Source organism: Corynebacterium sp. AOP36-E1-14, assembly GCF_052377495.1.
GTDB lineage: Bacteria > Actinomycetota > Actinomycetes > Mycobacteriales > Mycobacteriaceae > Corynebacterium.
The window spans coordinates 1-50,089 of the sequence record NZ_JBQSWV010000024.1; the positions used below are offsets into that span (position 1 = coordinate 1).

The window sequence follows — 50,089 nt, forward strand, 5'->3', positions numbered from 1 at the left end:
GACGGCTGAACGAGCCGTCCGAACCCACGGTCGGTGGGACCACGCCCCACTTGATGCCGAAGAGGAACTGTCCGACGAAGCCGATGACGAAGGTCGGCACGGCGATGATGAACAGGGACACGACCAGCAGGGTCGAGTCGAACCAGGAGCCCTTGCGCAGTCCGGCGATCAGGCCGAAGACGATGCCCATGACCGCCTCGATGACCAGGGCCATCAGTGCCAGCCGGATGGTGATCGGGAAGGTCTCGGCGAGGACCTCGGTGACGGCACGTCCGGAGAACGTGGTGCCCATGTCACCGGTGAAGAAGCCGCCGATGAAGAGGAAGTACTGGACCAGGAAGGGCTTGTCCAGGTTGTAGTCGGCGCGGATCTGGTCGAGGACGGCCGGTTCGGCGGCCTTGTCGCCGGCCAGCGCGAGCACCGGGTCGCCCGGCATGAGGAAGACCATCGCGTAGATGAGGAACGTGGCCCCGAAGAAGACGGGGATGAGCTGGAGCAGGCGTTTACCGAGGTACCACCACACGGTCACTCACCGTCCTTCGTGATGTCGGTGTAGACGGGCATTCCCTGCCAGTTCGTCTGCACGCCGTGCAGGTCAGGGTTCCACGCCGTGGTCGCGGAGTAGTACCAGAGCGGGATCTGGGGGAGGTCCTGCATGAGGACGGCCTGCGCCTGGTCGTAGTAGGGCTGGGCCGCGGTGGAGTCCGGGGAGGCGGACGCCTTGGCCAGCAGGTCGTCGAACTCCGGGTCGGAGTAGTCGCCGTCGTTCGAGCTGCCACCGGTGCGGTAGTTCGAGACGAGGAAGGACGAGATCGACGGGTAGTCGGCGTTCCAGCCGGCACGGAAAGCGGTGCCGACGGTGCGGTTCACGATCGCGTCGCGCTGGGCCTGGAAGGTGGGGTAGGCCTTGCCGGACGCCTTGATGCCCAGCACCTGCCGGATGCTGTTGGTCACGCCCTCGACCCACTGCTGGTGGCCGCCGTCGGCGTTGTAGGCGATCTGGAAGGTGTCGCCGCTGTAGGGGTTGATCTCGTTGGCCTGCTCCCAGAGTTCCCTCGCCTTCTCCGGCTGGTAGGTCAGGACCTCCTTGCCGGGGATGTCGGCGATGCCGCCCTCCAGGGTCGGGGCACCGAAGTCCTCGGCAACCTGGCGGCCGTCGAAGAAGAGCTTCTCGATGATCAGATCCCGGTCGATCGCCATGGAGATCGCCGCACGCCGCAGCCGGCCCTCCTCGTCGGTCTGGAAACCGGGGAGGTACTCGGGGATGGTGAAGTTCTGGATGGCGGCGTAGGGCGCGTCGTCGTTGCTGTCCGGGAAGTCCGCCCGGTAGCTGGGCATCGCCCGGGGACCGACGTTCTCACGCATGTGGTCCAGGTCGCCGGACTGCAGGTCGGCGTAGGCGGTGGCCACGTCGGAGTAGTGCTTGAAGGCGATGCCGGGGTTCTTCGCCTTGTTCTCCCCGGCGTAGGTCTCGTTGGCCTTCAGGGTGATGGACACGTTGTGCTGCCAGGCGCCGTCCCCGTCGAACTCGTAGGGCCCGTTGCCGATGGGGTGGTTGCCGAAGGCGTCCATGTCCTCGAAGGCCACCTGCGGCAGCGGGGCGAAGGCGATGTAGCCGAGCTGGGTGGGGAAGGAGGCGTCCGGTGCGGAGAGGTCGATGGTGAACTCGTGGTCGTTGACCTCGGTGAGCCCGGACATCTCCGTGGTGCTGGAGCCTTCCGCGGCAAGCTCGTCGTAGCCCTCGATGGCTGAGAAGAAGTCCGCGCCCAGCTGGGCGTTGGAGGAGTCCGCGCCGAAGTTCCAGGCGTCGATGAAACTGGCGGCGGTGACGGGTTCACCGTTGGAGAACTCCCAGCCGTCCTTCAGGGTCACGTGGAAGCTGGAGGAGTCCTCGTTGGGGTCGATCTCCTCGGCCACGGCGTTGTAGGGTTCGCCTTCCGGGCTGTAGGCGACGAGGCCGGTGTACATCATGCGTAGCACCTCACCGCCGTTGTTCTCGTTGGTGTTGGTCGTGAGCAGCGGATTCTGTGGTTCGCCGCCGAAGAACGTGATGTAGTCGGACGGGATGTCGTCCCGGTCCGGCACACACGCCGTCGTGGTGAGCACTAAAGCGAGCCCGGTGAGGGTCGCCGCCAGTGCCCGACGGGGTCGGATTCTCATGGATGGCACTTTCGTGAGGTGTACAGGAAACGTCAAGAAATGAATTCTAGTGAAACTGTGGCGTCTCGCATGGTGAAACAAAAATTTGTCACCTCCGGACCCACCCCGCCGCGGGCGCCACGGGGGCGCGTGGAGATTGACGGGGACGGGGGCTAGACTCTGCAGGCCATGCGACCTGACTTGTCCGACTACACCCACTTCTCCGCGGGGAAGGTCCGTGAGATCTACGAGATCGACGAGGACACCCTGCTCATGGTGGCCACCGACCGGATCTCCGCCTTCGACTTCGTGCTGGACACCCCCATCCCGGACAAGGGCCGGGTCCTCACCGCGATGAGCGACTTCTTCTTCGGACGGATCGACTTCCCGAACCACCTCGCCGGCGCCGCCGACGACGAGCGCATCCCGCAGAAGTCCCTGGGCCGCGCCCAGGTCTGCCGCAAGCTGGAGATGCTGCCCTTCGAGTGTGTGGTCCGTGGCTACCTCACCGGTTCAGGCCTGGCTGAATACAAGGACAACGGCACGGTCTGCGGAGTGGAACTGCCCGAGGGGCTGACCGAGGCGTCGAAGCTCCCCGAGCCGATCTTCACCCCCGCGACGAAGGCGGAGCTCGGCGACCACGACGAGAACGTCTCCTTCGACGTCGTCGTGGAGAGCCTCGGACGCGAGCGCGCCGAGGAGCTGCGCGACGCCTCGATCGAGATCTACACCCAGGCGTCCGGCATCGCCGCGGAGCACGGCATCATCCTGGCGGACACGAAGTTCGAGTTCGGTCTGGACGCCGCGGGCAACCTGGTGCTCGGTGACGAGGTCCTCACACCCGACTCCTCGCGCTACTGGCCGGCGGACACCTACGAGGAGGGCAAGGTCCAGCCCAGCTTCGACAAGCAGTACGTGCGCAACTGGCTCACCGGGCCGAAGTCCGGGTGGGACCGCAACGCCGGCACCCCGCCGCCGGAGCTGCCCGGCCCGGTCATCGAGGCCACCCGCGAACGCTACGTGGACGCCTACGAGCGCATCTCGGGGGAGCGCTTCGCCGACTGGATCGGCACCTGCACCGACCGCTGAGTGAACGGCGTCGGGTGGGGCGTCTACCATCGTGTCCCATGGATGTGAACCCACCGGTAGCCAAGAAGAAGCCCGTCACCCGTAGCTTCCACGGCCGTGATGTCGTCGACGACTACGAGTGGCTGCGCGACAAGGACAATTCCGAGGTCCTGGCGCACCTCACCGCCGAGAACGCGTACACCGACGCCCGTACCGCCCACCTCAAGCCCCTGGAGGACGCGGTCTTCGAGGAGGTGAAGTCGCGGATCCAGGAGACCGACCTCTCCGTCCCGGTGCGGTCGGGGCAGTGGTGGTACTTCTCGCGTACGGAGGAGGGCAAGAGCTACGCCACGATGTGCCGCATCCCGGTGGACACCACCGACGCGGACGCGGCGTGGACGCCGCCGGAGATCGTGGCGGGGGAACCCGCCGCCCGCGAGGAGGTCCTGCTGGACTGCAACGTCCTGGCCGAGGGCGAGGAGTTCTTCAGCCTCGGCGCGGCGAGCATCACGCTCGACGGCACGCTGCTGGCGTACTCCACGGACACCGTCGGCGACGAGCGCTTCACCCTGCGGGTGAAGGACCTGGTCAACGGCGTCCTGCTGGACGACGTCCTGGAGGGCGTCGCCTACGGCGCGACGTGGGTGGGCGACGACCACCTCTTCTACCAGCGCGTGGACGACGCCTGGCGTCCCCACGAGATCTGGCGTCACCGTATCGGCACCCCCGAGAGCGAGGACGTGTGCGTCTTCCGCGAGGACGACGAGGCGTACTGGACCGGTGTCGGCGTGACCCGTTCGGAGCGCTTCCTGCTGGTCTCCACCGCCTCGAAGACCACCTCGGAGACGTGGTACCTCGACGTCTCGGAGGCCACGGGCGACCCCGAGGGCGAGCTGACCTGCATCCGTCCCCGCGAGAAGGACGTGCAGTACGACGTCGACCACGTGGTCGTCGGCGGCGAGGACGCCTGGCTGGTCGTGCGTGAGGAGCTCGAGGGTCTGCCCAACGGCGAGGTCGGACACCACCCGCTGGGGACCATCGACAGCTTCGACGGGGCGTCCTACGAGGTTGTCGTCGCCCACCGCGACGACGTGCGCGTCGAGGGAGTGGACTGCTTCGCCGACCACCTCGTGCTCGCCACCCGCGAGAACGCCATCGAGAAGCTGGCGCTGATGGACGTCTCCGACGCCGCCGGCGGCTGGGGCACCTTCGAGCCCATCGGGTTCGACGAGGAGATCTACTCCGCCGGCACCGTCGGCAACTCCGAGTGGGAGTCGCCGGTGCTGCGCATCAGTTACACCAGTTACGTCACCCCGGCGCAGGTGTGGGAGATCGACCTGCGCACCGGTGAGCGCACGCTGCGCCGCGAGCAGACGGTGCTCGGCGACTTCGACCGCTCCCGCTACACCGCCACGCGCCGCTGGGTGGATGCCCCGGACGGGGCGCGCATCCCCGTCTCCCTGGTGCACCGCACCGACGTCTCCCTCGACACGGGCAACCCGGTGCTGCTGTACGGCTACGGCTCCTACGAGGCCAGCATGGACCCGTACTTCTCGGTGTTCCGCCTGTCGATGCTCGACCGCGGCGTGGTCTACGCCGTCGCCCACGTCCGCGGGGGCGGGGAGATGGGACGCACCTGGTACGAGCAGGGCAAGGAGCTGAACAAGACCAACACCTTCACCGACTTCATCGCGGTGGCGGACGATCTCATCGCCGCCGGCATCACCACGCCGCAGCAGATGGTCGCCGAGGGCGGGTCCGCCGGTGGGCTGCTGATGGGCGCGGTGGCGAACATGGCACCGGACCGCTTCGCCGGTATCGAGGCCGTGGTCCCCTTCGTCGACCCCCTGACCAGCATCCTCATGCCGGAACTGCCGTTGACGGTCACGGAGTGGGAGGAGTGGGGCGACCCGTACCACGATCCGCAGGTGTACGACTACATGGCGACCTACTCGCCGTACGAGAACGTGACCGCGCAGGCCTACCCGCCGATCCTGGCGATCAGCGGGCTCAACGACACCCGCGTGCTCTACGTCGAGCCCACGAAGTGGATCGCGAAGCTGCGCGAGGTCGCCGGCGAGGTCGACGGCGAAACCGGTGACTTCCTGCTGAAGACCGACATGACCTCCGGTCACGGGGGAGTGTCGGGGCGCTACGAGAAGTGGCACCAGTCCGCCTTCGAGACCGCCTGGGAGCTCGACCGGATGGGTGCCACGGAGCTGCTGGACTGATCAGGTTTCCTGACCTGCTGTTCCGAGGGGGACCCCGCGCCCGCCGGTTCGCGATGTCCGGGCCACCCGGTATGGTGGTGCCTTGTTCCCCACCTACAGCTAGCAGCAAGGAAACAAGAGGAAACCCAGTGGCACGTGTCGTAGTCAATGTCATGCCCAAGGCCGAGATCCTGGATCCCCAGGGACAGGCCGTCGTTCGTGCCCTGGGACGCATCGGCGTCTCAGGCGTCGAGGATGTCCGTCAGGGCAAGCGTTTCGAGCTGGAGGTGGACGGCTCCGTCTCCGCCGAGGAGTTGGACCGCATCGCCTCCACCCTGCTCGCCAACACGGTGATCGAGGACTACGAGGTCGTATCCGCTGAGGTCACCGAGTGAGCGCGCGCATCGGGGTCATCACCTTCCCCGGCACCCTGGACGACGTGGACGCCGCCCGCGCGGTGCGCATCGCTGGTGCCGAGGCCGTGGAGCTGTGGCACGCGGACGCCGACCTGAAGGACGTCGATGCCGTCGTCGTCCCCGGCGGGTTCTCCTACGGTGACTACCTGCGTTCCGGGGCGATCGCCGCCCAGGCGCCGGTGGTGCGCTCGGTGGTCGAGAAGGCCGCCGCCGGCATGCCGGTGCTGGGCATCTGCAACGGCTTCCAGATCCTCACCGAGTCCGGGCTGCTGCCCGGGGCGCTGACCCGTAACCAGGGCCTGCACTTCCACTGCACCGACGCCGAGCTCGAGGTCGTCAACGCCGACACGGCGTGGACGTCTTCGCTGGACGCCGGGCAGCGCATCATCATCCCGTCGAAGCACGGGGAGGGCCGTTTCCAGGCCTCGGCGAACACCGTCGCCGAGCTCGAGGCGGAGGGCCGGGTGGTCTTCCGCTACACCGACAACTACAACGGTTCGGTCAACGGCATCGCCGGGATCAGCTCCGCCGACGGGCGGGTCGTGGGCCTGATGCCGCACCCGGAGCACGCCGTGGAGACCCTGACCGGGCCGTCGTTGGACGGCCTGGAGATGTTCCTGTCCGCCGTCGGCACCGTGGCAGCCTGAGGAGATACAGCACATGACTGACTTGAACGACACCGTCGCCCAGGCGTCCGCCACCCCGGACCTGGACCAGCCGTGGGCAGAACTGGGCCTGAAGCCCGACGAGTACCAGCGCATCCGTGACATCCTCGGCAGGCGTCCCACCGACGCCGAGCTGGCGATGTATTCGGTGATGTGGTCGGAGCACTGCTCCTACAAGTCCTCCAAGGCGCACCTGCGCTACTTCGGTGAGACCACCACCGAGGAGATGAAGTCGAAGATGCTCGCCGGCATCGGCGAGAACGCCGGCGTCATCGACATCGGCGACGGCAACGCCGTGACCTTCAAGGTCGAGTCCCACAACCACCCGTCCTACGTGGAGCCCTACCAGGGCGCGGCCACCGGTGTCGGCGGCATCGTCCGCGACATCATGGCCATGGGCGCCCGCCCGGTCGCGGTGATGGACCAGCTGCGCTTCGGCGCGGCGGACGCCCCGGACACCCAGCGGGTGCTGCCCGGCGTCGTCGCCGGCGTCGGCGGGTACGGCAACAGCCTGGGGCTGCCCAACCTCGGCGGCGAGACGGTCTTCGATGCGTCCTACGCGGGTAACCCGCTGGTCAACGCGCTGTGCGTGGGTACGCTCAAGAGTGACGACCTGAAGCTCGCCTTCGCCTCCGGCGTCGGCAACCGGGTCATCCTCTTCGGCTCGCGTACCGGGCTGGACGGCATCGGCGGCGTGTCCGTCCTGGCGTCCGACACCTTCGAGGAGGGTGCCGAGCGCAAGCTGCCGGCCGTGCAGGTCGGCGACCCCTTCGCCGAGAAGGTGCTCATCGAGTGCTGCCTCGACCTGTACAACGCCGGCGTGGTCGTCGGTATCCAGGACCTCGGCGGCGCGGGCCTGTCCTGCGCCACCGCCGAGCTCGCCGCCGCCGGCGACGGTGGCATGCACGTGAACCTGGACAAGGTGCACCTGCGTGCCGAGGGCATGACCGCCGCGGAGATCCTCTCCTCGGAGTCGCAGGAACGCATGATGGCCGTGGTCACCCCGGACAACGTGGACGCGTTCATGGCCGTGTGCGAGAAGTGGGAGGTCATCGCCTCCGACCTCGGTGAGGTCACCGACGGCGACCACCTGGTCATCGAGCACCGTGGCGAGATCGTCGTCGACGCCGACGCCGCCACCATGGCCGACGAGGGCCCGGTCTACGACCGCCCCGTCGCCCGCCCGGACTTCCAGGACGCGCTCACCGTCGAGCCCGGCCTGGCCCGTCCGACCTCGGTCGACGAGCTGCGCCGCACCGTGCTGGACCTGGCGGCGTCGCCCGCCCTGTGCTCGCGCGCCTTCATCACCGAGCAGTACGACCGCTACGTGCGCGGCAACACCGTGCTCGCGAAGGACGCCGACGCCGGAGTGCTGCGCATCGACGAGGAGACCGGCCGCGGCATCGCCGTGGCCACCGACGCGTCCGGTCGCTACACCAAGCTCGACCCGAACACCGGTGCCCGCCTGGCCTTGGCCGAGGCGTTCCGCAACGTCTCGGTCACCGGCGCGACCCCGGTGGCGGTGTCGAACTGCCTGAACTTCGGCTCCCCGGAGGACGCCGGCGTGATGTGGCAGTTCCGCGAGGCCGTCCACGGCCTGGCCGACGGTTGTGCCGAGCTGGCGGTGCCGGTCACCGGCGGCAACGTGAGCTTCTACAACCAGACCGGTTCCGAGGCGATCCTGCCCACCCCGGTGATCGCCGTGCTCGGCACCATCGACGACGTCGCCACCCGCATCCCCACCCGCCCGACCGGTGGCGACCACGTGCTGCTGCTCGCCGGCGCGGAGACCTCCGACGAACTCGGTGGCTCGATCTGGCAGCAGGTCGCCCACTCCACCCTGGCCGGAATGCCGCCGACGGTGGACCTGGGTGCCGAGCAGAAGCTCGGTACGGCCATGGGTCAGTTGCGGGGCGCCGTCGCCTCGGCCCACGACCTTTCCGAGGGCGGCCTGTCCCAGGCGGTCGTGGAGTACGCGGTGCAGTCCGGCGCGTCTGTCTCCGTGGACCCGCTGGCCGCGCTGGCGTCCGACGCGACCACCGGTGAGGCTGTCGCCGACGTGTTCACCGGGCTGTTCTCCGAGACCGCCACGCGCGTGCTCGTCGCCGTGGACGCCTCCGACCCCTCGGCCGTGGACAAGGTCGAGGCTGTGTTCGCCGACAACGGTGTGCCGGTCAGCCGCATCGGTTCCAGCGTCTCCGTGGAGGATTCGCAGGACGCCACGATCGCCGTGACCACCGCCGGCGCGGAGTTCTCGCTGCCGGTCACCGAGGCGAAGGCTGCCTGGGAGGGCACGCTGCCGTCCCTGTTCAGCCACGCCGTGGGAGCGAACTCCGTGGTGGAGTAGCTCGGCACCGCCAGGTTCTGAGACCCGCCGTGGGGAAATCTCCCCACGGCGGGTTCTTTTTATATGTGTTGTTGATAACCTTCCACTGACTTCACTGGGTGCCAGCATGGCATCCTACGTTTCACGAGGGAAGAATTCTCATGGCACACTATGACATCTACCAGTCCCTGGGGCTGGACCGGAGCGCTCCCACGGGGGAGCTGGACCGGGTTCTCGCCGACCGGATGGCCGCGACACCGCAGGACGATGCTGCGGCGCTCGACGAGCTGACCACCGCACGCGCGGTCGTCGGCAACGATACCCGGCGCTCGCTGTACGACCAGAGGCTCGGCGACCCGAACGCCGAGGACATCGACGTGGCGTCGCTGAAGGAGCTCGCTGCGCTCGACGTCGGACCTCCGGCGGGACAGCAGGGAGAGCAGGGGCAGCAGGGGCAGGCAGGCCAGTTCGCCCGCAACGCCGGCGACAAGGCGGGTGCCGCCGGCCGTCAGGTCCAGGACTCGTTCCGCCAGTCCAAGGGCCTGGCCATCGGCATCACCGCGGTGGTCACCGCCGTGGTCGTCCTGCTGGTCGGCTGGGGACTCGGCGCGTTGACGGGCGGGGACTCCGGGCAGCAGGACGATCCGGACGCCATCGCGCTGGTGGACGACATGCTCGACCACTCGGACTCCGACGAGCTCCGTACCTGGTTGCGGGAGAATACTACCTACCAGTACCGGGATGAGCTGATGCAGGCGATGAACGTCGGGGAGGGCCGCAGCAGTTCGTTCAGCGGTATGGACTCGCTGTTCTCAGGTGGCGGCCTTCACGCGCAGACCTCGATCAATCCGGAGCACATGGCGGTTCTGGGTGGTGGAGCTGACTTCGAGTCCTTCGTCGATGACGGGTTCTCCGAGGAAGAGGCCAAATCACGCCGGATCGTCGGGATCGCGGACAGCTCGGGCGACTACAAGGGAATGGTCGCGATCATCGAGCAGGGCGGGGATCTCAAGATCTTCAACGTCATCAACGCATCCAATTTCCGCTAGTCGACGCGCCCCACTCGAAGAAAGAGAAACCACTCATGGCACATTATGACCTCTACCAGTCACTCGGGCTCTCCCGGCAGTCCTCGCCGGCGGAACTCGGCACGGAGCTCGACGGTCGACTGGCGCAGGTGCCCGCAGACGATGCGGGACTCCAGGACCAGCTCTCCACCGCACGCGCGATCCTCGGCGACGAGACCCGGCGCTCCCTCTACGACCAGCGGCTCGACGATCCGTCGGCACCGGAGATCGACGTGGTCTCCCTCCGCGAGCTGGCCGCGCTCAACACCGGCGACGCGACAGCGCCTGCCGGCGCGACGTCCGGCGCAGCGTCCGGTGGGGCAGGACAGTTCCAACAGCACGCGGGCCAGTTCGCCCGCACCGCCGGCGGCAAGGCGTCCGCTGCAGGCCACCAGGTCCAGGACTCCTTCAAGCAGTCCAATATCCTGGCGATCGGCATCACCGCCGTGGTCACCGCGGTTGTCGTGGGCCTGGCGGGGTGGGCGTTGGGCCTGTTCGGCGGGGGTGACCCCTACAAGGCCTCGAAGTCGGTAGTCGACGACATGCTCTCGCAGGAGGGCGAGGAGGACCTGCGCGACTGGGTCACGGAGAATTCGGTCTCCCAGTCCCGCGACGAGGTAATGAACAGTTTCGGGCTCGAGGACGGTCAGTCCTTCGTCGGGCTCGACTCCTACTTTGGAGGCAGTGACTTCCGGGCAGGGGACACCGTGATCACCATCGACCAGCTCAAGCTGAACATCATGGAGGATCCGGAAGAGCTCTATGAGGGCATCGAGGAGGAAGGGTTTACCCGGGAAGAGGTAGACAGCATGAACGTGGTGGGTGTCGTGGACGGAGACGATGAGACCCGTGGAAACGTGATGCTGCTCGAGATAGACGGCGACTACCAGGTCATGGGAGTCGACTACTTCGTCTGATCAGTTCATCGGGTACTGGCTCTCGTCGCGCAGCGGGTCCACCAGGGGCATGGGCCGGTACTTGGTACGCAGTTCGCGCAGCGTGGCGGCGTGCTGGGACAGTCGCTTGTCCTCCGGCGTGGTGGGGGTGAACTGCCGGGCGGCCAGGGGGTTGCCGTCGATGTCGGTGGCGATGTACGTCATCGAGGCGTGGATGCCGACGGGGAGGTTGCCGGTGCCCTCACGCGGGTCGCCGGCGCGCAGGTGCACCGAGACCGACATGCTGCGCACGTCCGTGCGGATCACGCGGGCCTCGACCTCCACGAGGTCGCCGATGTGCACGGGACGGTAGAAGCGGAAACCGCCGGCGTAGACCGCCACGGTGCGCTCCCCGGTCCAGGCCGAGGTGCAGGCGGACGCCGCCTCGTCGATCCACTCCATCGCCGTGCCACCGTGGACGTTGCCGCCCCAGTTCACGTCGGTGGGCTTGGCCATGAAGCGGTGCGTCATCCGCGGGGCGGTGGTGGCGGCAGGGTCGGAGGAGTAGCTCTGCTTGAGCATCTCCTCCTCGATGGCCTTGCGCAGCTGCACGCGCGACAGGGCCGCCTCCTGCACCCGCAGGCCGGCCTCGGAGCCCGGCTCGAAGTGCGGCACGGGCATGGACTTCCGGTTCTCGTCCATGGCGACGAAGATGACCAGGCAGTCGCAGGCGCGGGTGAACACGCCCTCACGCGGGTCGGCGGAGAGCACCTCGTTGACGATGTGCATCGAGGAGCGTCCGGTGTAGACGATGCGTGAGCGCACCTCGACGATGTGGCCCGAGGGGATCGGCCGGGTGAAGTGGATGTGCCCCACGTAGGCGGTCACGCAGTACGCGCCGGACCAGCCGACGGCGCAGGCGTAGGCCCCCTTGTCGATCCACTCCAGGACACGACCGCCGTGGACGCCCCGTGCCCCCTGCATGAGGACGTCGGTCGGCGCAGCCATGAAGCGCAGCGTCGTCTCCGGCTGCAGCGCCCGTTCCTGCTCGTCTGCCCCTGTAACTGCCACAATCTGCCTTTCGTCTCACTGGTGAACACCGCCATACTACAGTCCCCGCCAGTGCCGCATTCCATCCCCGTGCACTCCCCGTATCATCGGGGGCATGTCACCGAGGCCGACGAAGACGACAGACCCCGCAGCGCTGCGCTCCGCGATGGTGGAGGTGTGGCCGTGGGCACGTGACCCGCAGGACGTCCCGCGCCCGTCGCGCAGCGTCGTCGCCGCCGCCGTGCGGCTGAGCGTCGCCCAGCTCGAGCAGGACGCCCCGGGGCACAGTGTCGAGGTCAGGGTGCCGCCGTTCGCGGCGGCGCAGTGCGTCGAGGGGTCGGTGCACCGGCGGGGGACGCCGCCGAACGTGGTGCAGTGCGATGCGCTCACCTGGCTGCGTCTGGCCGGCGGTCTCATCGACCTGGACGGTGCCGTGGCCGCGGGCGCGGAGGTGTCCGGGGCTCACGCGGGTGACGTATCGCACTGGCTGCCGGTCGTCCGGGGTGTCTGAGTACGTCGGTCGCTGGTGGCACCGGGTAGGCTGGGTTCGGTTCAACGCAAGAACTTCCTGCACGACGATCACCGCGAGTGAAGGCGAATTACTTTGACAGACCAGACCGATCCCCGCGACAGTTCCGGAGGCGCGAGCTACGCGGCCGCCGGCGTGGACATCGAGGCCGGCGACCGCGCCGTCGAGCTGTTCGCACCCATCGCCAAGAAGGCGACCCGACCCGAGGTCAGGGGAGGTCTCGGCGGCTTCGCCGGCCTGTTCGCCCTGGGGGACTACGAGAAGCCGCTGCTGGCCTCCGGGTCCGACGGAGTCGGCACGAAGCTTGCGGTGGCGCAGGCGATGGACAAGCACGACACCATCGGACGTGACCTGGTGGCCATGGTCGTCGACGACCTGGTCGTCTGCGGCGCGGAGCCGCTGTTCCTGCAGGACTACATCGCCATCGGCAAGGTCGTGCCCGAGCACGTCGCCGAGATCGTCTCCGGCATCGCCGCCGGTTGCATCGACGCCGGCTGCGCCCTGCTCGGCGGCGAGACCGCCGAGCACCCGGGCCTGATGGAGCCGGGCGAGTACGATGTCTCCGCTACCGCCGTCGGCGTGGTCGAGGAGGCCAAGCTGCTCGGCCCGGACCGCGTGCGTCACGGCGACGTGGTCATCGGCATGGCCAGCTCCGGCCTGCACTCCAACGGCTACAGCCTGGCGCGCCACGTCCTGCTGGAGAAGGCCGGCCTGGCGCTGGACGGCTACGTGTCCGACTTCGGACGCACCCTCGGCGAGGAGCTGCTGGAGCCGACGAAGATCTACGCGCTCGACTGCCTGGCGCTCGCCTCGGAGTGCGACGTGCACACCTACTCCCACGTCACCGGTGGTGGCCTGGCGGCGAACCTGGCCCGCGTGATCCCGGAGGGCCTCGTCGCCGAGCTCAACCGTGGGTCCTGGGAGCCGGCGCCGGTCTTCCGCACCATCGCCCAGCTGGGCAAGGTGTCGCAGGAGGAGATGGAGAAGACCTTCAACATGGGAGTCGGCATGGTCGCCGTCGTCGGTGAGGACGATGCGGAGCGCGCCCTGGCGATGCTCACCGCCCGCCACATCGACGCCTGGAAGCTCGGCCACGTCCGCCTGGCCGCCGAGGACGGCTCGGAGAACGGTGCCGCCGTGCGTGCCGAGCTCGTGGGGGAGCACCCGCGCACCTAAGCGCCCGCGCCCGCACCTAAGCGCCGCAGCCAGAGGGGCCAAGATCGAGCGTGGGATGGTTGAATCATCGGGTTCAAACATCCCACGCTCGATCTTGGCCCCTGACGCTTGTCCGGTGCTTGTCCGGTGCTTGTCTATCTAGGGCACGCGAAAACCGGCGACCGGGCCCGTCCACGTCATCGGTTCATGACGTGGACCGGGCCCGGGCACCGGCGTTCACTGCGGGGAGGGGACGGAGATGACCGTCAGCGGCCTTCGTCCTCCTCGGCGCTCCAGTCGTCCCACTCCTCGTAATCGTCCTCGGTGGAATGCCCACTCTCAGTGGACAGCTCACGCTGGAGACTCTCGAGATCCATGTCTGGAGAGCTGTACTTGAGCTGACGGGCAACCTTGGTTTGCTTTGCCTTGGCACGGCCGCGACCCATGGCCTGACCCCCTCGGGTTGTCAATGGAGCAGCCAGGGATTTGAGCTGCTCTCGCATCTTTCAGTGATTCTGTTCTGTCCCCACCATAGCGGGTGAGGGCGCAGTTGTCAGAAACAGACCCGCCCTGAATTGCCCGTCAGCATCGTCATCGCAGGTGAACGCCGGTCAGATTTTTCCCTTCAGCTTGTTCACGGCCGCGCGGCCGGGCCGGACCGTGTTGTCGACGACGATGTCGTCGGGGTCCACGGCCGCGTCCACCCCGTCCACACTCAATGCCGGGGTCTTGTTCTCCCCGGACTCCCGGTCGGCCGCGAGTTTCTCGATGACCTGGCGTTTCACCAGCGCCAGGGCCACCGGACCCTCCTCGGCGTCCTGCACGGTCAGCCCGATGCGTCCCACGCTGCGCCCGCCGGCGGTGACCGCCGCACCGACCTCTGGCAGGGAGTGGCCGGAGCCGTCGAGCTGCAGCACCACGAGCTGGCGCGGCGGGCGGCCGAGGTTGTGCACGCGTGACACCGTCTCCTGCCCGCGGTAGCAGCCCTTGTTCAGGTGCACGGCGGAGGACGTGGGCCCGTCGTCGGCGCGGGCGAGTTGGGTCGCGCTGTGGGCGCTGGGGGTGTCGCCGCCGATGTATCCGGGCACTTCGTGGGGGATGAGGCGTTCGTCTGTGTCGACGCCGAGCAGCGGCCGGCGGTCGCGGATGCGCAGGGCGTCCGCCGCCCAGCCGCCGACGGGGCGCGCACCGGTGGACGCCAGGGTGTCCCACACCTGCGTCACGGTCGACACGTCGACCCACAGGTCGGTCACCGCGTGGCCGCCGAGGGTACGCGTCGCCCAGTACCGGACCCCGGACGCGGCGCTGCCGTCCAGGCCGTCCAGTCCCTCCGGCGCGCCGGTGCCCGCCTGCGCGGCGGGGGAGGACGCCGGGTTGACCACACTGATCAGGGCCAGTTCCGGCGTGGTGACCTCGACCTGTGCCCAGAAGACCATCTTCGACAGGAAGTCGGCGAGGGCGGCGGGGTCGGAGTCGCCCGGGGCGTCCAGCAGGAGGGTGTCGGTGTCCACCGCGGCGATGCCGAAGGCGTGCTCCACGCGTCCCTGGATGTCCAGTATCAGGCCGTTGGTGGTCTGGCCGACGCCGATCGCGTCGACCTTCTGGGAGATCAGGTTGTTCAGCCAGGTGGCCGCCTCCGGCCCGGTGACCAGGACGGCGGTGTGCGACCAGCCGTCGATGAGGCCGGTGTCTCCCTCGTCCACCGTCGACTGCTCGATCAGTGGCCTTCCGTAGTGGCGCGCGGTGGCCGCCAGGAGGGGCCGGTGCGCGTCGAGACCTGAACCGTCTTCCGTGCTTGCCCCTGGGACGTGGTCGGCCAGGGGGCTGTGCGTCTGACTCACGTACCCCACCCTAGTACCGAAGTGCCCTCCTTGTCAGGCACACGGTCAGGCACACGGTCAGGCACACGGTCTGGCACACGGTCTGGCAGGCGGCATCTAGACTGGTCGCCATGAGCGCCGACAGCACCACAGAGAACACCATGGACGACACAAAGGACGTGGCGGTGGACGTGCGTCCGGCCTCCGACGCCCCGCCGCAGCTGATCGACCCGACGGTGCCGGTGATCCACCTCGACGACCTCGCCGCACGCCGCGGCGACGGCATCTTCGAGACCCTCATGGTGCGCTCCGGGCGGGTGCGCAACCTGGACCTGCACCTTGACCGTTTCGTGCGTGGCGCGGCGCTGCTGGACCTGCCCGCACCGGACACCGACCGGTGGCTGCAGGCCACCGACATGGCCTTGTCCTCCTGGGAGGACCAGGGGGGCGGGGAGGCCGCCCTGCGGTGGATGTACTCGCGTGGCCGTGAGTCCACCGGTCAGGTCACCGGGTGGGTGACGGTCAGCGGGGAGTCCGCCACCGCGGTACGTCAACGGCGGGACGGGGTGCGGGTGTTGACCGCGCACCGTGGTTTCAGCCTGAGCGTCTCCGAGGACTCGCCGTGGGCGTTGGTCGGGGCGAAGACGCTGTCCTACGCGATGAACATGGCCGCGTTGCGCCATGCGGCGTCCCAGGGACTGGACGACGTGATCTTCAACGGCGACGACGACCGCGTCCTGGAGGGGCCCACGTCCACCGTCGTCGCGGTGACGGGGCGCAGGATGGTGACGCCGACCCAGCAGGCCGGCGTCCTGCCCGGCACCACCCAGGCCTCGCTCTTCGAGCTGGCCGGCGAGCGTGGCTGGGAGGTGGCACAGGAGCCGCTTACCGTGGCGGACCTGCGGGAGGCCGACGGGGTGTGGCTGGTGTCCTCGGTGCGCATCCACGCCCGGGTCACCGAGATCGACGGGCGGTCGCTGCCGCGCCCGGAGCAGGCCGACGAGGTCGAGGCGCTCGCCGTGGAGGCCGCGACCCGGTGATTAACCGATCACGCGGCTGAGCTCGGCGGACATCCACGGGGTAAGTTCCCCGCTGCCACCGTTCTCGGCGCGCTCGTCGACCCAGCCGAGGTTGTTGTTCGGCATCAGGCCGTAGAGGCGCTTGCCGGGGCCGAAGTTGCGCGGGCCGGTCTCCGAGGCCAGCGTGGAGGCGCTCTCCAGCTGCCAGGCGCGCTCGTTGCGCGGGCGGCCGTACATCACCTCGACCACACCGGTGCTGTGCACGGTGAGGAACTCGATGTCGTCGTTGTCGCTGATGCGCAGGAAACCGGTCTCCCGGATGTCCTGGCCGGTGGCCTCGCCGTCGTCGTCGAGCCGCCAGATGCGGGAGCTGTAGCTGATGTAGTTCTCGCCGTCGTGGGCGAACACGATCTGCTGGCCGAAGGCGTAGTCCTCGGAGCCGCCGACGGGGGAGGCGTGGCCCTCGCCACGCCACACGCCGACCAGCGGCAGCAGAGCCAACAGCCCGTCGTGCAGGTTCGGGCCCTGACGCAGGTTGGCGGTGTCCTCGGCGACGGGCAGGTCACCGAGGGTGGGGATGTTGCGTCCGGCGGTCTGCTTGGACTGTTCCTCCGCGCGGGCGACGGCCTCGTTACCGGAGATGGGGTTCTCGCTAGTCATGTGTGACAGCGTACCGGTCCGCCCGCGGCGGGACCGGAAGCGGAGCGGGGATCTGGAGCGGGGGAACTACAGTCCGGCCTGCTCGTCCTCGTCCAACGGGCCGGAGCTCGGCGCCAGGTCGGCCACGCTCACCCGCGTGTAGTTCTGCTCCGCCTCGATGAACAGGGTGCCGCCGGCGGTGTACACGCGCCGCGGCGGGCTGCGGAACGGCAGGTTCTCCCCGGGCATCTCCAGGGTGAAGGCGTCGAGGACCTGCTCGGTCAGCTCGTCGTCGAGATCCTCCGGCGCGGTGGAGTGCGGGGTGTCGGTGATCTCGGTGGGGCTGAGGTACACGTCGCCCTGCCACACGCGCAGGCGGACACCCACCTCGTAACGTCCCGAGTCCTCCTCGGACAGCCCGTCGGGGGTGCCGGAGAGGTAGCCCTCGGTCTCCCAGCCGCCGGTGGGCGAGGAGTTGTCCTGCGAGGCCAGTCCGAGGTCGTCGATGCCCATGCGCTCGCCGAGTTCCACGGTGTCCATCTGCACACGGGTGAACACCTCGCGGGCGGGGGCGTCGGTGAAGTCGCCGGAGAGCACCGCGTCCTTGCCGAGGGTGATCTTCGTGGCGGACGACGACACGGTGACACGGCCGAAGCCGGGGATCTCCACGTCGGTGGACTCCACCTGGATCGACGGCACCTCGTGGGTGAACACGGCCGCGAGGTAGGGCGTCCCGGTCACCTGCACGTGCGGCGGGGTGGCCAGGTTCGCCTCCTCGAAGATGCGGTCGGAGATCCTCTTCTCCACCCGCGCGGCGACCAGGCTGTCGGCGACGACGGCCGCGCCCACGGTGGCGGCGAGGACGGCGACCACGACGAGCAGGACGGTGACCGCGCGGCGGCGCGGGCTGCGACCCTGACGACCCTGACGGCGCTCGCTGCGTCCTGCGTCCTGTCCTGCGTCCTGGCCGTCGTCTCGTCCTGAGGCGGGGGTTTCGGTGGTCTCGGTCACCGCCCCAGCATACAAAGTGGCGGGGGTGGGGCCGAATGTGCGAAATGTTACGGATTCGTTTCGAGGCTGTTGCGGTGGTCGGTCACCGAGATTATGCAGGTCCGGCCGGTGTAAAGTGGTGACGGTGCCGGGACGCAACGGTCCCGGCGAAGTCACACCGAAGGAAGGACGACGGCCTTGAAACTGACCGTGCTCTCTGACAAGGACGACGTTTCAGAGGTGCTTCCGTCGCTGGCACTGCTGTCCCACGAGGTGGTCATCCTGCGTCCCGCACCGTCCTCGGTGAAGGAGATCAGCGGCGCGGAGGTCGTGATGATCGACGTCACCGGCGCCAACCTGCTCGGCGCCCGCGACCTGTGCCGTTCCGTCGCCGCGGCGTACCCCACGCTGCCGGTGTCCGTGGCCATCGAGGAGACCAGCGTGATCGCGCTGGACGGCTCCTGGGCGGTGGACGACTTCCTCCTCCCTTCCGCCACGCCCACCGAGGTCGACGCCCGCCTGCGCATGCTGATGACCCGCCGTCCGGTGCCCGTCGAGGAGGCCGAGGACAGCCAGGTCGCCACGATCGGCGGGCTGATAGTCGACGAGGTCACCTACGTCGCCCGGGTGGAGGGTCGCCCGCTGGACCTGACGTACAAGGAGTTCGAGCTGCTGTACTTCCTGGTCAAGCACGCCGGCAGGGTGTTCAGCCGCGAGCAGCTGCTGCAGGACGTGTGGGGCTACGACTACTTCGGCGGCACCCGCACGGTGGACGTGCACGTGCGTCGCCTGCGCGCCAAGCTCGGCCACGAGTACGAGAAGGTCATCGCCACGGTGCGTAACGTGGGCTACAAGGCAGTGGAACTGGATGGGGCCTGAGACAGCCCCGAAACAGCCCCCGAAACAGTCCGAGGAGAGGACGACGATGAGCACGAACGAGACCGACCAGACACCGGACACAGGCAGGGTGGACCCCGTACACCGCGAGTTCGTCCCGGGGCAGGACGCACCGCTGCGCGAGGGCATCGACGCACTGCTCGCCGCGGTGGAGGACGCCGACGGTGTGCCCGCCTACAGCGAGGCGTTCCTGCGCTCGCTGGACGGGACGGAGGGTTATCGCCACCTCGTCGCCGAGGTCGCCGGCGGGGACGGCGGGGAGAACACGGTCGTCGGCGTGGTCTCCGTCAACTCGTCCTACGTCGCCGAGCTGGCGGTGCGTCCGGACGTGCGCCGGCGCGGCGTGGCGACGGGCATGCTGCGCGAGATCGCCCGGCACATCGACGTGGAGCTTCAGCTCAGCGTCTGGTCGCACGGCGACCTGGAGTCGGCGAAGGGGTTCGCCGACGGGCGGGGTGCACGGACCACCCGTGAACTGCTGAAGATGTCGGTCGACTGCTCTGGTGCCGAGCGCCGTGAGGCGTTGCTCGCCGGGCGCGACGAGGCGCTCGCCACCGTCGGGGAGGAGGGTCTTCAGGTCCTGGACTACACTGCGGCGGCCGAGGCCTTCGGTGCCGGGCACGTCGACACCGAGTGGCTGCGCGTCAACAACGAGGCCTTCGCCTGGCACCCGGAGCAGGGCGGCTGGGACCAGGGCGCGCTCGACGAGGCCCGGGAGGCGGACTGGTTCGACCCCGCCGGCGTCCTCTTCCTCTTCGACGGGGAGGAGTGCCTGGGGTTCCACTGGACGAAACGTCCGGACGGCGACCCCCACGGCGAGGTGTACGTGGTGTGTCTGGCGGACGCCGCCCGTGGCCGTGGGCTCGGCGGCCCGGTGACCCTGGTCGGGGTGGGGTACCTGATCGACGGGGGAGCGCAGGCCGTTGACCTGTACGTAGAGGGCGACAACGCCCCGGCCGTGGCGACCTACCGCCGTCTCGGTTTCGAGGTCGTGCACCGCGACGTGGTCTACCGCGGCATGGTGTAGCTGGGGTGCGGCGGCGGCTCACATCCGCCGTGAATATATTCATCTTCCGTTCACCTCCAGGGTGTCTCACGTCCACCACCGGTGGCTAACGTACGGTGCGTCGTCAACCCACAACGCATGTGTAAGGACTACCCACTGTGAAGATCTCGACCTCCCGCCGCCGCACCCTGACCGCTGCGGCAGCGACCGTCGCCGCCGGCTCGCTCGTCCTCACCGGTTGCTCGAACTCCAACTCCGGTGACGGGGACGGTGCCTCGACCGACAGCTCCTACGAGCTCTCCGACACCCAGGGCGAGCTCCGCGGAGAGGGAGCCAGCTCCCAGCAGAAGGCGATGGAGCAGTTCGGCGTCGCCTACTCCTCCGCCGTCCCCGGTGCCGTGCTGGCGTACAACGCCACCGGTTCCGGCGCGGGCCAGAAGCAGTTCATCGCCGACCAGGTCGACTTCGGCGGTTCCGACTCCGCCCTCGACGAGGAGCAGGCCGCGGCCGCCGCGGAGCGCTGCGAGGACAACCCCGCCTGGCACCTGCCGATGGTCGTCGGCCCGGTCGCGGTGGCCTTCCACCTCGACGGTGTCGACGACCTGAACCTGTCGGTGGAGACCGTCGCCAAGATCTTCAAGGGCGACATCCGCAACTGGAACGACGAGGCCATCGCCGCCGAGAACGAGGGCGTGGACCTGCCCGACATGCCGATCGACGTGCTCTACCGCGCCGAGGAGTCCGGCACCTCCGACAACTTCCAGTCCTTCCTGAAGACCGCCACCGACGGCCTGTGGGAGGACGAGGGCAAGACCTTCCCGACCCGCGTCGGTTCCGGTGCGCAGGGTTCCTCCGGTGTGGCCGACCAGGTCAAGGCCACCAACGGCTCGATCACCTACGTGGAGTCCGGTTTCGCCACCGCCAACGACCTGGGCATCGCCAACCTCGACTTCGGTGCCGGCCCGACCGAGCTCAACGCCGAGACCGTGAACAAGGCCCTCGACGAGGTCGCCTTCTCCGGTGAGGGCAACGACCTGGTCGTGGACTCCGAGGCCCTGTTCTCCATGAAGGAGGAGGGCGCGTACCCGCTGGCGCTGACGACCTACGAGATCGTCTGCTCCGCCGGCTACGACGAGGACACCGCCGCCAAGGTCAAGGACTTCCTGCACACCATCCTCGACAACCAGAACGACCAGCTCGAGGAGTCCGGCTACATCCCGCTGAGCGGTTCCTTCAAGGAGAAGCTCGAGACCGCCGTGGACGCGCTGCAGTAGCATGACCAACTCCCACCCCGAGACGGACCCCGAGACGCCCGTGGCGGCAGACGGCGGGCAGGACGGCACGACGCAGGACGCCGCGGCGTCCGGCACGTCCGGCACTGACGGTGCCGCCGGCGCATCCGGCGCGTCCCGCCGCGGTTCCGACGGTGCGGTGAAGCGCACCGGGGACCGCGTCTTCGAGACGCTGTCGACCGGTGCCGCCGCGCTGATCACCGTGATCATCGGCGCCATCGGACTGTTCCTGCTGCTGCAGGCGATCCCCGCGCTGTCGCGGGAACGCGACGGGTTCCTCAGCTTCTTCACCTACGGTGACCGCTGGGACCTGAACCACAGCACCAACGAGGGCGGGTGGATGCAGTTCGGGATCCCGAACATGTTCTTCACCACCGTGATGGTCTCGGTGCTGGCACTGCTGATCGCCATGCCCGTCGCCCTGGGCATCGCCGTGTTCCTGTCGAACTACTGCCCGAAGCGGGCGGTGCGGCCGCTGGGATTCGTCATCGACCTGCTCGCCGCGGTGCCGTCCATCGTCTTCGGCATCTGGGGCATGCAGGTGCTCGGCCCGGCCCTCGGCGGGTTCTACGAGTGGCTCACCGGCTGGGCCGGCGGGTTCATCCTCTTCAACTGGGAGCAGGGCACCTCACCGGCGTTCTCGACCAGCCGCAACATCTTCACCGGTGGCATCGTCCTGGCGATCATGATCCTGCCGATCATCGCCGCCACGGCGCGCGAGGTGTTCGTCCAGACCCCGCGGGGTCAGATCGAGGCGGCACTCGCCCTCGGCGCGACGCGCTGGGAGGTGGTGCGCATGACCGTCCTGCCGTTCGGCAGGTCCGGCTACATCTCCGGCGCGATGCTCGGCCTGGGCCGCGCGCTCGGTGAGACGATGGCGCTGTACATGGTCATCGCCTCGGCCCCCGGCTTCCGCGGATCGTTGATGGACGGCGGCACGACCTTCGCCACCGCCATCGCCAACGCAGCCCCCGAATTCAACGACGACCTCAAGGCCGGCGCCTACATCGCCGCCGGACTGGTGCTGTTCGTGCTGACCTTCCTGGTCAACGCCGCCGCCCGGTCGCTGGTCAACAACACCAAGTAGCGGAAAGGACGACTGCGATGGCCACGTCTGTGCCCACTGACCCCACCGAGCTCGACAACCGCCCGCACTCCGCACTGGCGCCGAGCGGCTTCACCGACATCTCCACCGGCCGTAAGGCCCGCAACGTCCTGGCCACCGTGGTCATCTACGCGACCATGGGCCTGGCGATCCTCCCGCTGGTGTGGGTCCTGTTCGTGCTCGTGCAGCGCGGCATCCCCGCCCTGCTCAGCGTGGACTGGTGGATCTACGACATGTTCGGCCAGCTCTCCAACGTCGCCGGCGGCGGCATCGTGCACGCCGTGATCGGCACGCTGACCCAGGTCGCGGTGACCACCGTGATCTCCGTGCCCGTCGGCATCTTCACCGCCGTCTACCTCGTGGAGTACTCCCGTGGCGGCTGGCTGGGACGCACCACCACGTTCATGGTCGACATCCTCACCGGTGTGCCCTCCATCGTGGCGGCCCTGTTCGTCTACGCCCTGTGGATCACCATGTTCGGCTTCGAGCGCTCGGGCTTCGCCGTGTCGCTGTCGCTGGTGCTGCTGATGGTGCCGGTGATCGTGCGCAACACCGAGGAGATGCTGCGCATCGTGCCGATGGACCTGCGTGAGGCGGCCTACGCCCTGGGCGTGCCCAAGTGGAAGACGATCGTGCGCATCGTGCTACCCACCGCCCTGTCCGGCATCGTCACCGGCGTGATGCTCGCCGTGGCCCGCGTGATGGGTGAGTCCGCCCCCGTGCTGATCCTCGTCGGCGCGACCCCGGTGATCAACTGGAACGTCTTCGACGGCAACCAGAGTTCGCTGCCCCTGTTCATGCTGGAGATGTACAAGCTGCAGGCCAGCGACGAGGTGCTGCTTCGACTGTGGGGCGCGGCCCTGACCCTCGTGGTCCTCATCGGCGCACTGAACATCGGGGCGCGGTTCATCTCCAACAAGTTCTCGATCAAGTCCAGCTAGAGACCAGCCAGAAAACCAGCTAAGGAAACAGACCATGGCCAAACGCCTCGACCTGCACGACGTGAACATCTACTACGGGGACTTCCACGCGGTGAAGGACGTCAACCTGGAGGTTCCGCCGCGCTCCGTGACGGCCTTCATCGGCCCGTCCGGTTGTGGCAAGTCCACCGTCCTGCGCACGCTCAACCGTATGCACGAGGTCATCCCGGGCGCCTACGTGGAGGGCGACGTCCTGTTGGACGGCGAGAACATCTACGGCCGCAACATCGACCCCGTCGGCGTGCGCAACACCATCGGCATGGTGTTCCAGAAGGCCAACCCGTTCCCCACGATGTCCATCGAGGAGAACGTGATCGCCGGGCTCAAGCTCGCCGGCGAGAAGAACAAGAAGAAGCTGCGCGAGGTCGCCGAGAAGTCCCTGCGCTCGGCGAACCTGTGGGAGGAGGTCAAGGACCGCCTCGACAAGCCCGGCGGCGGGCTCTCTGGCGGTCAGCAGCAGCGACTGTGCATCGCCCGGGCGATCGCCGTGGAGCCGGAGGTGCTGCTCATGGACGAGCCGTGCTCGGCACTGGACCCGATCTCGACGCTGGCGGTGGAGGACCTCATCCACGAGCTGAAGGAGGAGTTCACCATCGTGATCGTCACGCACAACATGCAGCAGGCTGCGCGCGTGTCCGACCAGACCGCGTTCTACTCCCTGGAGGCCACGGGTAAGCCCGGCAAGCTGGTGGAGGTCGGGCCGACGAAGAAGATCTTCGAGAGCCCGGAGCGCAAGGAGACCGAGGACTACATCTCCGGGCGCTTCGGCTAGATTCCCCACTCCCACCCCCGACGACGGTTCTGTGCCAGAGTGGGGGAAAGTGAAAGGAGTCGGTGATGGCACCGGTACATATCGTCCTGATGGGGGTGAGCGGCAGCGGCAAGGCTCCGCTGGCCGCTGAGCTGCAGCAGCGCACCGGGTTCACCGGGGCGACGGCGGAGGGGCTGCAGCCCGAGGAGGTCCGCAGCCGGATGGAGGCCGGCGGCTTCCTGACACCGGAGGAACGCCTGCCGTGGGCGTACTCCATCCGCGACTGGCTGACGGAGCAGGCGCAGCAGGGGAACTCCACGGTGGTGGTGAGCCTGGGGCTGGGGCGCCGTGCACGCGACATCTTCCGCGAGGCCGAGGGCTTCGTGTTCTTCGTGCACGTGCACGGCACCGCCGACGTGATCCGCGACCGCTCGCTGAAGCGGACCGGCGAGTACCCGGACGAAGAGGTGCTCACCGCCCAGTACGCCGAGCTGGAGCGCCTGCGCGCCGACGAGGCCGGCGTGCGGGTGGACGCCGCGCAGTCCCCGGAGGTGCTGGCGGACGCGGCACTGGCGGCGTTGACGGCACTCACCGCGCAGGACTGACCGCGCAGGACTGACGCGCCCCGGACGAACAACCCCCCAGGTCGGTGATGCCGACCTGGGGGGTTGTCCGCGCGTGGACGTGGGGGAGGGGGACCTTTAGAACGGGTCGGCGCCGTAGCGGCGGCGGATCTCGTCGAACTGCTCGCGCATGGTCTCCTGCTGCTCCTCGGAGCGCCGGGACACCTCGTATTCCTGGGGACGCTTGCCGGTGGCGAGGTACACCACGCGGGTGCCGATGTTCACCGCGTGGTCGGAGTAGCGTTCGAAGAAGCGGGACAGCAGGGTCACGTCCACGGCGGCGGAGACCGGGTAGGGCCACTCCTTCTTGCCGGTGATGTGGAACATGTGCTCGTGGAGGTCGTCGACGGCGTCGTCGTCGAGGGCGAGCTCCATGGCCTTCTCCGGGTCGTAGGTGACGAGCACGTCGTGCAGCTTCTCGCCGATGCCGTCGACCAGGCGCGCCATCTCGCGGAAGTAGGGCTGGGTGATCTCCGGCACGGCCGACTCCGGGTGGCGGCGCCGCGAGGTGCGGGCGATGTGCACGGCGAGGGTGGCCATGCGGGCCAGGTCCTCGACGATGTAGGTGCCGGAGACGACCTGGCGGAGGTCGCGTGCCACGGGGCCCTCCAGGGCGAGCAGCTCGAAGGAGCGGGACTCGGCACTCTGACGGAGGTCCTCGATGGCGGTGACGGAGCTGAGAACCTGCTCGGCGGTGTCGATGTCCTGGTTGAACAGGGCGTCGCACGCCTGAGACATCATCTGCCGGACCTGGTCGGCCATGAGTGCGAGCTCATGGGCGAAGATCCGCATCTGTTCCTGGTACACGGTGCGCATGGCGCCAGTGTACGGCCGGTACGCCCGTTCTGCTCGGTGAACGGAGGGTACGTTCGTAAAAGTTATTAACCGCCGTTGAGTGCTGCCCCGTCGGCCTCGGGATCCTCGGCAACGGTGCTGGTCAGATCCTCGGGATCGTCCAGCCAGCGGTCGGGCAGCGCGACCTTGCCGGGCGAGCCCTGGCGGCCACGCGCACCGTCGGCGTCCACGGCGGTGGCCGTCGACTCCCACATCGGGTCCAGGACGCGGCGCAGCGACTCCAGGTCGGTGATCTGGGACAGCTGGCGGCGCACGTCACCACCGGCGGGGAAACCGCGCATGTACCAGGCCATGTGCTTGCGCATCTCGCGCACGCCGTACTGCTCGCCCTCGTGGGCGGAGAGCAGCTCGGCGTGACGCATGATGATCCGGCACACCTCCGCCAGGGTGGGCTCGGCCGGCACGGGCAGCCCGCGCAGGTTCGCCGAGAGCTCGGCGAACAGCCACGGGCGACCCAGGCACCCGCGTCCGACGACGACGCCGTCGCAGCCGGTGCGCTCCATCATCGCCGCGGCGTCCGACGCCTTGAAGATGTCGCCGTTGCCGAGCACCGGCACGCCGGTGCCGTCCATGTGCTCGACGAGCCGGGCGATCTCGTCCCAGCTCGCGGTGCCGGAGTAGCGCTGCGCGGCGGTGCGGCCGTGGCAGGCGACGGCGGCCGCGCCCTCGTCGGCGGCGATGCGTCCGGCGTCGAGGTGGGTGTGGTGGTCGTCGTCGATGCCGACGCGGAACTTCACGGTGACCGGGATCTCCGGGTGCCCGGCGTCCTGCACGCCCTTGACCGCCGCGCGCACGATCGAGGCGTAGAGACGCCGCTTGAACGGCAGTGCCGAGCCGCCGCCGCGGCGGGTGACCTTGGGGACGGGGCAGCCGAAGTTCATGTCGATGTGGTCGGCGAGGTCCTCCTCGGCGATCATGCGCGCGGCCTTGTAGGTGTACTCCGGGTCGGTCGTGTAGAGCTGCAGGCTGCGCGGGTCCTCGTCCGCGGCGAAGGTGGTCATGTGCATCGTCTTCGGGTTGCGCTCCACCAGGGCGCGGGCCGTGACCATCTCGCACACGTAGAGCCCGGCGACGCTGCCCATGCGCTCGCGCTCCTGCTCGCGGCACAGGGTGCGGAAGGCAACGTTGGTGACGCCGGCCATCGGTGCCAGGACGACGGGGGAGTCCAGGTCGAAACGTCCGATGGACAGGGCGGGTGTGGTTGAGGTGGTGATCACCCCCCGATTCTCACACCACGGTGGGGGAGGTGCAAAGTCCTGTGATCTGAGCGGTCACTACAATCAGCTGTGTGCGGCCACACCCGCACCTGACTGCTCGCTGCCGTCGTAGGACGCTCTTGTGCTATCAATGGTGGCAGAGGTCACGTTTGCTACAGAAACAATCGTGATATTTGCAGAGATACTTCCGAAAACAACGGGACAAAACATGAGGAGAGAAAGTGTCTGAGCGCATCGCCCACACCGGACTGAAGTCGAAGGTCATGTCGGCCCAGGAGGCCGCTGAATTCGTCAACAACGGCGACAAAGTCGGGACCTCCGGCTTCACCGGCGCCGGCTACCCGAAGGTCCTCCCCACCGCCATCGCGGAGCGGGCCAAGGCCGCACACGACCGGGGCGACGAGTTCCAGATCGAGCTGTTCACCGGCGCGTCCACCGCGGTCGACTGCGACGGGGTCCTCGCCGAGGCCAACGCCATCAGCTTCCGCACCCCGTACAACTCCGACCCGGTCCTGCGTGGGCAGATCAACGCTGGCGAGTCGAAGTACTGGGACATCCACCTGTCCCACCTGGGCAAGCAGGTCCAGGAGGGCTTCTTCGGCAAGTTCAACGTCGCCATCATCGAGGCCGTCGCCATCCGTGAGGACGGCACCGTGGTCCCGTCGTCGGCGGTGGGCAACAACATCGAGTTCATCGACGCCGCCGACAAGGTGATCATCGAGGTCAACGACTGGCAGTCCCGCGACCTCGAGGGCATGCACGACATCTACCGCATCGAGCCGGCCGGGCAGCGCACCCCGATCAACATCACCTCCCCCGGTGACCGTACCGGCGGTACCGCCCTGGAGTTCGACACCAGCAAGATCGTGGCGATCGTCGAGACCGACGCCCCCGACCGCAACGCCCCCTTCACCCCGGCGGACGAGACCTCGAAGAAGATCGCCGGTCACTTCCTGGACTTCCTGGAGGGTGAGGTCGCCGCCGGCCGCCTGTCCTACGACCGTTACATCATGCAGTCGGGTGTCGGTAACGTGCCCAACGCCGTGATGGCCGGCCTGCTGGACTCCAAGTTCGAGAACATCACCGCCTACACCGAGGTCATCCAGGACGGCATGGTCGACCTGATCGACGCCGGCAAGATGACCGTCGCCTCGGCGACCTCCTTCTCCCTGTCCCCGGAGTACGCGGAGAAGATGAACGCGGAGGCCGCGAAGTACCGCGAGAACATCATCCTGCGCCCGCAGCAGGTCTCCAACCACCCCGAGGTCATCCGTCGACTCGGTCTGATCGCCACCAACGGCATGATCGAGGCCGACATCTACGGCAACATCAACTCCACCAACGTGTCCGGCTCGCGCGTGATGAACGGTATCGGCGGCTCGGGTGACTTCACCCGCAACGCCTTCATCTCCTCCTTCATCAGCCCGTCGGTGGCCAAGGGCGGCGACATCTCCGCCATCGTGCCCTTCGCCTCCCACATCGACCACCACGAGCACGACGCCATGGTCGTCATCACGGAGAACGGCTTCGCCGACCTGCGTGGCCTGGCACCGCGTGACCGTGTGAAGAAGATGATCGCGGTCGCCGACCCGTCCTACCAGCCGCTGCTGGAGGAGTACGTGGAGGCAGCCTCCAAGTCGAAGTTCCAGCAGACCCCGCACGATCTGACCAAGGCCTTCGAGTTCCACACCCGGTTCCTCGAGACCGGTTCGATGCGCAAGTAGCGTCCGCTCTGCTGCGCCGGTCGCGACACCTTGAGCCCTCAGGTCGATTCTCTTCGTGAGATTCGACCTGAGGGCTCAAGGTGTCGCCGGAGAGTGTGCCGGGGCAGGTTTCCGGCGCCGTCCGGACATGCACTAGACTCTAGGACGCACCTCACACGTGGGGTGCGTACGTGGGCCTTTAGCTCAGTTGGTAGAGCTACGGACTTTTAATCCGCAGGTCGTGGGTTCGAGCCCCACAGGGCCCACAGTGGAACCCCGGTCGTCGATCACCTCGACGGCCGGGGTTCTCTGTTGTCCCGGGGGAGTGGGGGGTTACTCGGGCCAATTCAGCTGCGGGTGGTCCAAGGGGTCGCCGTTTTCGTTGCGGGGGCCGTCGTAGTCCCAGGTTGAGGGATCCCCGCCTACCGGGGGCGACTCGGAGTCAGTAGGACTGCCTCCGCATTCGGACGGGTCGTAGACGTAGAAGTCCGTCTGGGGACAGCGGTAGTCGCCCCGATTGGCAGTCAGTGTGTCAAAGCAGTCCTGGGAGAATCGCATTTCGCCGTCAGACCATATCGCTGGTCCCGGTGTGCCCTCGGAGCAGTAGAGAACGTACGGCTCGGAGGGAGTCGGCGTAGAGGGCGAAACGTACTCGGCCACTTGTTCTTCGACATCAGGGGTGGGTTCTGAGGTGGTTGCCGGAGGTGTGGGGGTCGGGAGTCGAGGCGAGGCAGCGCTTGTGGTGGTCTCGCTGGTTGGCGTCGACGTAGTCGACGTGGAGGCCTGATCGTTGTTGCCGCACGCTGTGAGAGCGAATGAGACGGTGAGGACTGATGTGAGCAAGAAGCGCCGCAGGGCCATGAGGTTCCTTCAGGGGGTGTTGTGCCTAACGTGATGTTGGCTGTCCCGATCGCGGGCGCAACCTCCAAGACGAATACTATCCCGAAGGAAATCATGAAGGGGGGCAGGTATCGGTTGGAGCTCGACGGTGCGTTTGTGAATGCCCTGCGCGTCGGAATCGATGCCGGTGGGGCCTGTCCGATCCAGTCGCGGCCCGCTATGTCCGAACATTTCGGGGTAGTCGCGAGCTGATGCGCAACACAGATCGCTGGTGCTTCTGGTCGATCGATCGCACCCAGCGGACATCGGTCGGGGCCCGATTCTCGAGGCGAGACTCGAAGCTGTTGCATCCTTTCGCAGTGACAGCAAGGCTGCCAGCACCCGGAGAATGTCGTTAGTCCGCACCTGTTCGGCCTGCGATCGCAGCTTGACCTGTACTACCTTTGCCAGTCCAAGATCATCAGTGAGACTCGGTGATACTTCACGGTGCAGCGCTATCCCGCGGGGGTTTTGCTACTGACCTTGCGTTCCATGCCCAAGACCCCGACGGGCCCCAGTTTGCGTTGGCATCGTCCTCGACGTTTATGACCTGGCAGAAGCCCCTCGGCGGGCGATTGAAGTCAGACATCCGATTCGTATCTACCTTGATCTGGAACACTTTCCCCGTTCCTGGACTTGACTACAAGTTCCGGGAGGCGATTATCATCGCTGGTCAGGGCATCCTCGATGCGAGGGCGCTGTATCCCGAGCGTAGTCTCGCCGACGCCTACAGCCCCCTGGCTATGGATCCGGCCCTGCTGAAGGCCCACGATAAGTGGGATCGAGCCGTAGACAAGGCTTTCGGATCCTAACGGAAGATCACTTCAGATAGTCAATTCCTGGAGATTCTCTTTACCAGGTACGTCGAGATCACGGCGGTCGACTAGCGTAGCGAACCCCCTCGTCCATTCACAGAGGTCCGACTGAGTACACCGACAACGCCGCCCACCGCGGCGCCGGCGCAAACCCCGCACATCGGTCGCAGGTCTGCCAGTCAGCGCGCAGGTTTGCAGACATTGCGCCGGGGCGTCCCGCTCCCACCGCACGGCCACGGCAGGAGAGGGGAGTTGGCCAGCCGGCTGGCTACAGTGGAAGCATGTCAGCCCCGGCCGTGATCCAGCGCCTCCGCCTCGAGGACATCCTGCCCGCCGTCATCGCCGCGGCGGTGGCCATGGTCCACGTACTGATCGCCCTCGATGGCGGGAACGACGGTGTCACCGGTGTGCACAGCTCCATCGCCGCAGTCCTGGCCGTGATGTTCGTCCCGGTCCTGCTGTTCTGGCGCAGACGACCGCTGGCCACCGCCGCCGCGGTGATCGTGCTGCTGGTGTTGTGGGAGGTCAACTGGTTGTGGGCGCTGCCCGGCAACATGGGGGTTACCCCGTTGCTGTTGGCTTCGCCGTTGGTCGTCTACTCCGCTACCCGGCACGGCCGGCCTGCACGCGCCGGGGTGGTGGTGCTGCTGGTCATGCTGGTCGGTGCGATTCTGTCGCCGCTGCTGTGGCGCTTCGAGGACGGCGTCGCCGGCACCACGATGGTCTACGATCCGCTCGCCACCCTGGACTGGCTGCTGATCCAGTGGGCGCTGCTGGTCATGGTGTTCTTCGTGGCGCGTTCGCGCAGACATGCCGCGGCTCAGGCCCGTGAGCTGGAGGATGCTCGGATGCGCATCGCCGAGGACCGGCAGGTGGCGGTGCGCGAGCGCGAACGCGCCCTGATCGCCCGTGAGATCCACGACGTCCTGGCGCACAGCCTCACCCTGATCAACGTGCAGGCAGGTGCCGGTCAGGTCTCCGGGGCGCAGGACGCCGCGCTGCAGGGCATCCGGGAGACCAGCTCGGCCGCGCTCGCGGAGGTCCGTGGCATCGTCCGCGCGCTGCGCTCGAGTGATGGCCCCAGCGATGGTTCCGGCACCGAACCGACGGCCGGCCTTGCCCAGGTCCCTGACCTGCTGCGTAGGTTCACCGAGGCAGGCCTGGTGATCGAGGAACAGCTGCCGGACGGTGCTGGTACGGACGTACCGCAGATCGTCCAACTCGCCGTCCAGCGGGTACTGGCGGAGTCGCTGGGCAATGCGCTGCGCCACCAGGGGGCGGGGACACAGGTGGGCGTCGAAGTGCAGGTCATGGACGATGCCAACCGGGTGGCACTGACCGTCGTCAGCCGCGGCTCTGTCACGGGAGAAGGAGCGCAGGAGGGCTCGGGCACGGGCATCGTCGGGATGCGAGAGCGGGTCACCAGCCTCGGCGGCGACCTCGACGTGGTTTTCGATGCTGCCTCCGACGTTGTCACGGTGTCCGCCGTCCTGCCCATCGACCCGGCGCGCCCCGTCCGCCCGGTACAGAGGAAAGGGAACGGACTGTGAGTGTGACCAGTGATCCGGGGCGTCCTGTGCGCGTTCTGCTCGCCGACGACCAGGCGCTGATCGTCGCGGCGTTGACCACGATCCTTCAGTCGCGGGGCGACATCCGGGTCGTGGCCACCGCGTCCACCGGCTCCGAGGCGGTCGACAAGGCAGGGGAGCAAAAGGTGGATGTGGCGGTGCTCGACATCCGCATGCCCGGCGGCGACGGCATCGACGCCGCCGCGGCGATCCGTCGCAGCCACCCGGAGGTGCGCATCCTGATGCTCACCACCTTCGACGACGAGGAGCTCGTCGCCCGGGCGCTGCGCGTCGGGGTGCAGGGCTTCCTGCTCAAGGACACCGCGCCGGACGCACTGATCGACGCGGTCCACCGGGTGCACGCCGGGGCGTCCGTGCTGTCGCCGGAGGTCACCGGCTACGTGATCGACGCCTTCCGCCGCAACAGCGAGCACCCTGAGCACTCCGCGCAGCCGTCCGGTTTACTGGGCACGCTCACCCCACGCGAGACCGACGTGCTCGCCGGGGTGGCCCGCGCCGAGACGAACGCAGAGATCGCCGCGCACCTGTTCATCGGGGAGGAGACGGTGAAGACCTACGTCTCGCGCCTGCTGGCGAAACTCGGGGTGCGCGACCGGGTGGGCCTGGCCGTGCGCGCCCACGAGTGTGGGGTCGGTACCGGCGGCGTTCCCCCGCGCGGGGGACAGCCCCCGCACTGAATCCACCCCGGGGCCGATGTGCCCGGCATGCCCGCTGAGCAGCATGGAAGGCATGGACAACAACAGAGACAACAACAGAGCCACCCGACCACAGCAACCCTCCCGCAGCACCGCGCCGGCGGTGAGCTGTCGCGGGCTGGGCGTCACCTACGGCGAGCACCGCGTCCTGCAGGACTTCTCGATGACGGTGCACCCGGGGCGGGTGCACGCGCTGCTGGGCACCAACGGTGCGGGAAAGTCGACGTGCTTCCGCGTGATCCTCGGACTGGAGGACCGCCACTCCGGCACCGTGGAGATCCTCGGGCGTCCGCGCGACAGGGAGTCGTTGATCAACATCGGTGCCTCGGTCAACGGCCCCGCGCTGTACCCGCACCTGTCGGCCCGGGAGAACGCGCGCGTGCACGCCCGCCTGCTCGGGTTGGACGACGCGGCGGTGGACGATGTGCTCGCCACCGTGGGCCTGGCTGACGTCGGACGCAAGAAGGTCCGGTCCTTCTCCACCGGCATGAAGGCGCGTCTGGCGCTGGCGATCGCGATGCTCGGCAACCCGCCGGTGCTGCTGCTGGATGAACCGCAGAACGGGCTCGACCCGCAGGGCATCGCCGACCTGCGCACCTTCCTGCGCGCGTGGACCGCACAGGGCGGCACGGTGCTGGTCAGCTCGCACCAGCTCGGCGAGGTCTCCCGCCTCGCCGACGACATCACCGTGCTGGTCGCCGGGCGGGCGGCCTACTCCGGGCCGATCGGCGACTTCGCCGCGCCGGGACACCTGGAGGACGAGTTCCTCCGCCTCACCCAGGGCTACCCGGCGGAGGCGGGACGATGAGTGCCGCGACGTATACCGCGACGTACACCGAGACACGCCACCGCGCAGCTCGGATCGGCACGTGGGGCGGTGTCCTGCGCGCCGAACTGCTGCGCACCCGGCACTCGGCGGTGCAGTGGTTCCCGCTGGTGGGGCTGCTGCTCGGGGTGGTGAGCTCCGGGCTGGCCACCGCGGTCGCCGGGGCGCCGGACGTGGACATCATCGTCTCCTGGCAGAGCATGTACGTCACGGGCATGGCGATGCCGCTGATGGCGTTGCTCGCCGCATTGGCGGAGGGGCGGGAACGCCGCGCGCGCTGCGGTGGCACGGACCTGCGTCCGGTGTCGCCGCGCCGGGTGCGTCTGGTGCGGCTGCTGGTGCTGTGGGCGGTCTCGGCGGTGTTCCACCTGGCGAACTACGGGGCGACCTGGCTCTTCGTGGTCGTCGGTGGTGGTGCAGGCGGCGGCTTCTCCGGCTCTGGCGTGGTGGTGTCCACCGGGGCACTGTCCTGGGTCGCCAGCCTCGGGGTGCTCGCCGTGGTCAGTGTGCTGGCCCGCTACCTCACGGTGGTGCCGGTGCTGGTGCTCGCGGTCGTCGCGCAGGTGTCCGGCACGTTGGCGGCGGAGTCGGGGAGCTGGTTGTTCTACCCGCCGTCCTGGCCGATCCGGTTGCTGCTGCCCGTCCTCGGCATCCACTCCAACGCCGTGCCGTTGCAGCCCGGCGAGATCCTCGGCGGGCCGGAACCGTTGGGCGCGGCGACGGCCGCGGTGCTCAACCTGCTGCTCATCGTGGTGGGAACCGCGTTGGCGGTCACCGTCAGTGGACGCCGCACGTGGCGGCTGCGCCTGGCCGGACACCGGGCAGGACGCGCTGCGTCCGTAGCGTCGCCGACGTCCCCCGCGCCGGTGCCGGCGGCAGGCGCGCTGGCGCGGCCAGGCACCTGCCGGCGTCCTGCGTCCCCGCGTTTCTCGGACGCCCTGGCCGGGGTGGCGCTGGCGCTGCGCGGCACGCTGGCCACCCCCGCGGTCCTTGCCGCGGCGGTGCTGATGCTGGTGGTCGGGGTGGTCTACCCGCCGTCCTACGCCACCCAACTGTGGACGTTCGTGCTGCTGCCCCTGGGCGCCGGCCTGCTGCCGGTGATCACCTGGCCGGTCATGGCCGCGGCGTGGCGGGTGAGCGTGCTGGAGAATCACCGCTCGCCCGGCGCCTACCTGGTGTGGCAGGCCGCCGTGGTCGCGGTACTCACGGTCGTCGCCGCGGTCGCCGCACTGCTCGCCGGGGCGGACGTTGCCCAGGTGCTACGCTCCTCGGCGCTGTCCGTGCTGGTCGGAACGGTGCTGGTGCTGGTGGCGACGGCACTGTGTGCCCGCGTCGGCACCGGGGCGGCGGTGGCGGCGACGGTGCTGTGGACGGTGGTGTCGTTGACGCTCGGCGGCGACGTGCTCGCCGACACCGTCCTGTGGATCCTCGCGGTGCCGGCGTGGCCGCTGACCGCACTGGGCGCCGGACGCACCGGCGTGGCGCTGGTGTTGCTCGTCGTGCTCCTCGTGGCGGGCGCGCTGGGTGCGCGCCGGGAGTTCCGGACCGTCGGACGCCGAGGATAGGGGGTTACCCGGCCGGGGGCACCGAGCCGTGGGGCGGGAGGGCCCCGGTGTGCTCGACACCCTGCGGGTAGAGCACGAAGTGCGAGGTCGCCGACCCACTCGGGGCGGCGGTCGCGTCACCGGGGAGCAGGAACCGGTAGTCGACCCGGATGATGTTGTCGGCGACCCGGCTCACGTGCTGGAAGGGGTAGCTGTCCGTCACGGTGGTGCCGATGTAGACCCCGTGGTCGAACAGGGCGACCTGCTGGGGTGAACTGCCGGTCGCCCCGTCGATGTCGAGGACGACCGTGGACAGCGCCAGGGTGGGGTCGTAGGCGCTGGTGTCGGCGCCCACCTCGCTCCACGGGCCGAGGGCGGTGGCGGGTGTGCGCTCCGCGGCGATGCGGACCGCCTCCTCGGGGGACGGGGCGGACGGTGCCGACGGAGCGGACGGGGCCGTCGGTTCAGCGACGGTGACTGCCGGTACTGCCGGTTCTGCCGGTGCCGCCTGTGCGGCACCTGCCCCGCCGAGGGCGAGGAGGGCCGCGGTGGTGAGCGCCAGGGCGCGGGGGCGGCGGGGCAGGCGGGGCAGGTTGGGATGGTTGCTGGAGGTGTTCCGGGGGTACATGGTCTGTCTCCTTGTCCGGAGGTCTCGGTGGTGGTGATGGTGGTGGTGCTGGTGCAAGGCCCTGCATAGGGTGCGACCGACCCGCGGTGCCGCAGCGTTACGTTCATGCTCCACCTAAGTAGGGGTGAAAGCAGACATGGGTGGAAACCGCGGTGTTAGTGTCGGGTGGTCTCACAGGTGGTGCCGCACGGTGTACACCGAACTACACAGGAGGTGGGGACATGGCGGAACGGCCCGTCTTCTTCGTGTCCGACAGCACCGGCATCACCGCCGAGACCCAGGGCAACGCCCTGCTCGCCCAGTTCCCCGCCTTCAGTTTCCGGCGCCGTGTCCTGCCCTTCGTCGACTCGGTCGAGGCCGCGGCGCGTGCCGTGACCGTCATCGCCGAGGACCGGAGCGAGGGCGACGTCCTGCCGCCGATCGTGTTCGTCACGATCCGCGACGCGGCGGTCGCCGACATCGTCTCCGGGGCGTCCGGCGAGGTCATCGACCTGCTCGGCGCGCACCTGAGTCACCTGGAGGGTCTGCTGGGTGAGCGGCGTACCGGCGCGGCCACCGAGTACCACCGGGTCGGCGACCCGGGCCGCTACCACGCCCGTATCAACGCCGTGGAGTACACCGTCGAGCACGACGACGCCGCCAGCTTCCGCGGCCTCGACCGTGCTGACCTGATCATCCTCGCCCCGTCACGCTGCGGGAAGACCCCCACCGCCATGTACCTGGCATTACAGCACGGACTGCGGGTGGCCAACTACCCGCTGACCGAGGACGACACACCCGGAAGCCTGCCCGACGCCGTCGCGCCTCACCGCGAACGGCTCTTCGGGCTGACCACCACCGTGCAACGCCTCAGCCAGGTCCGTGGCGAACGCCGGCCCGGCAGCAGCTACGCCAGCGCCACCCGGTGCCGGGCGGAACTGCGACAGGCCGAACGTCTCTACAAGGCGCACCGCATCCCCTACATCGACTCCCACGCCATGAGCGTGGAGGAGATGTCCAGCGTCATCCTCACCCGGATGAACCTACGCAACCCCTGAGTAAACCACCCGGGACAACCCTCCCAGAACAGGAACCCACACCATGACCAGGCAGTCACTCTCCATCCTCTGGTTCACCGAGATCGGCATGGGCGACGTCGCCCAGGTCGGCGGCAAGAACGCCTCCCTCGGCGAGATGGTCGTCAACCTCGCCGACGCCGGCGTGCGCGTCCCCGGCGGCTTCGCCACCACCGCCGACGCCTTCCGCGACTTCCTCGCCGTCGACGGCCTCGACAGCCGCATCGCGGAGGTCCTCGAGGGTCTCGACACCGACGACGTCGCCGAGCTCTCCCGCCGCGGCGAGCAGATCCGCGCCTGGATCCTCGCCCAGCCCTTCCCGCAGAACCTCGAGCGCGACATCCGTGACGCGTACGAGGAACTCGTCGCCGCCGACCCGCTGCCCGACGAGGTCACCTGGGCGGTGCGCTCCAGCGCCACGGCGGAGGACCTGCCCGACGCGTCCTTCGCGGGCCAGCAGGAGACCTTCCTCAACATCGGCGGTATCGACAACGTCCTGGAGGCCGTCAAGGCCGTCTTCGCCTCCCTGTACAACGACCGGGCGATCTCCTACCGGGTGCACCACGGTTTCATCCACGCCGACGTCGCCCTGTCGGCCGGCGTGCAGCGCATGGTGCGCACCGACGTCGGGGCGTCCGGCGTGATGTTCACCGTGGACACCGAGTCCGGGTTCGACCGCGCGGTGTTCGTGACCTCCTCCTACGGCCTCGGCGAGGCGGTGGTGCAGGGTGCGGTGAACCCCGACGAGTTCTACGTCTCCAAGCCGGCGGTACGCGCAGGACGCACCGGCGTGGACGCCGTGTTGTCGCGCACGGTGGGGGAGAAGGCCGTGGCGATGCGCTACGCCGCGGGCACCGGCCTGGAGTCCGCCACCCGCTGGGAGGACGTGGAGCCGGAGCAGCGCGTGCGCTTCTCCGTCGACGACGACGAGGTCACCGAACTCGCCCGCCACGCCATCGCCATCGAGGACCACTACGGCCGGCCCATGGACATCGAGTGGGGACGCGACGGGGTGGACGGCAAGCTGTACATCCTGCAGGCCCGCCCCGAGACCGTGGTCTCCCGGCGCGGTGAGGCCGGCCAGGTCCTCACCCGTTTCGAGGTCGACCGCGGCGCCGCCGACGCCGCCGAGGTGCTCGTCGAGGGACGGTCCATCGGCCAGCGGGTGGGCAGCGGCCCGGTGCGCGTCCTGCGCTCGGTGCGCGACATGGACGCCATGCGCACCGGCGACGTGCTCGTCGCCGAGATCACCGACCCGGACTGGGAGCCGGTGATGAAACGCGCCTCGGCGATCATCACCAACCGCGGCGGACGCACCTGCCACGCCGCGATCATCGCCCGCGAGCTCGGCATCCCCGCCATCGTCGGTACCGGTGACGCCACCGCCGTGCTGCCCGACGGCGAGCAGGTCACCGTCTCCTGCGCCGAGGGCGACACCGGCCGGGTGTACCGCGGTGCGGTGCCCTTCGAGGAGAAGGAGACCCGGCTGGACGCGATGCCGCAGATCCCGACGAAACTGATGATGAACGTCGCCACCCCCGACCAGGCGTTCTCCTTCTCCTCCCTGCCGAACGCGGGCGTGGGCCTGGCGCGCATGGAGTTCATCATCAACCGGCAGATCGGGGTGCACCCGCGCGCCCTGCTGGAACGCGACACCCTGCCGGACGCACTGCGCGACGAGGTCGACGCCACCACTGCCGCCTACCCGTCGCCGAAGGAGTTCTTCATCCGGCGCGTCGTGGAGGGCGTGGCGACCATCGCCGCCGCCTTCGACCCGAAGCCGGTGATCGTGCGGCTGTCGGACTTCAAGTCCAACGAGTACGCCAACCTCGTCGCCGGTGAGCTGTTCGAGCCGCACGAGGAGAACCCGATGATCGGCTACCGCGGTGCCGCGCGCTACGTCTCCGAGGACTTCCGCGAGTGCTTCGCCATGGAGTGCGAGGCGCTGCGCCGTGTGCGCGAGGACATGGGCCTGGCCAACGTGCGGGTGATGGTGCCGTTCGTGCGTACCGTGGCGGAACTGCAGGACGTGCTGGACGTCATGGCGTCCCACGGGCTGGTGCGCGGCGAAGGGGCCACCGGGGCGTCCGACGCGAACGGCGCCGGGCTGCAGGTGGTGATGATGTGCGAGGTGCCGTCGAACTACCTGCTCGCCGAGGAGTTCCTCGACCACGTCGACGGGTTCTCCATCGGCTCCAACGACATGACCCAGCTCGTGCTCGGCGTGGACCGCGACTCCGACCTGGTGGCCCATGATTTCGATGAGCGGAATCCCGCGGTGCTCAAGGTCATCGGCTCGGTGATCCGCACCTGCGTGGAGCGCGGCAAGTACGTGGGCATCTGCGGACAGGGCCCGTCCGACCACCCTGACCTGGCCGAATGGCTGGTGGAGCAGGGCATCGGGTCGATGTCGCTGACCCCGGACACGGTGGTGCGCACCTGGCTGCGACTGGCCGGGGAGGCCGCCGAGTAGCACCCGGGTACGGGGCCGGCCGCCGGGACCGCCCCGGCGGAATACCGGGTGCACCGTACCGCGCCGGGTACACTGTCCGGGTCCCCTCACAAAGATCCGAACTCTCCAGGAGCCTCCAGTGAAACTCACCGACCCCACGTCCGACGCCGTGCTCAAGCGGCTACGGCGCGCCCGCGGCCAGCTCGACGGCGTCATCACGATGATCGAGAACGACCGCGAGTGCCGCGACATCGTCACCCAGCTCGCCGCCGTCTCCCGCGCGCTCGACCGCGCCGGGGTGAAGGCCATCTCCGGCGGCATGCGCGACTGCCTCTCCGCCCCCGAGGGCACCGCCCCGGAGGACTGGGAAGAGGAGATGGAGAAGCTCTTCCTCTCCCTCGCCTGACCCCTGTACGACCCCTGTACGACCCCGGCCCAGCGGGTTCCGGGCGGTAAGGTGTTCCCGGTGAACAGCACGTCTCTCCACACGCCGCTCCGAACCCTGCTGGTGGACAACCACGACTCCTTCACCTGGAATATGGTCCACGACCTGACCAGTGTGAACGGGGTTGAGCCGGTGGTCGTCCCGAACGACTGGGACCGGTGGGACACCGAGGGGCGTCAGCTTCTCGCCACCGTGGACAACGTCGTCATCTCCCCGGGGCCGGGCACCCCGCTCATCCCGGACGACGTCGGCATCTGTCCCGCGGTGGTGCGCGCCGCCGTGGCGTCCGGCATCCCGGTGCTGGGCATCTGCCTCGGCCACCAGCTCATCGCGCACATGTACGGTGCGACGGTGGCACCTGCGCCCGAACCGGTGCACGGCCGGGTCAGCGCGGTCGAGCACGACGGCCGCGACCTCTTCCACGGCCTGCCCACCCCCGTCGACGTGGTGCGTTACCACTCCCTGGCGGTGTCGGACGTCCCGTCCGGCATGACGGTCACCGCCGGTACTGCCGGTACAGACGGGGTGGTGATGGGCGTCAGCGTCGTCGACGACCTGCTGTGGGGTGTGCAGTTCCACCCCGAGTCGGTGCTCTCCGGCCACGGCCGGGAGATCTTCGCCAACTTCGCCGCCCTGACCCGCACGCACGGCCGGGCACGCACCGTGAGGAACAGGGTGCTGGCCCTGAGCGTCCGGGACACCCGGGCCTTCTCCGGGGAACTCTTCGAGCGTTTGTATGGCCGTACCAGCGACACCTCCACCCACTGCGTCTGGCTCGACGGCAACCGGGCGGACGACCCGCGCGCCCGTTTCAGCGTGATGGGCGCCTCGCGTACCAGCGTCACCGCCGTCGCCGGCGGGCAGGACGCTCCCTCGACGGTGACCGTCCGCGACGCGGACTCCGGTGACGGCGCCGAGACCGTCGAGACGGACGTCTTCACCTGGCTGCGCGGTGACCTCGCCCGCTGCAGGATCACCGGCGACTCCGCGTCCGTGCCCGGCTGCGGGTTCCGCCTCGGCTGGGTCGGCTACCTCGGCTACGGGCTCAAGGCGGACTGCGCGGTGGGGGAGGGGGCCGCCACCCGCCACGCCGCGCGCATCCCGGACGCCGGCCTCGTCCTGCTCGAACGCGCCGTCGTCGTCGACCACGGGACCGCGCAGGTGCACCTGCTCACGCTCGACGGCGCGCCGGACGGAGCGCAGGACGCCGCCTGGCAGGACCACGTCGCCGGCGTCGTGCGGGAGCTGGAGAACCTGCAGGACGCCACGGCGTCCGGGGCGTCCGGGGCGTCCTGCGCGGTTCCGGCAGCCGACACCAGCCTGGCGGTGACCCTGCACGGGCGCGCCGACTACACCGCCAGGGTGCGCGAGATCCAGCGGCTGATCAGCGCCGGGGAGACCTACGAGGCCTGCCTGACCACGACCCTCGAGGTCACGCCGGGGAAATCGATGCAGGAGCAGGGGACGCCGGACACGCTGGGGCTCTACCGCCGACTGCGCGCCGACAACCCCGCCCCCTTCGGTGCCTACCTGCGCCTGCCCGGGGCGACGGTCATGTCGACCTCCCCGGAACGCTTCCTCAGCGTGGACGCGGCCGGACGCGTCACGTCCTCCCCTATCAAGGGGACCCGGCCGGTCGGCGCCGACGCCGCGCACGACGACCGCATCCGCGCCGAGCTGCGCGCCAGTGAGAAGGACCGCGCCGAGAACCTCATGATCGTCGACCTGGTGCGCCACGACCTGGGACGTGTCGCCGCGCCCGGGACCGTGGAGGTGCCCGAACTCTTCGCCGTGGAAAGCTACGCCACCGTCCACCAGCTGGTCAGCACCGTCACCGCCGATCTCGCCGCCGGACGCGACGGTCTCGACGCCGTGCGCGCCGCCTTCCCGCCCGGGTCGATGACCGGGGCGCCGAAGGAACGCACGATGCGCATCCTCGACGAGCTCGAGGACGGACCGCGTGGCGTGTACTCCGGTGCGGTGGGCTACCTCTCGCTCGACGGGGCGGTGGACCTGTCCGTGGTGATCCGCACCCTCGTGGCCGAGGACGGTGACGGGGCCGGTGACGGGGCCGGTGGCGCACGGCTGACCTACGGCGTCGGCGGGGCGGTCGTCGCCCAGTCCAGCCCGGACGGCGAGTACGACGAGACCGTGGTCAAGGCCGCCCCCGTGCTGCGGCTGTGTGACTGACTGCAACTGATCGCGACGACTGTGTCCGATAGTCTGGACGCCATGGATACCGTGAATGCAGACGGCGAGAATCAGGACGTCCGGACGTTGCGCGAGGCCGTCGCCGAGGTGCGCGCCCAGGTCGACGCCGCCGCGCTGGCCGCCGGGCGCGACCCGGCCGCGGTGCGTCTGCTGCCGGTCAGCAAGACCGTGCCCGTCGACCGGCTGCGCCACGCCGTGGACGCCGGCATGCACGAGTTCGCCGAGAACAAGCCCCAGGAGGTCCAGCGCAAGGCCGTGGAGATGGCCGACCTGCCCGTGCGCTGGATCGCCATCGGCCACCTGCAGACCAACAAGGCCAAGCTCGTCGCTGAGCACGCCCACGAGTTCCAGGCGCTGGACTCCGTGCGTCTGGCCGAGGCGCTGCAGCGTCGGTTGGCCACCGCCGACCGCACGCTCGACGTGCTGGTGCAGGTCAACACCTCCGGCGAGGAGGCCAAGACCGGGGCGGACCCGCAGGACGTCCCGGCGATCCTCGACGCCGCCGCCGGCTGCGACCGGCTGCGCGTGCGTGGGTTCATGACCGTGGCGACCAACACCGGTGAGGAGCGGGAGGTGCGCCGCTGCTTCGGCCAGCTGCGCGGCATCCTGGAGACCGCCCGGGAGGCCGCGGTGGTCGACCCGGAGTTGCTGACCGAGCTGTCGATGGGCATGTCCGGGGACTTCCGCACCGCGATCGAGGAGGGGGCCACGTGCGTGCGCGTGGGCACGGCCATCTTCGGCGCCCGTGACTACCCCTAGAAATGTGCCCTGACATGGTGGTTTCACCCCGTGTTGGAGTTTGGGCGGTCGGTAGTTTATTCTGAACGGGCTGCCGAACAGGAGCGGATGCGGGGACGATGTCACCGTGCACACTTCTGCTTGAGGTAGGGCTCCCATCGTCTAGTGGCCTAGGACTCCGCCCTTTCACGGCGGCAACACGGGTTCGAATCCCGTTGGGAGTACTGCGTAAGACCGGTTCTCTCATGATTCGTCTTCCGTACAACAAGATAATGGCCCTGTGGCGCAGTTGGTTAGCGCGCCGCCCTGTCACGGCGGAGGTCGCGAGTTCAAGTCTCGTCAGGGTCGCAAGTCACAGCGGGCGCACACCATCACGGTGTGCGCCCGCTGTTCTCGTGCGCGGGGTCTCTAGGGTGGGGGACATGCGATACTCCCTGCTCGACCGCGCCAACACCGTCGTCGGGACGTCGGACGCTGCGGCGCTGCGCCGCGTCGTCGAGCGCGCGGGACGCGCCGAGGCGCTCGGCTACCACCGCTTCCTCGTCGCCGAACACCACGGCGTCCCGGGTATCGCCGGCAGTGCGCCGGGCGTGCTCGCCGCCGCCGTCGGCCAGGCGACGTCCACCGTGCGCGTCGGTACGGCCGGCTTCATGGTGCCCGACCACGCGCCGATCGTCGTCGCCGAGCAGGCCGCCGTGCTGGCCGCGTTGTTCCCCGGACGCGTCGACATCGGCCTGGGGTCCTCCGTCGGCTTCACCGGTGCGGTACGCCGGGCGCTGCGCCAACCGCAGGACGCCGCGACGGCGCGCGAGGGTTTCGCCGGCGACCTCGACGAGGTGCTGGGCTACCTGCGCGCCGGCGGGGACGGCGCGTATGCGCCTGAGGTGACGATGCGTCCTGCGCTCGCCACCGCCCCGCCGGTGTATCTGCTCACCGGTGGATCGCCGCGCAGCCTCGCCCTGGCGGCGCGACACGGCCTTGGGGTGATCCTCGGCGGGCCGGACCCGGGCAGCGTTGGCGGCGGGGAAGACGTCACGGTGGAGGAGACGGTCGTGTCGCGCACCGTGGCCGTCGCGCCCACCCGGGAGGCCGCACGCGACCTCGTCCTGCCGGAGGTGTGGGCACAGGTCATGTCGCGCAGCACGGGCGCCTTCATGCCGCTGCGGCCCGTGGCGGAACTCGACGAGGCCGAGCTGACCGCGCAGCAACGCCGGCGCGTGGGCCGGGCGTTGGAAAACACCGTGTTCGGCACCGCGCAGGACGTCTCGGCGGCGCTGCACGCGCTGGCGGAGCGCACCGGTGCGTCCGAGATCCTGGTGACCGGGGGAGCGTCCGACCCGGCGGGGCAGGAGCGCAGCGATGCTCTGCTCGCCGGAATATTCGCCTGACCTGGGCATTTGTCTGATTGTGGTGGTGCTGTGTACAGTATCCCATCGTGCACAGCGATCGGCTCCGGCCGGATCGCTGGTAGTGCACGGCCCTGTGGCGCAGTTGGTTAGCGCGCCGCCCTGTCACGGCGGAGGTCGCGAGTTCAAGTCTCGTCAGGGTCGCCAGATCGTCCGAAGGTCCAACCTCCGGGCTTTCTTGCCCAGATAGCTCAGTTGGTAGAGCGTACGCCTGAAAAGTGTAAGGTCCCTGGTTCGATCCCTGGTCTGGGCACACTCAACATCCCCCTCGGTGAAGTCACCCGAGGGGGATGTCGCGTATGCGGGGGCGGGTTACACTCGGTGCTATGAGTACTGAAGACAACCGGAGCATCACGGTCACCCACGACGTCGACGGCGCACGCTACGTGCTGCAGGTCGACGGGGACACCGCCGGCGTCGCCGAGTACGTCCAGGTCGGTGCCGTGCGCGACTTCAACCACACCGTCATCGACCCGCGGTTCCGCGGACAGGGCCTGTCCGCCCCGCTGATCTCCGCCGCGTTGGACGCCACCCGCGCCGAGGGGTTCGGCGTCCTGGCGTCCTGCTCGGCGGTGGAGGGGTTCATCGCCAAGAACCCGTCCTACCAGGACCTGGTGCGCTAGAGACGGTGCGCTAGATGTTGTTCTGCATGTCGTTGACGTAGCCCGCCGGGTCGACCAGCGGGGTGCGCTCGTCGGCCTTGCGGTGACGGACCTTCGCCGGCGCGCCGATGAGGATGGAGTCCTCCGGGGCGTCCTTGGTGACCACCGAGTTCGCGCCGATCGCCGAGCGCGCGCCGATGGTGATCGGGCCGAGGACCTTCGCGCCGGCACCGACCATCACCCCGTCGCCGATGGTGGGGTGGCGCTTACGCTGCACCAGCTCGGAGCCGCCGAGGGTGACGCCGTGGTAGAGCATCACGTCGTCGCCGATCTCGGTGGTCTCACCGATGACCACGCCCATGCCGTGGTCGATGAAGAACCTGCGCCCGATGGTGGCGCCGGGGTGGATCTCGATACCGGTCAGGAAGCGGGTGAACTGGCTCAGGATGCGGGCCGGGCCCTTCGCGCCGCGGCGCCACAGCCGGTTGGACACCCGGTGGCTCCAGATCGCGTGCAGCCCGGAGTACACCAGTGCGTTCTCCAGGTCGCCGCGGGCGGCGGGGTCGTGCGTCCTGGCGTTGTCCAGGTCTTCCTTCATGGTGCTCAGCAGACTCACCGGTGGAGTCCTCCTTCTTCTTCTCGTACTTGTCGTACTTCTCGTTCTTGACGTCGGTGTGGCGGGCCGCGCGGAAGGTCGCGGTCGGTCGCTGCACGCGAAACGGCCCCGGCGCCGGGGCGCGTCCGTACAGGCGTGATGTCACCTGATGATACGGACGTTTCCGTGCGTCGGGGCCGTGAGGGTCGGGAGCGGTTCGCCCCGACCATGCTCCTGACTAGTCGCGCAGGTCGTCGAACAGGAGGGTGGAGACGTAGCGCTCACCGAAGTCGGCGACGACGGCCACGATCAGCTTGCCCTCGTTCTCCGGCTTCTTGGCCTCCTCCAGGGCGGCCCAGATGTTCGCACCGGTGGAGATGCCGACGAGGATGCCCTCCTTGGCGGCGAGCTCGCGGGCGTACTTCACCGAGTCCTCGATGGAGGCGTCGTACACGTCGTCCAGGATGTCCTTGTTCAGGTTGTCCGGGAAGAAGTTGGTGCCGATGCCCTGGATCTTGTGCGGCCCGAAGGTGCCCTCGGTCAGCAGCGGGGAGTCCTTGGGCTCGACGCCGACGATGCGCACCGAGTCGCTCTGCTCCTTGAGGTACTTGCCGGCACCGGAGATGGTGCCGCCCGTGCCCACACCGGCGATGAAGACGTCGACCTTGCCGTCGGTGTCCTCCCAGATCTCCGGGCCGGTGGTCTTGTAGTGGACCTCGGGGTTGGCCGGGTTGGCGAACTGGCGGGCCAGCACGGCGTTCTCGGTGGACTCCACGATCTCGTTGGCCTTGTCCACGGCACCCTGCATGCCGGCGGGCGGCGGGGTGAGGACGAGCTCGGCACCGAGGGCGCGCAGCATGATGCGACGCTCGAGGGACATCGACTCCGGCATGGTCAGGATGACCTTGTAACCACGGGCGGCACCGACGGTGGCCAGGGCGATACCGGTGTTGCCGGAGGTCGCCTCGACGATGGTGCCGCCGGGCTTGAGGGTGCCGTCCTTCTCGGCGGCCTCGATGATCGCGACGCCGATGCGGTCCTTGACGGAGTTACCGGGGTTGGCGGACTCGAGCTTCACCGCGACGGTGCCGGGGAGGCCCTCGGTGAGCTTGTTCAGCTTCACCAGAGGGGTGTTGCCGATCAGGTCGGTGATGTTCTCGTAGATCTTAGCCATGCTGGTGAATGGTCCTTTCGTGTCCCTCAGTCCAACAGACCGATCGGTCTGTCTGTATACCGGGGCCAGTCTACACAAAGCCACGGTCCACCGCCATGCCCGACGACCTGCTGAACCGGGGCGCAGGGGTACCCGGCTGTGACACAATCGGGGCATGAGCGAACACACAGTGCACAACGACGAGACGTCCTACGAGACCATCACCACCGCGACCGGCGGGGCCGACGGCGCCGTCGCGACGATCACGTTGAACCGTCCCAAGGCGCTCAACGCCCTGAACCAGACGGTGATGGAGGAGGTCGTCGGCGCGCTCGAGGCCTTCGACGCCGACACGTCCGTCCGTGCGATCGTGATCACCGGTTCCGAGAAGGCCTTCGCCGCCGGCGCCGACATCACCCAGATGAAGGACCAGACCTGGCCGGACATCAAGCTCAACCGCTTCTACGCCATGTGGGAGCGGGTCACCACCGTGCAGACCCCGATCATCACCGCCGTCTCCGGTTTCGCCCTGGGCGGCGGTTGTGAGCTGGCGATGATGGGCGACATCATCCTGGCCAGTGAGAAGGCGAAGTTCGGTCAGCCGGAGATCACCCTCGGCGTGATCCCCGGCATGGGTGGCACGCAGCGCCTGACCCGGGCGGTAGGCAAGTACAAGGCCATGGACCTCATCCTCACCGGACGGACGATGGGCGCCGAGGAGGCCGAGCGCTCCGGCCTGGTCTCCCGGGTGATCCCGGCCGAGGGCTTCCTCGACGAGGTCGCCACCGTCGCCGACACCGTCGCGGCACAGTCCGCGGTCGCGCTGGCCGCGGCCACCGAGGCGGTCGACGCCGCACTGAACACGCCCCTGACCGAGGGGATGCGTCAGGAGCGCGAGGCCTTCTGGGGCCTGTTCGCCACCGAGGACCAGAAGGAGGGCATGTCCGCCTTCGTCGAGAAGCGCAAGCCCGAGTGGAAGCACCGCTGACATGGCCAAGAGTGTGGAGCTGACCAGGACGGTCGACCTGCCGCTGGAGACGGTGCACGCCGTGGCGTCCTCCGAGGAGTACCTGCTGACCGTGGACGACGCATCGACCTCGAAGCTCGTCGTCACCGAGGCGGAACGGGAGGTCGACGCCGACGGCACCGTGCGCGCCCGCGTCGTCGCCGCCCGCCAGAAGGACGACGGCAGCCCGGGGTTCGCCATGGAGCAGACCACCGACGTCACCGTGATCGTCGACGACGGGTTCACCTCGAGCACCGTCACACCGCTGCCCAAGGGGATGGGCACGATGACCGTCGTGATGGCCTACACCCGGGACGGAGAGGGGTCGGTCCACGTGGACGCCGAGATCATCGCGGAGGTGGGGATCCCGCTGGTCGGGGGAAAGATCGCGCGCAAGCTCGTCGACGGGGCGGACAAGACCGTCGACAACGGCCTGGACCGGATCGTCCGACTGGCGGGTAGGTAGGGAATCGGGGGTATCCCCCTTTTGTTCGCGGGGGTGGGTATAAGCCCCCCGAGGGGGAGGGTGGTCTCCGAGACCTGCAGGTTTTGGGGGAATACGCTGAATTTTCTATACTCGGACCCTGTAAAGCCCGCGTTCCCCCGCACTCGGGTGTGACCTGATCGGGGGGTGACATCCGATCACAACAGAAAGGTGCGCCGTGGAGCAGCTGCGTCACCGAGATGATGACGACGCCATCCGTTCAGCACTGTCGTCCCTGAAGAACTCGACGGGGATCCCCGTCACGATGTTCGGGTCGTGCCAGCCGGACGGACGCATGGTGATCAACCAGTGGGTGGGGCTCCGGACCCCCGCACTCAACAACCTCACCATCGACTCCGGCCAGGGCGTCGGCGGCCGGGTCATGGCGACCCGCCGGCCGGTCGGTGTCTCCGACTACGCCCGGGCGAAGTCGATCTCGCACGAGTACGACCGTCCGGTCCGCGACGAGGGACTGCACTCGATCGTCGCGGTGCCCGTGATCGTCGGACGTGACATGCGCGGCGTCCTGTACGCCGGCGTGCACTCGCCGGTGCGCATGGGGGACAAGGTCCTCGAAGAGGTCACGATGACCGCCCGCGTCCTGGAACAGGACCTGGCCGTGAACATCGCGATGCGCCGCACCGACGGCGGTGCGTCCCGCGAGAGCTCGGCGAAGCCGCCGCGCGCGATGACCGGCGCGGAGTGGGAGCAGGTCCGCGCGACCCACTCGCGCCTGCGCATGCTCGCCAACCGCGTCGTGGACGACGAGATCCGTCGTGACCTGGAGATCCTCTGCGACCAGATGGTCAGCCCGGTGCGGGTCGAGCAGACCACGAAGCTCTCCGCCCGCGAGCTCGACGTGCTCGCCTGCGTCGCCCTGGGGCACACCAACGTGGAGGCGGCCGACGAGATGGGCATCGGCGCCGAGACGGTGAAGAGCTACCTGCGCTCGGTGATGCGCAAGCTCGGCGCACACACCCGCTACGAGGCGGTCAACGCGGCCCGCAGGATCGGTGCACTTCCCTGATCCGTAGGTAGGATGTGAGGGGTGAAAGATCATTTCCTCGTAACTGGTGGTGCCCGTCTCGACGGTTCGGTCCGTGTGGACGGCGCCAAGAACAGCGTCCTCAAGCTCATGTCGGCGGCACTGCTGGCGGAGGGGACGACCGTCCTGCGGAACTGTCCCGACATCGCCGACGTGCCTTATATGGCCGACGTCCTGCGGGGGCTGGGATGTGAGGTGGAGCTGGACGGGGGGACCGTCACGATCCACACCCCGGCGGAGATCTCGCCGAACGCCGACATCGACGCGGTGCGGCAGTTCCGCGCCTCGGTCTGCGTCCTCGGGCCGCTGACCGCACGGTGCCACCGCGCCGTGGTCGCCCTGCCCGGCGGCGACGCCATCGGCAGCCGCCCCCTCGACATGCACCAGTCGGGGCTGGAGCGCCTGGGCGCGAAGACCCGCATCGAGCACGGTTGCGTGGTCACCGAGACCGAGCGCCTCACCGGCGCGAAGATCATGCTCGACTTCCCCTCCGTCGGCGCGACCGAGAACATCCTGACCGCCGCGGTGCTCGCCGAGGGCGTGACCGTCCTGGACAACGCCGCGCGCGAGCCCGAGATCGTGGACCTCTGCCACATGCTGCGCGACATGGGCGCGCACCTGGAGGGGGAGGGGAGCAACACGATCACCGTTACCGGTGTCGACAAGCTCAACCCCGTCGAGCACGAGGTCGTCGGTGACCGCATCGTGGCGGGCACCTGGGCCTACGCCGCGGCGATGACGCGCGGCGACATCACCGTCGGTGGCATCGACCCGGCACACCTGCACCTGGTGGTGGAGAAGCTGAAGCTCGCCGGGGCGAAGGTCGAGACCTACCCGACGGGATTCCGTGTCACCCAGGACGAGCGACCGACCGCCGTGGACTACCAGACCCTGCCCTTCCCCGGGTTCCCCACGGACCTGCAGCCGATGGCGATCGCGCTGTGCGCGGTGAGCGCGGGGATGAGTGTGATCACCGAGAACATCTTCGAGTCACGCTTCCGCTTCGTCGACGAGATGACCCGGCTGGGATCCGACATGACCATCGACGGTCACCACGTGAGCATCAGGGGAGTGGAGGAGCTGAGTTCGGCGCCGGTGTGGTCCTCGGACATCCGGGCCGGTGCCGGCCTGGTGCTCGCCGGGTTGTGCTCGGACGGCGTGACCCAGGTCAACGACGTCTTCCACATCGACCGTGGTTACCCAGGGTTCGTGGAGAAGTTGGTGGACCTCGGCGCCACGGTAGAGCGGGTCACGGCCGGCGAGGGACGGCATTCCCGGCACTGAGCGCTGTGACCAGGCGTTTTGTGTGTGCCGGTCGTCGTGTGTAGATTAATGCGAGTCAGAGCGACCGACACCGCAGAGAATGCGGCAGGAAAACGGGCCTGACGATCTACACGAAGTTCGCTTCCTTCCTGGAGGATGCGGCGCCGACCGGCCGATTTGCACAGCAGAGCGGCGAGGTTGTAGAGTACAGGGCCTGCCACGAAGTGAGACACCGACCGGATCGGTTGTTGTCAGTGCTGC

Annotated in this window: 46 protein-coding genes and 5 tRNA genes; 39 read left to right on the forward strand and 12 right to left on the reverse strand. The window is 68.7% G+C overall.

The genetic code is table 11. From position 1 onward, the window contains the following. Together ACT3TD_RS11050 and ACT3TD_RS11055 are read right to left on the reverse strand one after the other, a co-directional pair. On the reverse strand, positions 1–523 hold a 523-nt coding region (locus tag ACT3TD_RS11050), incomplete at its 3' end, for an ABC transporter permease (RefSeq protein ID WP_444637992.1). Positions 524–525: 2 nt separating this feature from the next. Further along, on the reverse strand, positions 526–2,160 hold the full coding sequence (locus ACT3TD_RS11055; RefSeq protein ID WP_301442976.1) for a peptide ABC transporter substrate-binding protein: 1,635 nt from the start codon (positions 2,158–2,160) through the stop codon (positions 526–528). Positions 2,161–2,328: 168 nt separating this feature from the next. Between ACT3TD_RS11055 and ACT3TD_RS11060 the strand changes: the two genes are divergently transcribed. The 7 genes from ACT3TD_RS11060 to ACT3TD_RS11090 all read left to right on the forward strand — a co-directional run bounded on the left by ACT3TD_RS11060 (position 2,329) and on the right by ACT3TD_RS11090 (position 10,808). Continuing rightward, the gene (locus tag ACT3TD_RS11060) at positions 2,329–3,228 is read left to right on the forward strand and encodes a phosphoribosylaminoimidazolesuccinocarboxamide synthase (protein WP_441579870.1); all 900 of its coding nucleotides are present in this window, start codon (positions 2,329–2,331) and stop codon (positions 3,226–3,228) included. A 38-nt stretch (positions 3,229–3,266) separates the two neighbouring features. Further along, on the forward strand, positions 3,267–5,438 hold the full coding sequence (locus ACT3TD_RS11065; RefSeq protein WP_301443772.1) for a S9 family peptidase: 2,172 nt from the start codon (positions 3,267–3,269) through the stop codon (positions 5,436–5,438). A gap of 128 nt (positions 5,439–5,566) precedes the next feature. Beyond that, positions 5,567–5,812, forward strand: a complete 246-nt coding sequence (purS, locus tag ACT3TD_RS11070; protein WP_301443773.1) for a phosphoribosylformylglycinamidine synthase subunit PurS — start codon at positions 5,567–5,569, stop codon at positions 5,810–5,812. Further along, entirely contained in the window at positions 5,809–6,480 is a 672-nt protein-coding gene (gene purQ, locus ACT3TD_RS11075; RefSeq protein WP_301443774.1) for a phosphoribosylformylglycinamidine synthase subunit PurQ, read from the forward strand. The genes purS and purQ overlap by 4 nt, the downstream gene beginning before the upstream one ends. A 13-nt stretch (positions 6,481–6,493) precedes the next feature. Next, positions 6,494–8,845, forward strand: a complete 2,352-nt coding sequence (purL, locus tag ACT3TD_RS11080; protein WP_441588207.1) for a phosphoribosylformylglycinamidine synthase subunit PurL — start codon at positions 6,494–6,496, stop codon at positions 8,843–8,845. A 140-nt stretch (positions 8,846–8,985) separates the two neighbouring features. Further along, complete coding sequence (locus ACT3TD_RS11085) at positions 8,986–9,873, forward strand: hypothetical protein (protein WP_301443711.1); 888 nt, start codon at positions 8,986–8,988, stop codon at positions 9,871–9,873. A gap of 35 nt (positions 9,874–9,908) precedes the next feature. Beyond that, the gene (locus ACT3TD_RS11090; protein WP_301443712.1) at positions 9,909–10,808 is read left to right on the forward strand and encodes a hypothetical protein; all 900 of its coding nucleotides are present in this window, start codon (positions 9,909–9,911) and stop codon (positions 10,806–10,808) included. On the opposite strand, the gene ACT3TD_RS11095 is transcribed toward ACT3TD_RS11090, so the two are convergent. Continuing rightward, positions 10,809–11,774 carry an acyl-CoA thioesterase gene (locus ACT3TD_RS11095; protein WP_301443714.1) on the reverse strand — a complete coding sequence of 322 codons (966 nt, stop codon included), beginning with the start codon at positions 11,772–11,774 and terminating at the stop codon, positions 10,809–10,811. A gap of 157 nt (positions 11,775–11,931) precedes the next feature. On the opposite strand from ACT3TD_RS11095, the gene ACT3TD_RS11100 reads away from it, so the two are divergent. Then, positions 11,932–12,327, forward strand: coding sequence for a sterol carrier family protein (locus tag ACT3TD_RS11100; RefSeq protein WP_301443713.1), 396 nt, complete (start codon positions 11,932–11,934; stop codon positions 12,325–12,327). Between the two features lie 93 nt (positions 12,328–12,420). After that, positions 12,421–13,521, forward strand: a complete 1,101-nt coding sequence (gene purM, locus ACT3TD_RS11105; RefSeq protein ID WP_441578954.1) for a phosphoribosylformylglycinamidine cyclo-ligase — start codon at positions 12,421–12,423, stop codon at positions 13,519–13,521. A 245-nt stretch (positions 13,522–13,766) separates the two neighbouring features. On the opposite strand, the gene ACT3TD_RS11110 is transcribed toward purM, so the two are convergent. Continuing rightward, complete coding sequence (locus ACT3TD_RS11110; protein WP_038553056.1) at positions 13,767–13,946, reverse strand: DUF3073 domain-containing protein; 180 nt, start codon at positions 13,944–13,946, stop codon at positions 13,767–13,769. Positions 13,947–14,111: 165 nt separating this feature from the next. Then, positions 14,112–15,341, reverse strand: a complete 1,230-nt coding sequence (gene ygfZ / locus ACT3TD_RS11115) for a CAF17-like 4Fe-4S cluster assembly/insertion protein YgfZ (RefSeq protein ID WP_301444274.1) — start codon at positions 15,339–15,341, stop codon at positions 14,112–14,114. Between the two features lie 110 nt (positions 15,342–15,451). Between ygfZ and ACT3TD_RS11120 the strand changes: the two genes are divergently transcribed. Then, positions 15,452–16,360 carry an aminodeoxychorismate lyase gene (locus ACT3TD_RS11120; protein ID WP_441578953.1) on the forward strand — a complete coding sequence of 303 codons (909 nt, stop codon included), beginning with the start codon at positions 15,452–15,454 and terminating at the stop codon, positions 16,358–16,360. Here ACT3TD_RS11120 and ACT3TD_RS11125 read toward each other — a convergent pair whose 3' ends face one another. Continuing rightward, complete coding sequence (locus tag ACT3TD_RS11125; RefSeq protein ID WP_301442847.1) at positions 16,361–16,999, reverse strand: FABP family protein; 639 nt, start codon at positions 16,997–16,999, stop codon at positions 16,361–16,363. Between the two features lie 66 nt (positions 17,000–17,065). Further along, positions 17,066–17,989: an LmeA family phospholipid-binding protein gene (locus tag ACT3TD_RS11130; protein ID WP_301442848.1), complete on the reverse strand. Its 924-nt coding sequence runs from the start codon at positions 17,987–17,989 to the stop codon at positions 17,066–17,068. A 177-nt stretch (positions 17,990–18,166) separates the two neighbouring features. Here ACT3TD_RS11130 and ACT3TD_RS11135 point away from each other — a divergent pair, with 177 nt between their 5' ends. The 7 genes from ACT3TD_RS11135 (at position 18,167) to ACT3TD_RS11165 (ending at position 24,604) form a co-directional block, all read left to right on the forward strand. Beyond that, a complete protein-coding gene (locus ACT3TD_RS11135; protein ID WP_301442849.1) occupies positions 18,167–18,847 on the forward strand; it encodes a winged helix family transcriptional regulator in 681 nt (226 codons plus the stop codon). A gap of 46 nt (positions 18,848–18,893) precedes the next feature. Beyond that, positions 18,894–19,892, forward strand: a complete 999-nt coding sequence (gene mshD, locus ACT3TD_RS11140) for a mycothiol synthase (protein ID WP_301442850.1) — start codon at positions 18,894–18,896, stop codon at positions 19,890–19,892. A gap of 143 nt (positions 19,893–20,035) precedes the next feature. Then, positions 20,036–21,145, forward strand: coding sequence for a phosphate ABC transporter substrate-binding protein PstS (gene pstS, locus ACT3TD_RS11145; protein ID WP_441578958.1), 1,110 nt, complete (start codon positions 20,036–20,038; stop codon positions 21,143–21,145). A 1-nt stretch (position 21,146) separates the two neighbouring features. Further along, positions 21,147–22,250: a phosphate ABC transporter permease subunit PstC gene (pstC, locus tag ACT3TD_RS11150; RefSeq protein WP_301442852.1), complete on the forward strand. Its 1,104-nt coding sequence runs from the start codon at positions 21,147–21,149 to the stop codon at positions 22,248–22,250. 17 nt (positions 22,251–22,267) lie between these two features. Continuing rightward, complete coding sequence (pstA, locus tag ACT3TD_RS11155; RefSeq protein ID WP_301442853.1) at positions 22,268–23,209, forward strand: phosphate ABC transporter permease PstA; 942 nt, start codon at positions 22,268–22,270, stop codon at positions 23,207–23,209. Between the two features lie 34 nt (positions 23,210–23,243). Next, positions 23,244–24,020, forward strand: a complete 777-nt coding sequence (gene pstB / locus ACT3TD_RS11160) for a phosphate ABC transporter ATP-binding protein PstB (protein ID WP_301442854.1) — start codon at positions 23,244–23,246, stop codon at positions 24,018–24,020. A gap of 65 nt (positions 24,021–24,085) precedes the next feature. After that, positions 24,086–24,604, forward strand: coding sequence for an AAA family ATPase (locus ACT3TD_RS11165; RefSeq protein ID WP_301442855.1), 519 nt, complete (start codon positions 24,086–24,088; stop codon positions 24,602–24,604). 96 nt (positions 24,605–24,700) lie between these two features. On the opposite strand, the gene phoU is transcribed toward ACT3TD_RS11165, so the two are convergent. Continuing rightward, a complete protein-coding gene (gene phoU, locus ACT3TD_RS11170; RefSeq protein WP_301442856.1) occupies positions 24,701–25,438 on the reverse strand; it encodes a phosphate signaling complex protein PhoU in 738 nt (245 codons plus the stop codon). A 65-nt stretch (positions 25,439–25,503) separates the two neighbouring features. Continuing rightward, positions 25,504–26,694, reverse strand: a complete 1,191-nt coding sequence (dusB, locus tag ACT3TD_RS11175; RefSeq protein WP_301442857.1) for a tRNA dihydrouridine synthase DusB — start codon at positions 26,692–26,694, stop codon at positions 25,504–25,506. A gap of 221 nt (positions 26,695–26,915) precedes the next feature. Between dusB and ACT3TD_RS11180 the strand changes: the two genes are divergently transcribed. The 7 genes from ACT3TD_RS11180 to ACT3TD_RS11210 all read left to right on the forward strand — a co-directional run bounded on the left by ACT3TD_RS11180 (position 26,916) and on the right by ACT3TD_RS11210 (position 34,766). After that, positions 26,916–28,418: an acetyl-CoA hydrolase/transferase family protein gene (locus tag ACT3TD_RS11180; protein ID WP_444637991.1), complete on the forward strand. Its 1,503-nt coding sequence runs from the start codon at positions 26,916–26,918 to the stop codon at positions 28,416–28,418. Positions 28,419–28,590: 172 nt separating this feature from the next. Further along, positions 28,591–28,663 (forward strand) — tRNA-Lys (locus ACT3TD_RS11185). 1,047 nt (positions 28,664–29,710) lie between these two features. Beyond that, positions 29,711–30,088 (forward strand): type IIL restriction-modification enzyme MmeI, encoded by a 378-nt coding sequence (locus tag ACT3TD_RS11190; RefSeq protein ID WP_367620318.1) that lies wholly within the window; start codon positions 29,711–29,713, stop codon positions 30,086–30,088. A 284-nt stretch (positions 30,089–30,372) separates the two neighbouring features. Further along, positions 30,373–31,641 carry a sensor histidine kinase gene (locus ACT3TD_RS11195; RefSeq protein WP_301443526.1) on the forward strand — a complete coding sequence of 423 codons (1,269 nt, stop codon included), beginning with the start codon at positions 30,373–30,375 and terminating at the stop codon, positions 31,639–31,641. After that, positions 31,638–32,357 (forward strand): response regulator, encoded by a 720-nt coding sequence (locus ACT3TD_RS11200; RefSeq protein WP_301443525.1) that lies wholly within the window; start codon positions 31,638–31,640, stop codon positions 32,355–32,357. The genes ACT3TD_RS11195 and ACT3TD_RS11200 overlap by 4 nt, the downstream gene beginning before the upstream one ends. A gap of 52 nt (positions 32,358–32,409) precedes the next feature. Continuing rightward, positions 32,410–33,183 carry an ATP-binding cassette domain-containing protein gene (locus tag ACT3TD_RS11205; RefSeq protein WP_301443524.1) on the forward strand — a complete coding sequence of 258 codons (774 nt, stop codon included), beginning with the start codon at positions 32,410–32,412 and terminating at the stop codon, positions 33,181–33,183. Next, the gene (locus tag ACT3TD_RS11210; RefSeq protein ID WP_301443523.1) at positions 33,180–34,766 is read left to right on the forward strand and encodes a hypothetical protein; all 1,587 of its coding nucleotides are present in this window, start codon (positions 33,180–33,182) and stop codon (positions 34,764–34,766) included. The genes ACT3TD_RS11205 and ACT3TD_RS11210 overlap by 4 nt, the downstream gene beginning before the upstream one ends. 4 nt (positions 34,767–34,770) lie before the next feature. Here ACT3TD_RS11210 and ACT3TD_RS11215 read toward each other — a convergent pair whose 3' ends face one another. Continuing rightward, positions 34,771–35,373: an LppP/LprE family lipoprotein gene (locus tag ACT3TD_RS11215; RefSeq protein ID WP_441578950.1), complete on the reverse strand. Its 603-nt coding sequence runs from the start codon at positions 35,371–35,373 to the stop codon at positions 34,771–34,773. A 221-nt stretch (positions 35,374–35,594) separates the two neighbouring features. Between ACT3TD_RS11215 and ACT3TD_RS11220 the strand changes: the two genes are divergently transcribed. The 11 genes from ACT3TD_RS11220 (at position 35,595) to ACT3TD_RS11270 (ending at position 44,303) form a co-directional block, all read left to right on the forward strand. Further along, positions 35,595–36,410, forward strand: a complete 816-nt coding sequence (locus ACT3TD_RS11220; protein ID WP_301443223.1) for a pyruvate, water dikinase regulatory protein — start codon at positions 35,595–35,597, stop codon at positions 36,408–36,410. A 43-nt stretch (positions 36,411–36,453) separates the two neighbouring features. Next, entirely contained in the window at positions 36,454–38,901 is a 2,448-nt protein-coding gene (gene ppsA, locus ACT3TD_RS11225) for a phosphoenolpyruvate synthase (RefSeq protein ID WP_441578949.1), read from the forward strand. Positions 38,902–39,019: 118 nt separating this feature from the next. Beyond that, a complete protein-coding gene (locus ACT3TD_RS11230; RefSeq protein ID WP_301443225.1) occupies positions 39,020–39,286 on the forward strand; it encodes a metal-sensitive transcriptional regulator in 267 nt (88 codons plus the stop codon). Between the two features lie 60 nt (positions 39,287–39,346). Then, the gene (gene pabB, locus ACT3TD_RS11235) at positions 39,347–41,515 is read left to right on the forward strand and encodes an aminodeoxychorismate synthase component I (RefSeq protein WP_301443226.1); all 2,169 of its coding nucleotides are present in this window, start codon (positions 39,347–39,349) and stop codon (positions 41,513–41,515) included. A 42-nt stretch (positions 41,516–41,557) separates the two neighbouring features. Further along, positions 41,558–42,295, forward strand: coding sequence for a YggS family pyridoxal phosphate-dependent enzyme (locus ACT3TD_RS11240; RefSeq protein ID WP_301443227.1), 738 nt, complete (start codon positions 41,558–41,560; stop codon positions 42,293–42,295). A 130-nt stretch (positions 42,296–42,425) separates the two neighbouring features. Beyond that, positions 42,426–42,498, forward strand: a tRNA-Glu gene (locus ACT3TD_RS11245). Between the two features lie 50 nt (positions 42,499–42,548). Further along, positions 42,549–42,622, forward strand: a tRNA-Asp gene (locus ACT3TD_RS11250). 74 nt (positions 42,623–42,696) lie between these two features. Continuing rightward, complete coding sequence (locus ACT3TD_RS11255; protein WP_301443228.1) at positions 42,697–43,662, forward strand: MsnO8 family LLM class oxidoreductase; 966 nt, start codon at positions 42,697–42,699, stop codon at positions 43,660–43,662. A gap of 88 nt (positions 43,663–43,750) precedes the next feature. Beyond that, positions 43,751–43,827 (forward strand) — tRNA-Asp (locus ACT3TD_RS11260). A gap of 33 nt (positions 43,828–43,860) precedes the next feature. Beyond that, positions 43,861–43,933 (forward strand) — tRNA-Phe (locus tag ACT3TD_RS11265). A 73-nt stretch (positions 43,934–44,006) separates the two neighbouring features. Then, on the forward strand, positions 44,007–44,303 hold the full coding sequence (locus ACT3TD_RS11270) for a GNAT family N-acetyltransferase (protein ID WP_441578947.1): 297 nt from the start codon (positions 44,007–44,009) through the stop codon (positions 44,301–44,303). A 10-nt stretch (positions 44,304–44,313) separates the two neighbouring features. Here the strand turns inward: ACT3TD_RS11270 and epsC are convergent, their stop codons facing one another. Next, positions 44,314–44,880 carry a serine O-acetyltransferase EpsC gene (epsC, locus tag ACT3TD_RS11275; RefSeq protein ID WP_441578957.1) on the reverse strand — a complete coding sequence of 189 codons (567 nt, stop codon included), beginning with the start codon at positions 44,878–44,880 and terminating at the stop codon, positions 44,314–44,316. A 235-nt stretch (positions 44,881–45,115) separates the two neighbouring features. Continuing rightward, positions 45,116–46,051 carry a cysteine synthase A gene (cysK, locus tag ACT3TD_RS11280; RefSeq protein ID WP_301444058.1) on the reverse strand — a complete coding sequence of 312 codons (936 nt, stop codon included), beginning with the start codon at positions 46,049–46,051 and terminating at the stop codon, positions 45,116–45,118. 154 nt (positions 46,052–46,205) lie between these two features. Here cysK and ACT3TD_RS11285 point away from each other — a divergent pair, with 154 nt between their 5' ends. The 4 genes from ACT3TD_RS11285 to murA all read left to right on the forward strand — a co-directional run bounded on the left by ACT3TD_RS11285 (position 46,206) and on the right by murA (position 49,849). Then, positions 46,206–47,018: an enoyl-CoA hydratase-related protein gene (locus tag ACT3TD_RS11285; protein WP_301444059.1), complete on the forward strand. Its 813-nt coding sequence runs from the start codon at positions 46,206–46,208 to the stop codon at positions 47,016–47,018. 1 nt (position 47,019) lies between these two features. Further along, entirely contained in the window at positions 47,020–47,502 is a 483-nt protein-coding gene (locus ACT3TD_RS11290; RefSeq protein WP_301444060.1) for a DUF2505 family protein, read from the forward strand. A 196-nt stretch (positions 47,503–47,698) separates the two neighbouring features. Next, positions 47,699–48,547 (forward strand): acetate metabolism transcriptional regulator RamA, encoded by an 849-nt coding sequence (ramA, locus tag ACT3TD_RS11295; RefSeq protein ID WP_441578946.1) that lies wholly within the window; start codon positions 47,699–47,701, stop codon positions 48,545–48,547. A 21-nt stretch (positions 48,548–48,568) separates the two neighbouring features. Further along, positions 48,569–49,849 (forward strand): UDP-N-acetylglucosamine 1-carboxyvinyltransferase, encoded by a 1,281-nt coding sequence (murA, locus tag ACT3TD_RS11300; RefSeq protein ID WP_441578945.1) that lies wholly within the window; start codon positions 48,569–48,571, stop codon positions 49,847–49,849. Positions 49,850–50,089: the final 240 nt, after the last annotated feature.

Coding starts and splice junctions, on each gene's coding strand:
- ACT3TD_RS11055 (WP_301442976.1), bottom strand. CDS start 2,160: ATGAGAATCCGACCCCGTCGGGCACTGGCGGCGACCCTCACCGGGCTC.
- ACT3TD_RS11060 (WP_441579870.1), top strand. CDS start 2,329: ATGCGACCTGACTTGTCCGACTACACCCACTTCTCCGCGGGGAAGGTC.
- ACT3TD_RS11065 (WP_301443772.1), top strand. CDS start 3,267: ATGGATGTGAACCCACCGGTAGCCAAGAAGAAGCCCGTCACCCGTAGC.
- purL (WP_441588207.1), top strand. CDS start 6,494: ATGACTGACTTGAACGACACCGTCGCCCAGGCGTCCGCCACCCCGGAC.
- ACT3TD_RS11085 (WP_301443711.1), top strand. CDS start 8,986: ATGGCACACTATGACATCTACCAGTCCCTGGGGCTGGACCGGAGCGCT.
- ACT3TD_RS11090 (WP_301443712.1), top strand. CDS start 9,909: ATGGCACATTATGACCTCTACCAGTCACTCGGGCTCTCCCGGCAGTCC.
- ACT3TD_RS11095 (WP_301443714.1), bottom strand. CDS start 11,774: ATGGCTGCGCCGACCGACGTCCTCATGCAGGGGGCACGGGGCGTCCAC.
- ACT3TD_RS11100 (WP_301443713.1), top strand. CDS start 11,932: ATGTCACCGAGGCCGACGAAGACGACAGACCCCGCAGCGCTGCGCTCC.
- ACT3TD_RS11110 (WP_038553056.1), bottom strand. CDS start 13,946: ATGGGTCGCGGCCGTGCCAAGGCAAAGCAAACCAAGGTTGCCCGTCAG.
- ACT3TD_RS11120 (WP_441578953.1), top strand. CDS start 15,452: ATGAGCGCCGACAGCACCACAGAGAACACCATGGACGACACAAAGGAC.
- ACT3TD_RS11125 (WP_301442847.1), bottom strand. CDS start 16,999: ATGACTAGCGAGAACCCCATCTCCGGTAACGAGGCCGTCGCCCGCGCG.
- mshD (WP_301442850.1), top strand. CDS start 18,894: ATGAGCACGAACGAGACCGACCAGACACCGGACACAGGCAGGGTGGAC.
- pstC (WP_301442852.1), top strand. CDS start 21,147: ATGACCAACTCCCACCCCGAGACGGACCCCGAGACGCCCGTGGCGGCA.
- pstA (WP_301442853.1), top strand. CDS start 22,268: ATGGCCACGTCTGTGCCCACTGACCCCACCGAGCTCGACAACCGCCCG.
- pstB (WP_301442854.1), top strand. CDS start 23,244: ATGGCCAAACGCCTCGACCTGCACGACGTGAACATCTACTACGGGGAC.
- ACT3TD_RS11165 (WP_301442855.1), top strand. CDS start 24,086: ATGGCACCGGTACATATCGTCCTGATGGGGGTGAGCGGCAGCGGCAAG.
- phoU (WP_301442856.1), bottom strand. CDS start 25,438: ATGCGCACCGTGTACCAGGAACAGATGCGGATCTTCGCCCATGAGCTC.
- ACT3TD_RS11195 (WP_301443526.1), top strand. CDS start 30,373: ATGTCAGCCCCGGCCGTGATCCAGCGCCTCCGCCTCGAGGACATCCTG.
- ACT3TD_RS11205 (WP_301443524.1), top strand. CDS start 32,410: ATGGACAACAACAGAGACAACAACAGAGCCACCCGACCACAGCAACCC.
- ACT3TD_RS11210 (WP_301443523.1), top strand. CDS start 33,180: ATGAGTGCCGCGACGTATACCGCGACGTACACCGAGACACGCCACCGC.
- ACT3TD_RS11215 (WP_441578950.1), bottom strand. CDS start 35,373: ATGTACCCCCGGAACACCTCCAGCAACCATCCCAACCTGCCCCGCCTG.
- ACT3TD_RS11220 (WP_301443223.1), top strand. CDS start 35,595: ATGGCGGAACGGCCCGTCTTCTTCGTGTCCGACAGCACCGGCATCACC.
- ppsA (WP_441578949.1), top strand. CDS start 36,454: ATGACCAGGCAGTCACTCTCCATCCTCTGGTTCACCGAGATCGGCATG.
- ACT3TD_RS11240 (WP_301443227.1), top strand. CDS start 41,558: ATGGATACCGTGAATGCAGACGGCGAGAATCAGGACGTCCGGACGTTG.
- ACT3TD_RS11255 (WP_301443228.1), top strand. CDS start 42,697: ATGCGATACTCCCTGCTCGACCGCGCCAACACCGTCGTCGGGACGTCG.
- ACT3TD_RS11270 (WP_441578947.1), top strand. CDS start 44,007: ATGAGTACTGAAGACAACCGGAGCATCACGGTCACCCACGACGTCGAC.
- epsC (WP_441578957.1), bottom strand. CDS start 44,880: ATGAAGGAAGACCTGGACAACGCCAGGACGCACGACCCCGCCGCCCGC.
- cysK (WP_301444058.1), bottom strand. CDS start 46,051: ATGGCTAAGATCTACGAGAACATCACCGACCTGATCGGCAACACCCCT.
- ACT3TD_RS11285 (WP_301444059.1), top strand. CDS start 46,206: ATGAGCGAACACACAGTGCACAACGACGAGACGTCCTACGAGACCATC.
- ACT3TD_RS11290 (WP_301444060.1), top strand. CDS start 47,020: ATGGCCAAGAGTGTGGAGCTGACCAGGACGGTCGACCTGCCGCTGGAG.